Origin of the sequence: Shewanella sp. FDAARGOS_354 (genome assembly GCF_002209245.2) — a bacterium.
GTDB lineage: Bacteria > Pseudomonadota > Gammaproteobacteria > Enterobacterales > Shewanellaceae > Shewanella > Shewanella xiamenensis.
The window spans coordinates 4,872,914-4,930,584 of record NZ_CP022089.2 but is presented as its reverse complement, the minus strand read 5'-3'; the positions used below and the strand labels follow the sequence as shown (position 1 = coordinate 4,930,584).

Here is a 57,671-nt window from a genome sequence, read left to right as displayed (position 1 = left end):
AAATAACTTAGCGGATTAAGACTTTGCCTGCGTGATAGACATAGTCTCTTATGGAATACTTGCCTTAGAATGGATGATAAATTGTGATTGAAGGAAGCAAATAGGTGCAAGGAAATCGATTAACCAAAGCAGAAACGATGCTAATTGGTGCGGGTAGCCTCACTTGGGCACTTGTCGCTTGGCTGGGATTTAATCAAGATATTCAAGCCAAGCTACCCACGCTCAACAAAAGTTGCCATATAGCACTTTATGCATTGTTTATATTATTGTTTTTATTGCTGACAATCTTCGAACATCCTCGTAAAAGTCTCAAGATAAATAGGCTTTTAACCATAGTACTTGTTTGCTGTACCCTCAGCTTAATGCTGTTAAGTGAGCATTCTTTGTTACCCATCTTGCTCGTAATATGGGCGTCACTGTTACCCGAGTTCTTTAGCCGCAATGCCGCGATAGGACAAATCCTGTTAGCCAATCTTAGCTATTACTTCATTCTGCACTTACACACCTCAAACAGTATTATTTTTAATGTCCTTATTTATATGGGATTCCAGCTATTTGCATACAGCAGTAGTCAAGCGAGATTGTCCGAGCGCGAGTCTCGCCGGATACAGGAACATCTTAATCAACAACTTATCGCTACGAGAGCCTTGCTGAGTCAAACCAGCGAGCAGCAAGAAAGGTTGAGGATCTCACGGGATTTGCACGATATTCTCGGCCACCAACTCACTGCGTTATCATTGCAACTTGAGCTATTAAGTCATCAAGCACCTACGGAGCTCAAATCCACAGTCAATCAGAGTAAATCACTTGCCAAGGAATTATTAGAGAGTATCCGCGCCGTGGTTCGTGCGCAGCGGGTTAATATTGGCCTCGACTTAAAGCCTCCGCTTGATGCAATAGCAAGCCGTTTACCTAATGTTAGCTTGCGGTATAAATCATTAGTGCCGCTACAGTCGACTGAACTGGCTCAAGCCTTATTACTGGTATTGCAGGAAGGGATCAGTAATGGGGTGCGCCATGGCAAGGCCAATCAGTTCACGCTGTCGATGCAACTGCAACAAACCGAACTTATCATTCAACTTAACGATAATGGTCAAGGTATCAACCAAACCGCTTCAACAGGTATCGGGCTCAATAGCATGCAGGAAAGGTTATCAGCCTTTAATGGTAAGGTGTGTTTGCAGCCCAATGAAGATGCTAAAGGTTGTAGCCTTATTATCCGGCTGCCACAAAATACAACAATGTAAAAGACATCCCAACAAAACGGGTTACAAGGAATAAGTCGCTACTTATGGAAAAATTTCAATCGGCAATCACAACTGATAACACATCCGCACCTCATACTATCAAGGTGGGATTAGTGGAAGACCAACAGTTAGTTCGTCAGGGGATCGCGAGCCTAATTGCCATTTCTCAGCATATCAAGGTGACTTGGCAGGCTGAGAATGGTCAAGAAGCACTTAGGCTGCTGGAAACTGAAGCCGTAGATTTGCTATTAAGTGATATTCGCATGCCAGTGCTCGATGGTATTAGTTTGCTAAAACAGCTTCGCGCCGTACAAAATCCCTTACCAGTAATAATGTTAACCACCTTTGATGACAGCGAATTGTTTTTAAATAGCTTACATGCCGGCGCAAATGGCTTCTTATTGAAGGATGTGTCTCTGGATAAGTTACTGCATGCCATTGAAACGGTTGCCAAAGGTGAGTATCTGATAGAACCTTCAGTACTTGAACAGATGCAGCACCTATCTCCTACATCTCTATCTCCTGCGCCTCTCAACATTGCAGATCAAACGTTGTTATCAGCTCGCGAGCAAGAGATTTTACGCTATATGGCGGGAGGGTTTTCCAATAAAGAAATCGCCGATGCAGTATTTTTGGCCGAAGGAACCGTGAAAAACCACGTTTCAACCATTTTGGCTAAGCTCAATTGCCGAGACCGTACTCAAGCAGTACTAAGAGGCTTACAAATCGGCTTAATTTAGGACGGATCACACCAACGAAAAAGGGCCTTAAAGGCCCTTTTCAATGTAATTACTGCCGCAAAAAAACTAGCGTAAATCCATCTCTTGGATAATTTCATGGGCAATAGGTGGCGTTGTGCAGGTCGGCTTTTCATGTAAATCGGCCTTTAACTGACCTTTACGGTGTTTTAGTGCAGCATCCAATTTTTTAGCTGCTGCAGCAATCGCGGGGTACATGATTTCATCCGTACCAGAGGCGGAGATGCGACTGCCTTCGTAATTAGTTCGAATTTCAACCTGAAACTCGCCATGCTCCTTAGCAATAATGATATCAAGCCCAATGAGAGTGGGGAAATGAGTGGCGATTTTCGAAAACTTTTCGTTAACCCGACTTTCCGCACCTGATTTAGGAATAAATTTGCCGATACCGTTCGCCTAACACGTCGAGAATGATCTGCTGGTCCACTGTGAGTCCTGTGACTTGAGGTGGCGCCTCTCCCAACTGGTACTCGTGCACCCCGCCAAAGCGTAAAAAAATCCACCGCGCAGTCGGTTTTTGCGTGGGTTTCTTTTTCATGTCCGCCACACTCCGGTTCTGCTCTACTAAGCCCTGCCGGATCCGGTGCTCCAGCGCCGCATAAATCATCAGGCTACAGGTCATCACCATCAGCAACGCTTCGATACGTTCCGGTTTTTTAAGATATAACGAGGAGGTTAAAAATTCGGGACTTTTCAGAAACCTAAAACCACGCTCGACATTCTGCTGGGCTTTATAGGTAGCCAACAGCTCAGCCATGGTGAGCGTTTCACTGTGATCATTGGTCGCGAGGATGAACACCCCTGTCTGGTTGCGCGCCTCAGCCACCCGCGCCAAGCTACTTGCGGCTAACCCCTTGATGTGAAATTGGTAGCTCACCGGCATTTCACCCTTTTGCGGCCTTCCGCGCCCTGCATAGATAGGTTCACTCACGACTTCTGCTTCTAGTTGCAGCAGATTTAAGCTGACAGCAAAACGGGCTAATTCAGCCTGCGCATCGGTCTCGCAGGCAAAACGCTGGGCACATAATTTGTTGAAGGCTTTCAGTTCACGCGTGCTGTCTTTCAGTAGGTTTTTGGCTAATGTTTGCTGCTCACGGTGGCTGGCCTGTTCGCTGCGCACCAGCAACCAACGCTGCGCGACGTCGGCATAATTGGCGCTTTGCCAACAGCCATGATAGCCATTGCCCAGCGCAACCAGCGACTGGGTGCCAATGGTTGCCACGGCTCGCTTGGCTTCATTGAGGGTGACAGGCACACGAGTCACGAACAACTGTTGCTGTTGTGCCAGTAGTTGCAAGGTGTCGGCGCAATACAGCGCCGCATCGCCGACCAGATAACGACTCTCCTGCGCGGCCTTGAGACTGCTCAAGTGGCGCCGTACCGTCTGGGCAAAGGCCTTGGTATCATTACTATTACCACTCAAGGCTTGCATGTAGATGGGCAGGCCGGCCTGATTTTCACAGATAAGCTCCAGGATAACCTGGTTTAGCTCTGGCCGATGGTCGCGGCTATAGCCCCGTACCAATTGCAACTTACCGAGCTGCTCGCCATCGGCTTGGTCATAGGCGCCATCGACGTGGAAGCTGGTGATATCGAGGTGTACTGCAGTACTTTTGAGCCCCAATCGTTCGACGACCTGCTCCGCCATCACCTGATAAAGCGTGCTGACATCGGCCTCAAAGAGGGCATCAAGGCAGCGGCCGAGCACATCATCATTGAGGTCATCGGCACAGATCCCCGGGCCAATCAGGCGTTCTACAGGCTTGTTGGCAAAGAATTGCGGGAACATGTGCAAGGTCGAACTATGAAAGCCAAGACCGTTCAGTATCATCGCCACCAACGCTTCACCATGTGAGACTTTGTAGGGCGGCGTTTTGGGTAGCACCGCATCAATCATGCGAGCAATGCCGAGTTCTTGGCAAAGTGCAGCGACCAAACCAAGGTGGTCGAGGTTACGGATAGAGATAGCGGGAGCGGCCATGATGAATTACCTGCAAAAGAGAGTAATAGATCAGAATGACCGATCGCCGTCAAGTTTTTTAAATCGAAAATTAGGTGCGGAATGACGGGTTAACGTGTTCTTTGACAGAATCAGTAACATCGACATGGTGACCAGAAAGATTAATTTTCATAGGTTGTCCCTTTTAGTGTCTTTACTTTTTTTTCGCTTCACTATTAGAGCTTGGGGCATGGCAAATAAAACACAAGCCCCCTAGACAAATATTTCGAATGAAACAGGTATTAGCAGCAGCTAAATGTGAGACTCATCAAAGAAATGGCACAATACGGGAACGTTAAAATAAATTAACTGGTTGATTTATAACCGACAAAAAATAAACCAACCAGTTGAATGCCAAGTGCTAATACTTACGCTGCACGCTTTGTTGCCAGAATTGCTGCGATAGGTGATGAGTTTTTGTCGATAAGCGCGAAACCTGCTCGCCCCTTGCCGCCGCATCTTGAGTCTGCTCTAAACTCTGCTGTGCCAAATCGCTGATCACATGGATAGCACGACTAATTTCCGCCGCTACAGATGTCTGTTGAGTCATTGCTGCGGCATTGTCATCACTTAAAGAGTTGATCCGAGCGATAGAGGATAACAACTCACCAAAAGCCACACTGGCATCCTGTGCTAAAGAGACTGAGCGCTTAACCTGCTCCTGTCCGGCCGTCATCGTCGATGTCGCTTTTTGCGTGCTGTCTTTAAAGCGACTCACAATTTGCTCAATTTGTGAAGTTGACTGACTGGTTCGGCTAGACAATTGCCGCACCTCATCGGCAACGACAGCAAATCCCCGGCCAGTCTCCCCAGCCCGTGCCGCTTCAATTGCCGCATTAAGCGCCAGTAGATTAGTTTGGTCGGCAATAGAGCGAATAACTTCTAACACTTGATAAATCGCTTGGCTATCCTGCTCTATGGTTTGGACGACATCTGAAAAATGGCTCACCTGTACACTCAGTTGATGGATAGCTTCGATAACAGTTTCAAGCCGTGAATGGCCGCGCTGTGCAGCCTCATGGCTGGAGACCATTTCAGATGCAGTGCGATGGATATTATCTGTTACCTCAGCAAAACTGGCACTCATTTGTTCCATAGCCGTTGCCGCCTGAGTGGTTTGCACGCTCTGACTATCGGCATGCTCCCAGGTATTAGTGATGGTTTGTTTGAGATTGACGCTCTGCTCTTGTATTTCACTTGCAGAATCCGCCATCCGGCCAACAACCCCACCGATTTCAGTAATTAAAAACCGCAGAGCCAGATCAATTTTCCCGATTTCATCCTGTCTACCGGTATAAATCCCCATCGCGACGGGATCATCAATAATATGAGTAGCAACGCTAACTAATGCTTGTAATGGTTGCATAAGCTTGTACCACAATACCCAAGCAACTAAAGCCCCCACAAGTGCGGCTAATAAAGGGGAGTAACATGCCAAAAACGCCGTCGCCGCAATAGCTAAAAACATGGAGGATAGAATTTTCCCCCGAAATCCTAATCTATCTTTTTTTAATGCTTTAGGTTGTTTACCTTGATTAATGCCTTGATAAACATCTTCAGCTGCTCTGATTTGCTCAGGTGTCGCCTGGCGACGTACTGATTGATATTCATGAATTTTGCCATCTTCATATACAGGTGCAACATAGGCATTGACCCAATAGTAACCGCCAGTTTTGGTCTTGTTTTTGACTATGCCCATCCAAGGTTTGCCGCTTTTAATTCTATCCCAAAGCATTTTAAACGCAGCGGCAGGCATATCCTCGTGACGAACGATATTGTGAGGACTCCCTTGCAACTCAGTAACGCTATATTCACTTATCTGCGAAAAGGTTTGATTAACGTACTTAATATTTCCTTTCAAATCGGCCGTAGAGAGTAGGATTGCGTTTTCAGATAGGTGTTTTTCACCTTTTTTTGAATGTGTTTGCATAGGGATATCAAAATGACTCCAAGTGAAAGTTGCAGGGGATTTTGCCAAAATGACAGAACACCTACTTTGATTAAGTTCACACTGAAAGCAGAAAATTTAACCAAATGCTAAACAAGTAAGATCAATCTCATCAATAAAACCAAACATTTGTGACATATTGCACAGGGTTACGCATAACGCGAGCTAGCACTCAAAATGCGTTAAGGATATTTTGTGCACCGCCCCAATAAATACAAATGATATTGTTTATCATTTAAATCAACTGCGTTATAATCATCAAAACAATAGCCTGATAGCTCATTAGAATGCCCGCTGTATTCAGCTATGGCTGAATTGGCATTTGGATTAACCGTTTAATATTGACTGAAATAAGTAGCACTTATGTCACATATCCCAACATCAAATTCCCCCCTCTCAGCGATAGCTGTACGTCCTGTATCGGGTTATTTTCAAGCCGCCATTCGGTGGCTAAAACAAGAGCAAACTCAATTTGGTTTGCAGGTATTTGTTCGCGCGAGTGCTGCGTTATTGGCTGGCTATATTGCAGCGGCAACGCTGGCCTGTTTACTGACTCAAATACTGCCAATGTCTCGATTTGAGAGCACATTAACGGCCAATATGCTGGCATTCTTGTTTTATGCCATCGCCATTATTTATGCCTTTTGCGTGCGTAAAACCTGGCATGCGTGGCGGGATCTGATGTTATTTAGCCTCCTATGTTTTACTCTGCTTAAGGTGTGTGGACAGTAAGATGAAAGAAACCTTTTTTAGAACCTTATCTTGGCTACACACTTGGGCGGGTTTACTCGTTTGCTGGGTATTATTGCTGATCTTTTTTGCAGGCAGCCTGAGTTATTTTCGCCATGAAATCAGCCTATGGGCTGAGCCAGAACTTCACCGCGGTACATTTCAAGACTATCAAGCAAATCAATTGATAAGCCAGCTTGATAAGGGCCAACACTATATCGAGAGTCATTCGCCAGCGGAAACACAACGCTGGTTAATAAACTTTCCGACCCAGCGCAGTCCTATGCTTAGCTTTGCTTGGCAACTGCCGCCTGAAAAAGGGCAACGTCGTGGCAAAATCGAGCAACATACGGCACTTGCTGATGGGAGTGGCGTCATCACTGACGTCCGCGATAGTCGTGGGGGTGACTTCTTCTATCGTTTACATTTCGACCTGCACTATATGCCCGCCATTACAGCGCGCTACATTGTGGGCGTCTGCACTATGTTTATGCTGATTGCCCTTATCAGCGGTATCGTTATCCATAAGCGTATCTTTAAGGATTTATTTAGTTTTCGTCAAAACAAGGGCGCACGCTCTTGGCTCGATGCCCATAATGTCAGTTCTGTTATTGCGCTGCCTTATCATCTGATGATCACCTATACCGGCCTTATTACCTTGATGCTGATCTATATCCCATGGACGGTAAGCACAGCTTATCCTGAGGATAATCAAGCCTTTTTAAAAGAACTCAATCCGGCAAGACAAACGGAGAAGGCCTCAGGCATTTATGCCGAGCAAGTACGTTTAAGCCAACTGTTACCCCAAGTTCAGGCTGAATGGGGCAATGCGCCAATCAAGCAGGTGATTGTTTCCTATCCTCAAGATAAAAATAGCCAAGTGACCTTCTATCAAAATACTGGCAAAGATGTCACCGATGAATCAACACTCCTCGTGTTTAACGGCGTGACAGGTGAACTCAAATACGCCAGTCCACACGAAGTGTCAGGAACGGTGGCTACCTACGACACTATGATGTCACTGCACACCGCGCGTTTTGCTGCGCCGTTGCTGCGTATTTTGTTCTTCTTCTGCGGCTTACTCGGCTGCGCCATGGTAGCGACTGGCACCTTAATGTGGGCAATTCGTTTGCGCCAGAAACAGCAAAAGGCAATCGATAAAGGCGAGAAACCGAGCAGTGGCCTGCGCTTAGTTGAGGGATTAAACTTCATGTTTATCTTAGGCTTGCCCTTGGGTGCGGCTGCATTTTTCTATGCCAATCGCATATTACCCGCCGATTTTGCAACGCGTTCTGCTTGGGAAGTACATAGCTTCTTTATTGCTTTAGGTGCTATGGGCGTGTGGGCATTTTTCGGGCGCAGCAGACGCGATTGGCAAATAGCTCTGGTGCTGATTGGCACACTCTATTGTGCGCTGCCCATACTCAATGCACTCACATCGCCAAGCCACTTTATTGATAATATCCAGTCTCAACAGTGGGCTTTGGTTGGTTTTGATGTGTTAGCGGTTTTAATCGGTGTAGTAATGCTATTTGCCAGCACCAAGCTCTCTGTGGTGGCAAAAACACTGCAAAAAACGAATCGAAAAAATACTATTTCAGATAAAAAACCTATGCGAAAACCCGTTGAGACCACTTACGCAACCGAACTTACCTCATCGCCCTTGGAGGAAGCAAAGTCATGATGCCAGAATTTATCCCTATGCTCGGCATTCTCGGGCTTAGTTATCTCTCCCTTGCGCTGTTTGCGTTAGCTAAGTTTGGCCACTTTAAAGATGTGTTTAAACGCCCACCGTCACAATGGCAGAGCCGCCTGTTAACCCTGTTTGCTTGGCTGTTATTAATCATTAGCTTAAGCACCTGCGCCCACGGGCAAGGCTGGGCCTATGGCAGTATTCTGTTTATGGGGATCATCTCACTAGCCGCCATGTTAGTGATTTTGACCCTAAGCTACAGCCCACGCCACCTTCCCATAGGGATAGTCACTGGCAGTGTATTGACTGGCAGCTTACTGTTAAGTGGTGGGATCTAAACCGTTTCACAGATGGCGCACTAAACTGTGCGCCCCATGCTGGAGAAGTATTTTTAGCTAAGCTATAGTGCCCTGATGTCCTGCAATAAGGAGAAAAACATGGGCTTTAACTTAACAGTGAATTGGCAAACCTCGCCAGCAGAAGAAGGCGAATTTTGCCGTGATCACAGTATTACCTTTGGCAGCGGTCAAACGATTCAGGCATCCTCAGCCCCTGAATACAAGGGCAATGCACATTTTGTCAATCCAGAGGAAAGCCTACTCGCGGCGCTGTCTTCCTGCCATATGCTGACCTTCCTCGCTATTGCGCACCTCAAACGCCTCCCCGTCGTGTCCTATGTCGATGAAGCATCTGCGGAACTAGGGAAAAATGAAGCTGGTAAACTTGCCGTCACTAAAATGATCTTAAATCCTAAGGTCGTTTTTGCTGAAGGTGTGGAAGTCACTCAGGAAACACTTGAGAAAATTCACGAAAAAGCCCATGCAAACTGCTTTATCGCTAATAGCTTAGCAACGGATATTCAAATAAAGTTTTGATGGTTATAGGCAAGTTCATGCAGATAGACTTGCCATAGACCAATTACCTTGCCGCAAAAATAACGATGAACCGTTAACCAGCACCAAATCTATAGGCAAAAAAATGGGCGTGGTCTTGGGAACTACAAGACCACGCCCTAACATTGAACAGACTCAGCTTAGCTGAATTAGCTTAAATTTCGGTTAAAAATTTACGTTAAGCCAACTACTTAGCCTTTATATCTTCCGCCATACCTTTCGCTGGCATAGGTTGCGCCTTCAATGCTGGAATAGGCTGCTTAATCAATTCATCCTTAAGATAGCTAATGGCGGTTTCGAGCTGTGCATCGTGGCCGTTAAAGGTCGCAAAGGGTAAGTTATCCACCTCGATATCCGGTGTTACACCATGACCTTCGAGTACCCAGCGACCATCCATCGCATACTGCGGATATTCGGCGACCCGCGCCATCCCTTTATCTGTGAGTGAGTTACGACCCGATAACCACACGCCAGCGCCTGCGGTTTGTTTACCTATCAGCGGAGCAATTCCCAGCGTCTTGATCCCCGCCGAGAAGGTTTCACCATCTGAGTAAGTCAGCTCGTCGGTTAACACCACTAAATGCCCACGGAAAGTTTGCTGCATATTGGTATTAGGCGTGCCATGGGTTGGCTGCCAAAATGCCCAAGCGCGGCGTAACAGTTTTTCGATAATCCAACTATCAATATTGCCACCACGGTTACGGCGAACGTCGATAATCAGACCGTCTTTATCATAATTGGTGTAAAACTCACGGGCGAAGCTCTCAATATCGCCGCCGCCCATGGCATATAAGTGCAGATAACCCATCTTGCCCTGGCTCGCCTTGGTCACGACCTCCGCATTATGGTTGACCCAATCTAAATAACGTAATTGGCCATCGATCAGAGTGCTCACAGGCATAACTACGGTTTTATGGCTTTGGCTACCACGTTTAAGCTCCAGTAACACTTGCTTATCCTGTTGATTACGCAATAAGCGGGTCACATCAGCCACATTCCCCACCGGCGTGCCATTGATGGCGAGTAGCACATCGCCTTCTTTCGCATCGACTTCGATACGGCTCAAAGGTGATGCTTGGCTCGGCAGTTCGGGATCATTTCGATAAATGTGGGCAATTTTCACCCCGTCGCTAGTTTGCTGTAATCGAGCGCCTAAACTCGCGCCCTTCGCCGCGTCAGGGTCCTTCGGCAAATCACCACCACGCACCTGCGAGTGCAACGAATCTAACTCGCCCATCATCTGCATAAAGATATCGTTTAGCTCATTACGATCCGTTAAACGTGCGAGTAATGGTTGGTACTTAGCCTTGGTTGCCTGCCAATCGAGACCGCGCATTTTTTTATCGAAGAAGGAATCTCTATGCATTAACCACGCATCTTCAAACATTTGTTGCCATTCTAAGCTTGGCGAAATCGCTAATTGCCATTGGTCAGTCTGTACCTTGGCATTGTCGGTATCGCCGAGTTTATCGCCCACATCAACAATCATCAGCGACTTTTCATCACTTTGTTTACGCAGCAACAACTTTTGACCATCAGCAGAGACACTGTAGTTAGCCACATCTTCAGCAAACACTTCGACTTTAGGGCGCTGCTCAGTGAACTTAACTGTCATGAGGTTAGGTTGGCTTTCGTCACCAATCGCTTGGTCGAGTACATACAAACGACCATCAATGGCGGATAGCTGGCTGTAATTACCCGAATCAACAGGTACTTGCCATAAACGCTCGCTAATTCCCGCCCAATCAATTTTTACAGGCGTCGGTTTATCTTTTGAGTCAGCTTTTTCTGCCGCCTTTGCCACTAATTCCGTTGGTTTACTGAAGGGGAACTTGGCATTCTTCACTAAGGCAATCGCAAAAATCTGGCTGCGTTTATCAAACACTGGCCCCATATTGCGGTCGCCCCAAGGTGAACTTGGTGTTGAGGTAAACTGGCGATTGGAGAGGAAATATAACCACTGGCCATCACTACTAAAAGTCGGTGAATAGGACTCATACTTGTCACTGGTGAGTGCTTGGGCCTTATTCTCATCCACCGAATAGAGTACGATTTGTGGTCTTTGCTTGCCGATTTCAGCTTTGGTTAGCGCAATAAAACGACTATCAGCCGACCAGCGAATATCAGCGTATGGACCGAGTCCCTCACCGTTGCTGATGATTTTTTGGTTTGTATTTTTCTTTAAATCCAATAGCCACACATTACCGTCGTTATCGTCATGGGCAAGATAACGACCATCGCTTGACTGACTCAGCGACATTCTAAAAGTATGACCATCTTTAGTAAGCGGTTTAGCACCACTGCTGCCGTCGGCAGGAAATTGCCAAATTTCCTGTTGGCCGTTCATATCGCTGATGGCGTAAACCGACTTGCCGTCCTGACTCAGAATGGCATTGCGTACACGATAAGTGCCAGGAAGCGCGACTTGCACTAACCGCGAGCCATCAGTCCCAGCAATCGCCACATGACTGCGGGCGGTAATCACCACTTTATCGCCAGCAAGGGCAAGATTAGCGGAGGTAGCATAATCCATAGGATCTTTTACCCAATGTTCGCGACGTTGGGCAAAATCGGAGGTTAATTCAATATCTAATAATGAGTCTTTAGCGGAGGCGATATCAAAAACATGAATATCTGCGCCCTGCTGGAACACCACTTTGCCTTGATCCATGCGGGCAGCGCGCATTTGCCAATCTTTATACTGAGTCAACTGTTTAGCATCACTGCCATCAAGCGCCATTGACCAGAGATTGTCGTTACCATCGCTATCGCTAATAAAATAGAGTCTGTCTTGCCATAGCATAGGTTGGCGGACCGAGCCTTGGTGCTGCTTGCTAAGTAATTGTGCCTCGTCTTTACCACCCAGTTTAAAGCGCCATAATTCGCCCTTAGCGCCGCCGCGATATACCTTTGCATTATCGCCCGTCACCTGCAGGCCGAAACGGGTAAAATAGACATACTGATTATTGGCATCGATCACCCCTTCCACCGCATCGGCTAAGGGCAGATCGGTTGTGGTTAAGCTCTCGGGATTGACAAGACGCAGCATCCAATTATTCGCGGGGCCAAAGCCAGTGTCGGTGGAATAAAGCACCTCTCCTTTACTGGTCCACCCTTGCACGCGCACTCGGCTGTTTTCGAAACTCACGCGTTTGGCCACACCACCAGCCACTGGTATCACATAAACCTCACTCGCGCCCTCATAATTGGCCACATAAGCCACCCATTTACCATCGGCAGAGATGGCTGCGCCGAGCTCTTCAGCAGGCAAGGTAGTTAAGCGCGTCGCCGCCTTTTGGCCTAGGGTTTGCGTCCACAGGTCCCCTTCAGCGGTAAACACTAAGGTCTGGTCATGCAACGCTGGCGCGCGGTAATAACCTTGATTGCTAGTCGATTGTGCTGCAAATACCTGCGCTGCAGACAAAGTGCCAAGGGCGAGCATGCAGCAGGCAACGGAGTGACGAAGTTTCATGTGTAATCTCTATCCTATTGTTATTGTTAGCAATGGACTTTCTAGTGGGCAAAATTCACCAATAATGACCCAAAGTCTAACCCAGTAACCCAACAAGCTAGCAGAAATTGATAGAGAGAGCAGTAACTTAAAATAAGAGATGTTTTAGCAAATGTGTCATAGACTTATCATTTTGCATACTCATTAGAATAGCGCTTATCTTGCTATATCAAACGTTAATAACCCAGCATACAAGCGATAAAATAGGCCATATTGATTGCTGATTTTCGATTGCTGTGCCAGCGAAATTTGCTGCCATTTATAGACAATTCGCGCAATTTCACCATTGATTGTTAACGCCTTAATTGCACGATTAAATTGCGCTAACAGTAGGGGAGACATACTCTGCTTACTTAGCATTAAGTGTATTGGATTATGGTCCAATATCGGTTTAAGTGCTGATAACCTGACCCCTTGGTGTTGACTTGCAATATAGGGCATCGCTATAGCATCCCCAATCATCAGATCCGCTCTGTCATAAGTGAGCATTTGCACTGATTTGTCGACATCAGGACTCAGTATCAATAAGTTTTCCAGTGCTAAACGTTCTCGTGTGTTCTCATAATCCGCACCATACCAACCACTGATTGGCACTAAGAGCCGCAACTTTTGAGTAAAAATATCCTGCCATTGTTCTAACTTAACATTGTCTTTGTTTTCATCTAATACGAATAAGCGCACTTCTTCATCACGGTAGGGATCTGAAAAAAATGAATATTCTTCACGCTCGACGGTTTTTGTAGCACCCATCATTATATCTAGTGAGCCACTTTTCAGCATTTGATGTGAACGCTTCGCAGGGACATTGATAAAGTTAATCTCACATCCCAAAAACTCAGCAAACGCACGCAGTAATTCAACATCCAGTCCTTGAGCCTCCCCCTGCATATCTTGCCAGGCATAGGGAGGCCAATCGTTATAACCGACTTTAATGGGATTCGAACAAGCAGGAGAATTCGCCTCGGATGGAACACTCCAAGCGGGGAAAATAAAAATACATAACAGCAAGATATGGCTAAACTGAAAAATGCACTTTGGCATTATCGTTGCCTCGTCGCGAGTTATTCTTCGATGATTTTACGGCTTAATACTCAGTTTTTACGGCTTAATGCTCTGTAAGTTACTACGGCTTATTTATGATTCGATCTAAGCTTAGTCGGCATCCCAACTTGATGCCATCAAGTTGCTCTGTACAGTCCATTGGTCGAACTAGCGTGAACAATAATAAAAACATCTATACAAAAGGAGCCAAACGACTCCCTTTGTATTTCATCAAGTTACTGTTTATCGTCGTTTACAAGATTAGGGCGTGTTGACGTTTCAGGGTTATTTTTGCAGCAATTTGGCTAATGTTTATGCAAGGCAAAGTCCGTGCTGTGTAGCATTCTACATAAACGGACGATAACGCAGCAGAAACTTCAGCCAAGTGCTGCCCAAAGGGTTCGTCTGGCAAGCACTTGCTCTTTGTCACTTGTCACTTGTCATTTGTCATTTGAGTAGAATAACTACACTTCATTCCTCGCTTCGCGAGCATGAGCATGAGCTTGAGCTTGAGCTTGAGCTTGAGCTTGAGCTTGAGCTTGAGCTTGAGCTTGAGCTTGAGCTTGAGCTTGAGCTTGAGCTTGAGCTTGCCAGAACGAACAAAATTTAATCTCGAAACGTCAACACGCCCTAGTTTAATACCGCAAATAAATGGTTTTTTAGCTGGGCAAAATCAGCTGGTAATTCAGCCGATAATATTGTTTTGTGCTCTACCACTTTTAATTCAGGCGGAAGGGGTAAGTTAAGGGCAAGCTCCCTGTCGACCACATCCTTAAACTTAGCGGGATGAGCCGTACCTAAAAATATCCCCACTTCATTAGGCACTAAGTTAAGGGTTAACGCTTTAGCCGCAATCGCTGCATGTGGCTCAGATACATAACCTTTAGCATAAAGATCTGCCAACGCCTCCGAGGTTTGCACCTCTGACAGGCGAATCCCCACTAAGTCCGCCAACGGCCAACCGAGTTTCTCGCAAATAGCTTCAACGCGCGGCCAGTTGCTTGGCTCACTCACATCCATCGCATTGGACATAGTGGCTTGAGTAGGATTAGGCTGCCAATCGCCACTCTCTAAATAGCGTGGCACAGTGTCATTCGCATTAGTGGCGGCAATAAAACGTTTAACGGGTAACCCCATGGCTTTAGCAAACAAACCCGCGGTGAGATTACCAAAATTACCACTGGGCACGGCAATCACAGGATCGGCCTTATGACGCTGTTTTGACTGAGCAACCGCTTCGAAGTAATAACAAATCTGTGCCAGTAAGCGACTGATGTTGATAGAGTTAGCCGAGTTTAAATGCAAACCATCTCGCACATCGCTATCTTCAAATGCCTGTTTGACTAAGTGCTGGCAAGCATCGAAATCTGACTCAACCGCGACTGTGTGGATATTCTTGCCTAAAGTAGTGAACATTTTTTCCTGTAGCTCACTGATTTTGCCCTTAGGATAAAGCACCACAACATTGACTTTATCTAGACCGTAAAAGGCATCGGCCACTGCCGCCCCTGTATCCCCTGATGTCGCCGTTAAAATGGTTAAGCGCGAGTCTTGAGCAAAAACATTGATGCATTGCGCCATAAAGCGCGCCCCAAAATCCTTAAATGCTAAGGTCGGCCCATGGAAAAGCTCGAGGCACGAGCGCTGCTCATCAACCGCCACCAAGGGTAAATCAAAGTTAAAGGCACGCTCAACCAGTTGATCTACCATCTCTTGACCCAGTTCAGAGGCGAGCCAAGCACCGAGTACTTTTTTACTGCGCTCGACAAAAGGCATCGCTAAAAGCGCCTCTATATTGTGCAACACCGGGATTTGAGTTGGGAAAAACAACCCTCTGTCTTTACCAAGTCCTAATTGCACCGCTTCCTTAAAGCTCACTGTCTGCGAAGGGTGTTTTAAATTATATAGTTTCATGCTCACTCGACCTTATCTGCCAAACCTTTAAGGCTTGGGCTTAATGCTTTTAAAAGTAAGAAAAATTAATCGACTCGGCGCGTGCCTTGCTCATCGAGGCGGCACACATGGGCAAAGCCCCCCGCTTCGGTCAGATAATGAGCCTCTAACCACGCCTTAGCGGCGTTAGCGATCGCGAGATCGTCAGTCACAGAAAACAGGGTTGGCCCACTGCCCGAGATGCCAGTAGTTAACATGCCTAATTCGGCGAGCGCTGCTCTGGCATTGTCATAACCCGGAATCGCCGCCGCGCGGTAAGGTTCAGCCAATACATCCTTTAATACTTGAATCGCAAGCTTGGCGTTTTGCTGATAAGAGGCGTGCACAAAAGCACTCAAATAACGCCCAAAATCGATGGCCACAGACTTATCGTATTGTTCTGGCATGAGTTTACGCATCATGGCCGTTGAGAGTGACATCCCTGGATACGCCACCACCCAATACCATTGTTTAAAACTGGGGATAGCCTCGCAGATAGCGCCGGGCACATTGAGCATCAGCTGCATGCCGCCCAAATAACAGGGCGCGACGTTGTCGTAATGGACGCTTCCGCTGATCTTGCCCTCAAACTCGCCCATGAGTTCGAGTAGCGCTTGTTTATCGTAGGGGCGCTCAAAATGCTCGTTCAGCGCATAAAGCGCTGCAACCACAGAACTGGCGCTCGAGCCTAAGCCACTGCCGACGGGCAAGTTTTTTTCTAGGGTTAATGCCACGCCTTGGTTTTCTTTCCCAAGAGCTTTTAAGAAAAACACCGCGCATTGATGGACGATATTCTCCTCGGGATTGCTGGGTAACTTATGCGCCCAAGCTCCCACTTGAGTAAGGCTCACCCCCGCATCTGCCGCAGCAATTGTGACTCTATCGCCGAGTAAACTGCCATCGATGGGGGCAAGTGCCGCGCCCAATAAATCAAAGCCCACACCCACATTACCCATAGAGGCGGGAGCGTAAACGGTCAAACTCATACACTCACCTCACGAGTCCAATTTAAGGTTCTTAATACATCGGCAAAGGCACCTGCCGCAGTCACTTCTGTGCCCGCACCATAACCACGTAGCACAAAGGGAATCGGCTGATAATAACGGCTGTAGAATGCCAAGGCATTTTCACCGCCTTTTACGCTATAAAGTGGATCGGTAGCATCGACTTCGGTGATACGCACATAGCACGCGCCTTCTTCAATCTGCCCCACATAACGCAGCACTTTACCCTGCGCTTTCGCCTCAGCCACTCGCGCCGCAATCGCCGCATCAGCCTCGGGTAAACGCGCCATAAAACTTTCCACATCGCCTGAATCATCAAAACCTACGGGTAAGACTGAGTCGACAACAATATCATTTAGTTCAAGTTTCAAACCCACTTCACGGGCCAAAATCAGTACCTTACGCGCCACATCCATGCCACTTAAATCATCGCGAGGATCAGGTTCAGTAAAGCATTTTTCCCGCGCCAGTTTAGTCGCCTCAGAAAGTGACATCCCCTCATCAAGTTTACCGAAGATAAAGGATAAGGAGCCTGACAAAATGCCATTAAACTTGTGCAATTTATCACCGGCGAATAACAGTTTTTTCAAGTTATCGATAACGGGTAATCCTGCGCCCACGTTGGTCTCATACAGAAACTGCCGACGTTGCTTTAATGCTGTTTGACGCAAAGCTTGGTAATAGGCGTAATCGCGAGTGTTAGCCTTTTTATTCGGCGTCACCACGTGCATGCCCGCGTTCATCACCTCTAAATACTGGTTCGATACTTGATCGCTTGAAGTACAATCCACCAGCACAGGGTTTAATAACTGTTGCTCTTTCACCCACGCCAATAGCGCAGGTATATCGCTTGGCTGCTGGCTATCGGCAAGCAGGTTTTGCCAATTGTTTAAATCAATACCCGCACTATCGAGTAACATTTTGCTTGAATTGACAATACCGCAGACACGGATGCTAATGTGCTGCTCTTTTAGCACGCTCGCCTGATGTTTGATTTGCTCCAGTAAGCCTGCGCCAACGTTACCACACCCCACTAAAAACACATCTAAATACTGCTGCACATCGAAAAAGCCCTGATGACAGGCGGCAACCGCATGTTTGGTCTTTCGCTGTTCGATCACTGTTGAAATAGAACGTTCAGAAGAGCCTTGGGCAATCGCGATAATATTCACACTCGCCTGGGCTAACGCTTGGAAGAACCGCGCCGCCACACCTTTATGGGTACGCATTCCATCACCGATCAAGGAGACGATTGCCAAGTCATGGCGCATTTCGATTGGCTCGAGTAAGTCACTTTTGATTTCTAACTCAAACTCTTGCTCAAGCGCCGATTTCACCTTGGCGGACTCGCTGGTCGCCACACAAAAACTGATGCTGTATTCGCAAGAGCTCTGGGTGATGAGTGACACAGAAACACCGCTACGGGAAATCGCTGCCAGTGTGCGGCTCGCCATGCCGACCATGCCTTTCATGCCAGGGCCTGATACATCAAACATGGTTTGATTATCCAGATTAGAAATGGCTTTAACCTGCAAGCCGCTCTGATCGGCCTGATTCGATACCAGAGTGCCGGGCGCATCGGGATTAAAGCTGTTTTTGATATAACAGGGGATGTGGAACTGGGCGATAGGCGCAATAGTTTTAGGATGCAGCACCTTAGCCCCAAAGTAAGACAGCTCCATCGCCTCCTGATAACTTAACTGCGATAGCAACTTAGCATCGACGACCACCCGAGGATCGGTATTATATACGCCGTCAACGTCGGTCCAAATCTCGCAGCTTGAAGCATCTAAACAAGCGGCCAGCACGGCAGCAGAGTAATCAGAACCGTTACGGCCTAAGGTCACAACCTTGCCGTCTTCATCGGCGGCGGTAAAGCCGGGCATCACCCAAACCCGCTTCTCATCGAGGGCAAGATTTTTAAATCGCGGTTTGCTGACGGCAATATCGACCACGGATTCTAGCGGACGACCACGGCCTAAAAATAGTTCACGTGGGTCTAGCTGCGCCGAAGTAATGCCTTTTGCCAGCATGACTTGCTCCATCAACGCAGCAGACAAACGCTCACCCGCAACCACGATCTCGGCGCGCACCCCGTCAGGGCATTCCTGCAACAGCGTAATACCGCGTAATCTGTCCTGCCAACGTGCTAGCTGCGCGCTTAGTCCGGCGAACAGCACTTCGCTCTGGCTACTAGAGAGTCCAGAACTAACCGCATCCTGATAGAGCGAGGTAAACACCCGCTCAACGTGTTGAATGACTGGTGAATAATCTTCCCCTTTCACCGCCACATCGACCATTTCTAGCAGAGCGTTTGTCACTGTTGCAGGCGCAGAGAGCACTGTCGCGACCGGCTCAGCTTTCGCTGCCTTGGCAACAATATCCGCCGCCATTGAAAATCGCTGCCAATTTGCAAGCGAGGTACCACCAAATTTCATCACTTTCATCTTGATCTCCTGTACCGCGCCCGACTAAGAAACATAAGCTAAAAACAAAAAAGCCCGCTTCTTTGTGGGAAGCGGGCTCGTCGTTAAAATTCTTTAGGGTGTATCAGCCCGCCCCCACTCTGGTTGTAGTGGTGGTTGTAATAATGGTAATTACTACGAAACCAAGGCTATGCATACGTTTAGACTTATCTATGTCAATGTGATGTTAAACAGAATTGCCTTTTTCACCTAACCTTGTCAACCCCCAAACTGGATTATTTATGCACAAATCTTTCACTTGAGTAAATTAGTGATTCAAGATTAATAAATATCAAGTTTTCATAGGCTAAAAATACGTTTTCATCAATACAAAACTGTTTACGTAAACGTAATGCCAGACAATTACACTCAATTTAACCTATTAAAAAATAAATAATTTATAATGATATTTTTTCATCATTCGAAAATTAAAGCATTTCAGTCTGTTTCCACACATAACAAAGGGCAACTCATAAAAAACCACAATTCATCTTTTGTATCGTCCTTAATCTCAGTAAATCGAACTCACAAAAAGCTGTGCGATATCTAACATAAGCAACTTCAAATTATCGCCAGCACCCTAAAAGCGCGTTATTATGCGCGCACATTCCGAACCGGAGGCGATATGAAGATCACCCAACACAGCGCGGTAACCATTCATTACCGTTTATCAGATCAAGAAGGCAGACTTTTAGAAGACTCTTTTGATGCCGAACCAATGTTGTATCTGCATGGTACAGAAAACCTAATCCCAGGATTAGAAGCCGCATTAGAAGGTAAAATTAAGGGCGAAAAACTGGACGTGACAATCAGTGCCGAAGAGGCCTATGGTCCGTACCATGATGGCCTTCGCCAGGCAGTACCATTAGAAGCATTCGGTGATATCGAAGACATCGTGCCAGGTATGCGCTTTATTGCAGAAACCGAAATGGGCCAGCGTCCAGTTCAAGTCATCGAAGTTAAAGATGATGTTGTGATTGTTGATGGCAACCATCCATTAGCAGGCCAAGCACTCAGCTTTAGCATTGAAGTCATCGATGTACGTGAAGCGACAGCTGAAGAAATTGCCCATGGACATATTCATGCACACGGCGGATGTGGCAGTCATGGACACAGCCATGAACATGACCATGGCGGCGGATGCTGTGGTGGCTCAGGTCATGATGTTGGTGGCTGCTGCGGGGGTTCTGATGACCATGGGCATCACCACCATGACCATGATCACGAAGCTTGTGACACACCTAAAGCGGGATGTGATGGCAACGGTGGCTGCGGCTGCCGCGGCTAATGTAGGTTCACAAGCCTAATAGCCCTCCCAGAGGAGCTGATAAAAAAGCACTTCCTTAAATAAGGAGGTGCTTTTTTTATCGCCAAATGATTATAATCAGCAGGTAAATAGGGAAGTTTAAAATCAAACAGCATTTTCAGCTAAAAAAACAATATTTTCAAATCGATATAAACATCACGCAACGGAGTGCATATGTTAGCAAAACCAGTATATGAAGTTTTACCCTTTGGCTATATGGTACTAGGCTGTTTAAGCTTTATGCTGCTAGAACCTGATTATGCGCTGATTGCAGCTCTTGTTGTGTTTGTTTTGGGCGCCAGAATTTACAATTTACGTTCTCAAAATCGCCGAACCGATCCTGTAAAACGTCGAAAATCTGGATATCTACCTAAGACAATTTACGATTTATTGCCTTTTATTTATCTCTTTTCTGCCTTAGCTATTTTTAAATTTTTCCCTAAAAATCTTTATCCTTTGCTGGCCATTATGTTAGTCAGTTATAGTTTTTATATTCTCGTTAGACGCTCCATCCACCGCCGACATAAAATACCGACAACTCCCCAGTTTTAATCAAATATCTAGTCCAATGGAGCCCAAATAATTAACTGATAAGCTGTTGGATTTTATCCCTATGGCTGGGTTCCATATTCTTTAAATAGTTTGAACAACGGGTAATAGTCGCAATACTCACCTGATACTCGGCAGCAATTTGTCTCTGGCTCATTTCTCCATTTAGCAATAGCTGGAAGACTTTTAGCCGACCGGCAATAGCGCTGCGCTCTTCCTCGGTCAGCAATAAATGAAACAATACCGACAGCTCTTCATAATTCCCATGGCTCAAAATTTTTTCTAATACTAAGTCCCAATTGGCTCGCATAATCGCCCCATAAGTATTGTTTAAGCATTACAACGGCAGTTTAGCAGATTTACTCTACCGGCAAATAACTTGTTACGTTTATCCCTCTTATCTAGACAAAAACTGACAAATTTGCTTCTAGTACATTGAGTTAATTTGTGTACAATAGCAGAGCAATGTCACACTTCGACGCTAATTTGTGAGAATACGATGAAAAAATTACTCCTAACTCTCGTTGCCGGTACCTTATTGGCTTCAACTGCTCAAGCACACAATTTTGAAGATGCAAAAGATGCGATTCAATATCGCCAATCTGGATTCAGCTTAATTGCTTATAACTTTGGTGATATGGGCGCCATGATGAAAGGTAAAAAGCCTTTCGATGCTGAAACCTTTGCGATGCGCGCAAAAAATGTCGCTGCGCTTTCACACATCCCTTTCGAAGGTTTTATTGAAGGTTCAGATAAAGGCGATACCGAAGCCCTAGCCAAAGTATGGCAAGACAAGGCTGACTTTGACACTAAGATGAAAACCTTCCAAGAAAATGCTGCAATTTTAGCGACTGTTGCTCAAAAAGGTGACCAAGCTGAAATCAAGCAAGCCTTTATGGATACTGGCAAGAGCTGTAAAGGCTGCCATGACGTTTACAAAAAAGATTAATGTTCTCGTAATCTCTTGTAAAAAGCCAGCATTTAGCCTGTCTCTTGATCACAAGTCTTCGTGATTGAGAGACATGGCCAATTCGTAACCCTCAAGGATGGTTTGTAACCTAAACCATCCTTCCCACAATACCTCTACACAAGCTCGACCTGTCCGCTTGGTATCTTTCCAACCCCCTAATCTGGCCAGACGCTCGTACGCCCACTGCATATCGGGTGCCTGTTGAGGTAACGGACGTCCCTCCATTTTCAGCCAAAGTAATTTCCACGCTTTCTGACCCAATAGCGTTTCACAACATTGTGCTGCCACTTCCGCTTTGGATACCTTCATAAAGCGAAGCTGGAGTAAGCGTGTGGCGATAAAAGCCAGTATCACACTCATACGCTCCAGATTCTCACGGCACTGCATTCTCAGCTCTTCCACCGCGGTGCCACTGCTTTTCCATACCTTGTGGTAATCTTCAATCAACCAACGGCGCTCGTAATAGCCGACAACCTCCAGTGCCTCCTTCGAGCATGTGATAGGTTCTGAGGTGAGTAAGTGCCATGCCAGTTTTTCTTCACGATGACTTTGCTCTACGACACTGACGTAATACAGAGGGATGTCTGCCTGAGTGCGTTTGTTGGCTGGAGCTTTGAGGGTCACTCGGGCATATCTCATTTCCAGCGTCACCGCCCGGGCTTTCCTTCCGCCTTTCTGAGGAATGAGGAGAGATTTCGTCGCTGCAAGCGGTAATGTGTTCGAGTAGTCATAGAGTTTGTGTGCATGCTCTTGAATGCATCGACTCTGCATCGAGCGGACGACAAAGCGCTGTTGGTGCTGGGTTTTATAGGTCAGATATTCAAACAAATCAGCCTCACGGTCACAGACGGAAATCACCTTGTTGATATGCTCGCCTAAACGGGCAGACATATTGGCGGAGGCTTGTTCCCATTTGTAGCTCTCTTTTTCCTCGTAAGGGCGAGTAGCATGTTGGCGGCGTTGCCCGCGCTTAGTGATATCCCGCGTCCAACGCTGTTGCTCAATCAGCCCAACGACTTGCTGGCTTTGCGGTGAAAACAGCAAGATAGAATGCGCCAGAATGGCACGGTTTTTATCCCCTTGATTGGTATGACCTAACTCCTCCCTGACACTGTCATGCTTGTAAGTCAGCGAGGTGGTATCCTCTAGTGCTAACAAGATGTCATGCTCTCGAGCTTGCTGCGCGGTGGCTTGAAAACCCGCTTCAGCAATATCACTGGCTTGAATATTCTCATTGCGGATAAATCGGTAGGCCCCTTCCATCTCAGCGGGGGATAAGGGAAGTTTGGACACGGCAACTCCGGGTTGTTGGGTAATTGAGGTAGCCAGTGAAACAAGTCTTTGTGTACGTCTTGGGTCGTTGAGGTTTGCGTGCCCAAATTGACATTGCGCCCACTGCTCTGGATCCATCATCTTCATCATAATCGCCTCGAATATTTAGCCCTAGACGATCTGATCACAATGCGGGGAATGAGTTCAAAAAAAATCCCTGAGCATTGTTCAGGGATTTGTGTATGAGAGACAGGCAATATGCAGGCTTTTTACTCCTGAGCATCCGCTAAAGCACTTGCACTACAGGCCACATCAAATAAGTAAATACAACCCCTGCGATGATTAACAGCAGGATTAATGCCAGCCACAGTGATTTAAAAATCAACTGAGACTCTAACTTTGCGTATTCAAGCTTAGATACACGCTTGTAACCGCTAACCATCGCACCTACTAACTTGTCACCTTTAAGCGCGTGCACAATAACTGCCAACACATGCACGGCAGTTAAGGCTAAGATCAGGTTAAAATTCATCTTATGTAACCAAGTGAGAAACGAACCCGTATCAGCACTCACATAGCTGTATAGCGGACCTTCGGTAAACACATCATCCGTAGCAAACAGTCCAGTAATTAGCTGTAAGCTAATAATGGCAATCAACACAATTACCATATAACCGCCCATCGGATTATGTCCTAATACCACAGACACGCCCTTTGATCGAACTTCGTTTAAATACTCAAACACAACCCTAGGGTGGTGCACGAAGTGGCTAAATCTGGCTGTATCACTGCCAATTAAGCCCCACAAAAGACGAAAGCCAATCAAAATCAACAGACTATAAGCAAAGATCTGGTGCCATTGCATTTCGCCCACTTCGGCGCTCCACCACAATAAGGCCATTAGGGCCACCATGCCCCAGTGAAAAAAGCGTATGGGTAAATCCCAGACCTTAACTTTGATATGTTCGGTTTCCATAATACCAGCCACTCGACGAAACAATGAAATAAGTGAAGGTATTTTATCGGGATCTAATGAAAAACTTAAAGTAAAGATAGGTAAATGATAGGAAAGACTGCGGAGTTATCCCATCAAATATGGCCTGTTCTGATAGCCAATACAAGCCTTTTCGGCTAAGAATCACCGAGATTTGTCTAAGCGATCAAATATCCAACGAACAGTATCTAACTGGACAAAAAATGTGATTTAGATCTCGTTTTTAAAGATGTAGATTGGTAATCTGAAACTGAAGAAAATAAATAGAAGGTTCGACATATGCTAAAGATTACGAGCAAGCAATTAGAAGTAACTGCCCCAATCCGTGAACGCATTGAAAGCCGTTTGGAGAAACTTTCTAGACATGATGTGCAGTTGATTAATCCCCATGTCATTATTACCGAGGAGAAACCTGGTTTCAAAATTGAAGCGTCGGTTGGCATCCCAAATGGAGAACTTTTTGCTCAAGCTAAACACGATAATCTTTATGCAGCTATCACTGCTATGGGTCAAAAATTAGAGAAGCAACTCAATCGATTAACCCACAAACCTGAAGCACAACGTTTTACATCCATTGCTCATCCCGAAGAGGCTATTAATGTCGAGGATGATTACGAGGAGGAAGATGCAGCTTAAGTTACTCAATGTAGTGCGAGACCACATCACTTCGAGAGCATAAAAGTAGATAAGGTTTAATAGGTCACATTTTTTAGCAAAAGTTTGATAGGCCATCCTAATGGCCAGTAAAAAGAGTGTGAACCTTTAAATAACTACTACACTTTACTAAGTGACAGCAAAATCGAAGTGATGTGAATTTCAGCTTAATAGCATTTAATACCACCACAAGAAGGAGTACGCCGCCATACAAAACTCACACTCAAAAACAGTGACACAGGTAGTCACATAAAGCATTAAAGCAGCCACATAAATTCGGTAACGCCAAGCTGTAATGTTTATGCGTTTCCCATCTGATTATCAAATGAGATGCGAGGTTACTAAAAGTACAAACCGATGACCAACAACTAACGACAAACGTACTAATGGGTGTTAACTCACGAGTCGATCATTAAGGAGTAACCTACTACATCATATTGCCAGTTTAAGTCTTACACACTCTTCAAGCCCAAATGTAACAACCAAGAGGAGGACGTTAGCAATAGAGCCACATAGGTACCATGAAAGGCCACTTTAGGTGAATTAGCTTCTTAACAGTCAAACAATATGAGGAGGTTAATAGCGTTATCGGTAATATGAGCAAGTGGGCATATTACAAATAGTGAGTAAAAAGAATTTAGATAACACGGAACAAGGCGAGCTGCTTAACAGCAAAATACCCAGTACCTTTTTAAGTACTAATATCGGCCAGATTTCTTTATCTATGTTCTAAAGTGTAATCGTAAGTGAAAATGTAAGCTAAAGTTGTAAGTTGAAAAGTGAGTTAACATGCTGAATAAACAAATCTAATGCAATATCTGTTTGTTTATTCACAAAGCGTCAATGAGTCCTTTAATAACAATGCTCAATAACCTAGGAGGAATAGTTTGTTTGACCAGTCTTTCAACCAGCGCACCTTCGGGTGCGCTTTGCTTTTATACTCCATAGTCGTTCAACCATTTACTTAAGCACTTAGTATCAAGCTTGTTCTTAAGCTAATGCACATTTCGCACAGTAACTGTTTAAGTGAAACACCAGTCCCCCGTAGCTTAATCTACCGCTAAAAACCCCAGAGCTAAGCGTTAACCCAGCTCGAGTTTTAGTGTAGACTTACCCGTTCGTCCATAACTCAAAGCAAGGCATTGAAATCATGACTCAAGCGCTGTTTTATCTACTGCCGCCGATGGGCGTGAACACGGCCTTTAGTGACATGTATCAATTGGCTTGCCGCTTGGCCCAACAGGGATTTATAAACCAGCAGCAGGTCTATATTCACTGTCAGGACAAGAACATCGCCTTCGAAATCGACGAGTTACTATGGCAGTTTGAACCCAGTGCATTTGTCCCCCATAACCTCAAAGGTGAAGGCCCAACCACGGGTTCCCCCGTTGAAATCGGTTTTGATCGACTTGGACCTAACAAAAGTCGTCAACTTCTGATTAATCTTGCAGACCAAGTACCGCCATTTGCGGTAAACTTTGGTCAAATCTTCGATTTTGTAGCTAATGACGACCAACATAAGGCGATAGCACGTGAACGCTACCGCCAATATCGTGGCTTAGGGATTGAATTAACAACCCAAAATTTAGCAACACATCCACTTAATTTAGCTTGAGACAGATACGTTCCCATGGAAAAAACATACGATCCTCAGTCCATTGAGCAGACTCTTTACCAAAACTGGGAAGAGCAAGGTTACTTTAAGCCCCACGGCGATGCCTCACAGGGCAACTATTGCATCATGATCCCACCGCCCAATGTGACGGGCAGTCTGCACATGGGTCACGCTTTCCAAGATACCATCATGGATACCCTGATCCGCTACCAACGTATGAAGGGTAAAAACACCCTGTGGCAAGTCGGTACTGACCATGCGGGTATTGCGACTCAAATGCTGGTTGAGCGTAAGCTTGAAGCCGAAGAAGGCAAGAGCCGCCATGATCTTGGCCGCGATGCTTTTATGGAAAAAGTCTGGGAATGGAAAGCGCAATCGGGCGGCACCATCACTAAGCAGCTACGTCGTATGGGCGCCTCTGTGGATTGGGACCGTGAGCGTTTTACCATGGACGAAGGCTTGTCTAAAGCCGTTCAAGAAGTGTTTGTCCGTCTCTATGAAGATGATTTGATTTACCGTGGTAAACGCTTAGTAAACTGGGATCCCAAGCTGCATACCGCGATTTCTGATCTCGAAGTGGAAAACAAAGAAAAGCAAGGCCACATGTGGCATCTGCGTTATCCATTAGCCGATGGCGAACTGACTGCTGACGGTAAAGATTACCTCGAAGTCGCCACCACGCGTCCAGAAACTATGTTAGGCGATAGCGCGGTTGCAGTTCATCCAGACGATGAGCGTTATCAAGCACTGATCGGCAAATTTATTCTGCTGCCTATCGTTAATCGTCGCATCCCAATCGTTGCCGATGACTATGTGGACATGGCTTTTGGTACAGGTTGCGTGAAAATCACCCCTGCCCACGACTTTAATGACTATGAAGTTGGTAAGCGCCATAAGCTGCCCATGTTCAACGTGTTGACCTTAGATGCGGCCATTCGCGCATCAGCCGAAGTCGTCAATACCGATGGCACCATCAACACCACCTTAGATGGCAGCCTACCTGAGCGTTTCGCAGGTTTAGATCGTTTCAAAGCCCGTGATGCAATCGTGGCAGAGTTTGAAACCTTAGGTCTGCTCGAAAAAATCGCGCCACACGGCCTAAAAGTGCCCTACGGTGACCGCTCAGGCGTAGTTATTGAGCCGATGCTGACCGACCAATGGTACGTTGCCGTTGCGCCTATGGCGAAAACTGCTATCGAAGCCGTTGAAAATGGCGACATTAAGTTTGTGCCGCAGCAGTACGAAAACATGTACTTCTCCTGGATGCGCGACATTCAAGATTGGTGTATCTCTCGCCAATTATGGTGGGGTCACCGCATCCCCGCTTGGTACGATGCGAACGGTAAGGTTTATGTGGGCCGCACCGAAGCTGAAGTGCGTGCTAAGCACAATATCGATGATGCTATCGCCCTGCGCCAAGATGAAGACGTATTGGATACCTGGTTCAGCTCAGCCCTGTGGACATTCTCAACCTTAGGCTGGCCTGACAATGTTGAAGATTTAAAAACCTTCCACCCGACCGATGTGCTGGTAACGGGTTTTGACATCATCTTCTTCTGGGTTGCCCGTATGATTATGATGACCATGCACTTCATCAAAGATGAAGACGGTAAGCCACAGGTACCCTTTAAAACCGTTTATGTGACTGGCCTTATCCGCGATGAAGCGGGTAACAAGATGTCAAAATCTAAGGGCAACGTACTTGACCCATTGGATATGATTGACGGTATCGATCTAGAAGCCCTCGTTGAAAAACGCACCGGCAACATGATGCAACCTCAACTAGCCGCCAAGATCGAAAAGAGCACCCGCAAAGAATTCGAAAATGGTATCGAAGCCCACGGTACTGATGCCCTGCGCTTTACCCTAGCGGCAATGGCCTCAACTGGCCGTGATATCAACTGGGATATGAAGCGTTTAGACGGTTACCGCAGTTTCTGTAACAAGCTTTGGAACGCGTCACGTTACGTATTGATGAATACCGAAGGCCAAGATTGCGGCCCGAACTCTCCGGATTACCAAGGCGGTGAGATGGAACTGTCACTGGCAGATCGCTGGATCATCGGTTTATTCAACCAAACCGTAAAAACCTACGACGACCACATGGCAAACTACCGCTTCGACCTTGCGGCTAACACGCTGTATGAGTTCACTTGGAACCAGTTCTGCGATTGGTACTTAGAGTTAACTAAGCCAGTGCTGCAAAACGGCAATGAAGCGCAAATGCGTGGCACCCGCCATACACTGGTCAATGTATTAGAAGCGATGCAACGTCTGATGCACCCAATGATGCCATACATCACTGAAACCATCTGGCAACGCGTTAAACCACTGACAGGCGCCCAAGGCGACACCATCATGCTGGCACCATTCCCAAGCTATGATGCTGCCAAAGTAGATGCGACCGCGATGGCCGATCTCGAATGGGTTAAGCAAGTCATTGTTGCGGTTCGTAATATCCGTGCAGAGCTCAATATAGCGCCTTCTAAGCCATTAAATGCCCTACTGCGTGGCGTGAGTGCCCAAGACAAAGCCCGTGTTGAAGCTAACCAAGCCTTCTTCACAACGCTTGCGCGCTTAGAAAGTATGACGATTCTTGGCGAAGGTGAAACGGCGCCTATGTCGACCACAGGTCTGATTGGCGAAATGGAATTATTAATTCCGATGGCAGGTCTGGTGGATGTAGCGGCCGAAATGGCTCGTATCGACAAGCGGCTTGAAAAGCTGACTCAAGAGATTGCCCGTATCGAAGGTAAATTATCCAATGAAGGCTTCGTGGCAAAAGCACCGCCAGCCGTAATTGATAAAGAGCGCGCTAAGATGGCCGATCTCAGCCGTGATATGGACAAACTAAAAGAGCAAAAAGCCGAGTTTGCTAAGCTAGAAGCCTAATCACGACATCTACGCTAAAAAGGGCTGTATTTTACATAATGCCACTCGCTTAAGAGCGAGTGGCATTTTTACTTGGATATTTCACCGTTTTCTTTAGCACCACACGCGGGTAGCTGGGCCGCTTCCTCTTCGGGGGTAAAATCAACCTTTTGCCATTTTCCCTCAGTCGTTTTAAGTGCTGTGGGATCGCTCCAGGACTCCCTCTGTCGCTCCAACCAAACTCATCCTGGATTAAAAACAGGGCATTAATGAAACTTATTCTCTGTGGCTCAACTTGATGCTGCACTGCCATGGCAGCCATCTCTAGCCGCACAATATTGTAGGTCGTCAAGATCCCCCATAATTCTTGATACACCCCATCCTTCTTCTTACTGCGCAGGACGGGTTTGTTTTCCAATTGATATTGCTTCAGCTCACCATAACCCCTCTCTATCTCCCATCGCTGCCAATACACCTTGAGCAAATCGTTCACTGGATAAGTGTCGGGACATAGGCAGGACGTGATAAACCCTTTGATATCACCTTTGGGTGATGGAATAAGGATAAGGCGGGCTTGCCAGCTCTCCCCCAGATAAGGCGCTTGTTGTTTAGCTTGGGGTGATATCGGCATCTCAACCAGATGGTCATACTCTGAGAATGACTCGATAATTCTATAGCGGGTCTTAGACTTTATCGGGGTTAACCAATAGGTGTTAGTCCCGCTTCCTTGCCAGCTGATGAGCAATTCGGCAGACATAAACCCACGGTCAAACAACGTGAGCGAATGCTCGGGAGCTGAGCCAACCAATTGCTGTGCGTAGTGAATTTCACTGTGGGTAACAGGCCCGAAAGCCGCATCAGAAAGTAAGTGGCTACGAGTAGACATTAAGGTGACAGCCAGCACAGAGGGAAAAGAAGCCGTGCTTTGTGCAAAGCCAAAGTGATGGTTTTCTTCAGTGTTATGCGTCTTAAAATACGTCCCATCAACACTGAGCAATTTCAATCCCGCTATCTCATCAAATTCACACTGTGTTTCCCACTGTGCAGCGGTTGTTTTGAACAGATAACGCATGGGCTCTGAACCCAACTTTTCTTTGGCTTTGATGATGCTACTAGTCGCCAGTGGCGGGAGCTCCCCCTTGGCGTCGGGAAACGCCAGTGAGAGCGTATCACAGACTTGCTGAATCGAGCGGTTACGCATCAAACCAATGCCTAGAACCAACCAAACAGCTTGCTCTGCAGGGAAACGACGGGGTCGAAGTGATGCCCTGCCAGTTTGTTGCACAGCCTCAGCCACCCAATCCATGGGAACATGTTTGGCGAATACATCAATATCCTGCGATTGGCAAAATTCAGCAGTAACAAGTAGCTCTTTAGAAAATTCAGAATAAAAAAATCAGCCGCAACTTAAGTTGCGGCTGATTATGAAGCCCTTGAAAGATCATTCAACTACTTAAAACGATCGGCATTATGTATTTTACAGCCCTTTTTATTTCCCCTGTTCCATCCTAAATCGCGTTAACACTCTTCAAACCTCTCTCAGAACTCGCCCCCCTAAGACCCAAAGAGGCTCATCGATCCCTTGTTCCATGCTTATCTCCCCTTCTCTCTTTTACGGCAGATCTTGCTAGCCCATTGCTATCTCTTTATCACACGTAAAATAGCAAGCCAGAGCGATAAACATCATCGCTTAAGGCGTTGGCATTTCAACAAGCATAACGTGGCGTAAAAGACGGGCTATCAATGCGTAAAGCTCAACAAGAGATAAGGATTGAAGCAATATAATCCAGAAAAATCCCATTAAAAAAGCCCTGCAATTACTTGCAGGGCTCATCTAATCTAACTAAGTAGATGGTGCGCGTGGAAGGATTCGAACCTCCGACCGCCTGGTTCGTAGCCAGGTACTCTATCCAGCTGAGCTACACGCGCTTAAATACTGGGTAAGTTGCTACCTTACCGACAGACTTGAGTCTAGAAGAAGCACTTAAGTCTCGCAAATTAAATCTATTCACTAGGAATAGAATGGCGGAGAAGGAGGGATTCGAACCCTCGATGGGAGATAAAGCCCATACTCCCTTAGCAGGGGAGCGCCTTCGGCCACTCGGCCACCTCTCCGCAAAATCTGCATTTGTAAGCTATTGCTTACTAAAATGGTGCGCGTGGAAGGATTCGAACCTCCGACCGCCTGGTTCGTAGCCAGGTACTCTATCCAGCTGAGCTACACGCGCATTTTTGCGTTTTGCTAACAAAGCAATTGCTCTGTCAGCTAATTGGTGCGCATGGAAGGAGTCGAACCTCCGACCGCCTGGTTCGTAGCCAGGTACTCTATCCAGCTGAGCTACATGCGCAGTTTTAACAGTTATCTCAACACATTCGCATTAAGATTGAATATGGTGCGCGTGGAAGGATTCGAACCTCCGACCGCCTGGTTCGTAGCCAGGTACTCTATCCAGCTGAGCTACACGCGCTTAAAACACTTACTTGAAGCACTAATTACAAAATTTCTTCTGAAATTCAAACCTGATGAGTTAAACATAACTGATGCAGAAATGGTGCGCATGGAAGGAGTCGAACCTCCGACCGCCTGGTTCGTAGCCAGGTACTCTATCCAGCTGAGCTACATGCGCGACTTGTATCTATCTTGCTTCAATAAAAAATGGTGCGCGTGGAAGGATTCGAACCTCCGACCGCCTGGTTCGTAGCCAGGTACTCTATCCAGCTGAGCTACACGCGCAGTTTTTTATTTGTAAGAAATGGCGGAGAAGGAGGGATTCGAACCCTCGATGGGAGATAAAGCCCATACTCCCTTAGCAGGGGAGCGCCTTCGGCCACTCGGCCACCTCTCCGTTTTCTTGGCGCACATATTACTGTTTGACGAAAATAAGTCAAACCCTTTTTCTGAAACCGATTCCATTTGAACTGTTTTTAATCACATTGCGGTTATATCAAGCCAATGTGTTGATTTACGCCAATCTTTCGGTTTCAAAAATAAAAAAGTCAGTTTAAAAACTGACTTTTTTATCTGACTAATACTCGCATAAGCTTCGTATTAAAAGTTACCGCCTTCTGAAGGCGTACCTGATTTTTCAGATTGAATGCGTTGATAGATTTCTTCACGGTGAACAGAAACCTCTTTCGGTGCATTCACACCGATACGCACTTGATTGCCTTTTACCCCTAGCACTGTAACTGTGACTTCATCACCAATCATCAGTGTTTCGCCAACACGACGAGTCAAAATCAGCATTCGATAGCTCCTTTATGTCTTAATTCAGCTTACACACGGCACTCATCCGGTAGATGGGCTTATTATAGGGTCAGCTGAGTACAAATTAATAGTATTCAATACTCAAACAGTTATTTAATTACACCTTATTTAGCTCGAATGCGTGATGCAACGCTCGAACCGCCTTGTGTAAGTCCCTTTCATCGATCACAGTTGACAATTTACTCTCCGATGTCGAAAGTAACTTAGCATGGATTGTTTCGTTACCCAATACATCTAACATCTTAGTCAATAATCCAACTTTTGCCTGTAAACCTTTGCCAACTAAGGACACTTTTGCACGTTGACGCTCAACATTCAATTGGCCTAGATCAAGACTTTCACTTAAAACTTCAAGCTCATGCAATAAAACATCCACTTTCGTCTCGGCCAACATAAAGCTGACAGACTCCGCTGGTGACGTTTCATTCAATTTCAAAGGAGTAATAAACTCAACGTCTATCTCAAGTCGAGCCAAACAGGCTAATAAGGCTTGATAACGCTCACTGCTGGTAAATAACCCTTCAATGGTCAAGGTTGCTAAGGCCTTATTGATCGCAATTCCTTGTACGGATGCGGGCATCGCAAGCTCAGACTCATCACCAAATTGAATTAATGTGCCCTGACCAGCTTCAAAACTCGACAACACCCGCAGCGGTACTTTAAACCGTTGTGCATATTCGACCGAGTCAGGATGAAGCACCTTAGCACCGAGCTTAGCCATTTCGAGCATGACATCAAAACCAATCACATCGAGACGTCTAGCACTGCTGTCGATATTAGGGTCTGTCGTAAAAACGCCTGGTACATCGGTAAATATTTGACACTCATCGGCTCTTAGCGCCGCCGCTAGCGCCACAGCCGTCGTATCCGAGCCACCACGACCTAAAGTGGTGACATCGCCATTAGGATCGATCCCTTGAAATCCAGCCACAATAGGCACGATGCCTTGTTCCAGCAAGGAGGTTAAGTACTCCGTATCAACACTTTCAATACTCGCCCGACCAAATTGGCTATTTGTATGGATTTGCACTTGATCGCCAGTCAGGGATCTTGCCTTGATACCGCGGCGTTGCAACGCCATCGCCATTAACGCAATACTGATTTGCTCACCCGTAGAGACAAGCATATCGAGTTCCCGCGCACTTGCGCGGGGATCGATTTGCGCCGCAAGCGCAAATAGCCTATTTGTCTCACCTGCCATAGCAGAAAGGACCAATACTTGCAGCTCACCACTGTGAGCGGACTTTGCAATCTGCTCAGCAACTACTTCGATGCGTTCAATCGAACCCACCGAAGTGCCGCCAAACTTCTTCACAAAAAGCTTGCTACCACTAAGCTTTCGTTTTTCGAGCACAGCAACCTCTTAAGCTAAACGCTCAGTAATCCAAGGTAATACTTGAGATAGCGCCGCATCCAGATTTTCTGGTTGGCTACCACCCGCTTGAGCCATATCTGGGCGACCACCACCTTTACCGCCCACTTGTGCAGCAACCATAGCAACCAGTTCACCAGCTTTGACTTTACTAACTAAGTCATTGCTCACACCCGCGATAAGGTTTACTTTGCCTTCCTGAGCAACACCGAGCAGGATAACGGCAGATTTCAGCTTTTGCTTTAACTCATCTTGCAGGCCACGCAGTGCACCTGCTTCAACGCCTTCTAGCTTTTTAATCAGCACATTGACGCCATTAACCACAACTGCATCACCGGCTAAATCCGCACTCGCTGCCGCAGCTAACTTATCTTTCAGTTGCTGCATGTCTTTTTCAAGCTGCTTCATTTTATCCAGCTGGGCTTTAAGCTTGGTCACAACGGATTGAGTATCGCCTTTAAGTAGTGCTGCCGCTTCTTCAAGTTGTGCCTGTTGCTGTGCCACATAGGCCATCGCTGCTGCACCAGTTACCGCTTCGATACGGCGAACGCCCGCAGCAATACCGCCTTCAGAGGTAATTTTGAACAGACCAATGTCACCGGTACGGCCAACATGGGTGCCGCCACACAATTCGATAGAGAAATCGCCCATGGTGACAACACGCACCTGAGCATCGTACTTCTCACCGAAGAGTGCCATAGCGCCTTTTTCTTTGGCTTCATCAATCGCCATTTCAGCAACTTTCAGCTCATGGTTGCGGCGAATTTGGGTGTTAACTAACTCTTCAACCTGTTTCAGCTCAGCAGGTTTGACTGCTTCGAAATGAGAGAAGTCGAAACGTAAACGCTCAGGGTCAACCAACGAACCTTTTTGAGTAACGTGAGTGCCTAACACTTGACGCAGCGCAGCATGTAATAAGTGAGTTACAGAGTGGTTTAACTGAGTACGGTGACGTAGCTTTTTATCCACTTTCGCTTCAAGTACTTGGCCAACGCTTAAGCTACCAGCCGTTAAGGTCCCTTTGTGGCCTGAAGCTTGACCAAATTTTTGCGTATCGCTAACAGCAAACTCAATACCTTGAGCCACTAATACGCCCTTGTCACCGACTTGGCCGCCCGATTCAGCATAAAAAGGCGTTACATCGAGCACCACTACGGCATCATCACCCGCATTGATCGCTGAAACAGACTCGCCGTTCAGGTAAAGCGCGGTGACTTTAGCATTGCCAGTAAGTTCTGAGTAACCACAGAATGCGGTTTCAGCATCGATCTTAAGTGCTGCGTTGTAATCGGCGCCGAAGTTACCCGCGGCTTGAGCACGGCTACGTTGTTCAGCCATAGCCGCTTCAAAGCCCGCTTCGTCGACGATAATGTTGCGCTCACGGCATACGTCAGCGGTTAAATCCACTGGGAAGCCATAGGTATCGTACAGTTTGAAGACTGTTTCACCGTCTAAGGTGTCGCCCTGCAATTCGTTTAACGCGCTATCCAGAATGCCTAAACCACGCTCAAGCGTACGGGCAAACTGTTCTTCTTCAGCTTTAAGGGCTTTTTCAACAATCACTTGAGTATCGGCTAAACCTTTAGCGGCATCGCCCATCACTTCGATTAGCGTCGGAACTAACTTGTAGAAGAAAGCTTCAGTTGCCCCTAACTTGTTACCATGACGCACTGCACGGCGAATAATACGGCGCAGCACATAACCACGACCTTCGTTCGATGGCATCACACCATCTGCAACTAAGAAGGCGCATGAACGAATATGGTCGGCAATAACACGCAGCGACTTGTTAGATAAGTCAGTCACGCCGATGATTTCGGCTGCTTTAGCAATCAAGGCGCGGAAAATATCGATTTCGTAGTTTGAATGAACCCCCTGCATAATCGCAGCGATACGCTCAATCCCCATACCAGTATCGACTGAAGGTTTTGGCAGCGGCAACATCTCACCAGAGGCTTGGCGATTGTATTGCATGAATACGATGTTCCAAATTTCGATGAAACGGTCGCCATCTTCTTCTGGGCTACCAGGACGTCCACCCCAAATGTGGTCGCCGTGATCATAGAAAATTTCGGTACAAGGGCCACAAGGACCAGTATCGCCCATTTGCCAGAAGTTATCTGAAGCGTATGGCGCGCCCTTGTTATCGCCGATGCGAATGATGTTTTCAGCAGCAACACCAATCTTTTTATTCCAAATTTCAAAGGCTTCATCATCTGTTTGATAAACAGTTACACACAGACGCTCCTTTGGTAGCTTCAATACTTCAGTCAGGAAGGTCCAACCAAAACGAATTGCATCTTCTTTGAAGTAATCACCAAAGCTGAAGTTACCCAGCATTTCGAAGAAAGTATGGTGACGCGCGGTGTAACCAACGTTATCTAAATCGTTGTGTTTACCGCCCGCACGGACGCAGCGTTGGGCAGTGGTCGCACGTGTATAGCTACGTTTGTCCATGCCAAGAAACACGTCCTTGAACTGGTTCATACCGGCGTTGGTGAATAAAAGCGTGGGATCATTGCCTGGTACAAGAGAACTACTGTCCACAACTTGGTGACCATTGCTGCGGAAAAATTCGAGGAAAGCACTTCTAAGCGCTGCTGTCGTTTGATACATGAAATCGTCCTGAATTGGGTAAGCATGACCAGCTACACCATAAGGTAGCCGTATTTCTATTTGCCCAGCATTATAAGCAGACTGAAGAAAGACGACCAGCCTTGAATAGCGATATCGCGCTTCGGAGTCTAATATTTTCGATGAGTTTTCATCTAATACAGGGCTTATCACAACAACCCAAGGTGAAAGTGGTGAAAAAGGACTAATTCTGCGAGGGAGATGAACTGAGTTAAGAATGATAAGCACAAACTGACCAGGGCAAGTTTATATGATTACATTAGGGCGTGTTGACGTTTCGAGATTAAATTTTGTTAGTTCTGGCAAGTTCGTGCTCACGAAACGAGGAATGATGTGTAGTTATTCTACTCAAATGACTAGTGACAAAGAGCAAAGGCTTGCCAGACGAACACTTCAGGCAGCATTTGGCTGGCTTTTATGCAAGGCAAAGTCAGTGCAGTGTAGTTATTCTACATAAACGGACGATAACGCGGCAGAAAAGCCAGCCAAACTGCTGCAAAAACAACCCTGACACGTCAACACGCCCTAGTCATCATTATCTTCCAAAGGATCATAATCTAAGGCATAGGTGACTTGTTCGTAATTAAAGCCTTGGCTCAGTAAAAACCGTACTCGTTTGGCTTTTTCTTTTGCAATTTGCTCGCGGGATAGTGAGCCTTTTACTTCAAGCACTTTAGGGACCGTATACTTTTTGATGGCTTTCGCTTTTGCCAACTCAAACCAATCATGCTCATTTGCAGATAAGGCAGCTTCGATACAATCTTTAGTCAGCCCCTTTTGAGCAATAGCTTGACGAATGCGTATTGGTCCATGACCACGGGCAATGTGGCTTCGAACGAGAAGCTCGGCATAGCGCTTATCATTGATAAATCCTGACGCTTCACAATCATCAAGCACAGGATCGATATCAGCGACCTCAAAGCCTTTTTCGAGCAGTTTTGTGCGGATTTCTTGGCGGGAATAATCGCGGCGCGCTAACAGCGCGACCGCAATTTGACGGGCAGACTGGCTCAGAATACTTCGCCTGTTTCTAAATCAATATTCCCCTCGATATTATCATCATCGGATGCTGATGATGCCAGTGCACTTGGGTTACTCAATAATAACTCACGCAATGTCTTATCGATTTCAGCGGCAATGGCTGGGTTTTCAGTCAAATATTTACCCGCATTGGCACGGCCTTGACCAATTTTATCGCCCTTGTAGCTATACCAAGCACCAGCTTTCTCAATCAGTTTATGGGCTACCCCTAAATCGACTAACTCGCCAGTACGGTTGATACCTTGACCGTAAAGGATTTGAAACTCAGCTTGCTTAAATGGTGCAGCCACTTTGTTTTTAACCACTTTGACACGAGTCTCGTTACCAACCACTTCATCGCCTTCTTTGATAGCACCAGTACGGCGAATATCTAAACGAACAGAAGCATAGAATTTCAGAGCATTACCACCCGTTGTGGTTTCTGGGTTACCAAACATCACACCAATCTTCATACGAATTTGGTTGATGAAGATTAACAGTGTATTCGATTGCTTGAGGTTACCCGCTAACTTACGCATCGCTTGGCTCATCATACGCGCCGCTAAGCCCATATGTGAGTCACCGATTTCGCCCTCAATTTCTGCCTTGGGTGTTAATGCCGCGACCGAGTCAACGATGATCACATCTACCGCGCCAGAACGGGTTAACGCATCACAGATCTCAAGAGCTTGTTCACCGGTATCGGGTTGTGAACACAATAAGTTATCAATATCTACGCCTAACTTTTTCGCGTAGATAGGATCGAGAGCGTGCTCAGCATCGATAAAGGCACAGGTTTTACCTTCGCGCTGAGCAGCTGCAATCACTTCTAATGTCAGAGTTGTCTTACCTGATGATTCAGGGCCATAAATCTCAACAATACGGCCCATTGGTAGGCCGCCCGCACCGAGGGCAACGTCAAGGGAAAGAGAACCAGTAGAAATGGTCTCAACATCCATAGAGCGGTCTTCGCCCAGCTTCATGATGGAGCCTTTACCAAATTGCTTCTCAATTTGGCTCAATACCGCAGCAAGTGCTTTCTCTTTGTTTGGATCGACCTTCATTCCTGTTCCCTCATCTAGACAGCATCAGTACTGTCAAAAGTGATATTCAATTTAATAAAGCGGGTGATCAAAAAGCGAGGCTCTTTGTCGTAATCTGCTGACTAGTATACTGTACAATCATACAGTATCAATACCTGTGAATGAATTATTTTTATACCTGAAAATTTTCCCGTTTAGACAAGCTTTTACCCACCCATACTGCAGATTTATCAAGATATCAGTGAATATCCACGCTTTGAGGATCAATTTTCTGTAAATTGTTGCTAAGATTGGCGCCAATTGATTTTAGACAGTAATAGTGTAAATCAACTGATTTTATCTCCCATTACTGTATGACTTTATTCCCTATTTCAGGGCCGGCATAGCGGACGATAACGATTTAATGAATCCTATAGATACCGATGATTTAGAAAAACATACCCCGATGATGCGTCAATATTTGACCATGAAAGCAGAGCATCACGACATGCTGCTGTTTTATCGTATGGGTGACTTCTATGAACTCTTCTATGATGACGCCAAACGAGCCTCTGAATTATTGGGCATTTCCCTTACGGCCCGAGGCAAAAGTGGTGGCGACCCGATCCCGATGGCGGGTATCCCTTACCATGCAGTTGAAGGCTATCTCGCAAAATTGGTTCAAATTGGCCAATCGGTTGCGATTTGTGAACAAATTGGCGATCCTGCCACCTCAAAAGGTCCGGTTGAGCGTAAAGTCGTACGCATTGTCACCCCAGGAACCTTAACCGATGAAGCGCTATTGCAGGAGCGGCAAGACAATCTGTTGGCCGCGGTTTATCAAGGCAAAGTGGGCTTTGGCTATGCGACTCTTGATGTGTCTTCTGGCCGTTTCGTGATTGCCGAATTAGAAACGAAGGAGTCCCTCGAAGCCGAGTTGCAACGTACGAATCCGGTCGAAATTCTTTATAGCGAAGATTTTGGTGCACTGGAGTTATTGCATCATTTTAAAGGCAAACGTCGCCGCCCTGAGTGGGAATTTGATTACGATACCAGTATCAAACTGCTGTTGGCCCAGTTTGGCACTAAGGATTTACACGGTTTCGGCATAACCGATGCTCGCCTATCGCTGCAAGCGGCAGGCTGCTTGATGCAGTACGTAAAAGACACCCAGCGCACCGCCCTGCCCCATATCAATGCTATTACCCGTTTTAATCAAACCGATACGATTGTCTTGGATGCGGCAACGCGCCGCAACCTCGAGCTGACACAAAATTTGAGTGGTGGTCGGGATAACACCCTAGCAGCTGTGCTCGACAATACTGCAACAGCGATGGGCAGCCGAATGCTGCAACGCTGGATCCATCAGCCGCTGAGGGACCATGCCCAGATTTTTGCTCGCCAAACGGCCGTGAATGAATTACTCAAGACTACGGCCCATGAGTCATTGCATGAGCAGCTTAAAGCCCTAGGCGATATCGAACGTATCATGGCAAGGCTGGCACTGCGTACCGCTCGTCCAAGGGATTTTGCTCGCCTACGCCAAGCATTAAATCTATTGCCACAGTTGCAGCAGTCACTCACGCAGCTAAGTGCCCCCCATACAGTGAAACTAGGCCAACTCTTAGGCGAGTTTCCCGAAGAGCAACAACTGCTTGAGCGCGCCATTGTCGATAACCCGCCCATGCTTATCCGTGATGGCGGCGTAATCCGTGAAGGCTACAATGCCGAATTAGACGAATGGCGTGGCTTAAGTGAAGGTGCCAGCGATTATCTAGTACAACTCGAAGCGCGGGAAAAAGAACGCACTGGCATTGCTACGCTGAAGGTAGGCTACAACCGAGTCCATGGTTACTACATTGAAGTCAGCCGTCTGCAATCACAGCAAGTGCCATTAAATTACCAACGCCGTCAAACCCTTAAGAATATGGAGCGTTATATCACGCCCGAGCTTAAGGAATATGAAGAAAAAGTGCTGTCGAGCCAAGGTAAGGCGCTCGCTCTTGAAAAACAACTGTGGGACGAATTGTTTGATTTAATCCTCCCCAAATTGCATGAGCTACAAGCCTTTGCCAGAGCAGCAGCCGAACTCGATGTGCTCAGTAACTTTGCCGAACGTGCCGAAACCTTAGGCTATACCTGCCCAGAACTGAGCAGCGAAATCGGGGTAAAAATTGAAGCGGGTCGTCACCCTGTGGTTGAGCGTGTGAGTCAAACGCCTTTTATCGCCAACCCTGTCACTCTGCACAATCAACGCCGGATGTTGATTGTTACAGGTCCAAACATGGGCGGTAAATCGACCTATATGCGTCAAGTTGCACTGATCACCCTAATGGCACACATTGGCAGCTTTGTACCCGCAGATCGTGCCATTATTGGCCCTATCGATCGGATTTTTACCCGTATTGGTGCCTCAGACGATCTCGCTTCAGGCCGTTCAACCTTTATGGTGGAAATGACTGAAACGGCCAATATTCTCCATAATGCCACTGCGCAGAGTTTAGTCTTGATGGATGAAATTGGTCGCGGCACATCAACCTACGATGGCCTGTCATTAGCCTGGTCTGCGGCTGAGTATTTAGCACAGCAAGTCGGCGCAATGACGCTATTTGCGACCCATTATTTCGAGCTAACACAATTACCGGAACTCATGGCTGGCGTCTATAACGTGCACCTCGATGCGATTGAGCACGAAGACACCATCGCCTTTATGCACGCGGTGCAAGAAGGTGCGGCCAGTAAGAGTTACGGTTTACAAGTTGCGGCCCTTGCAGGGGTACCAGCTCGGGTGATTAAGGCGGCAAAACATAAACTACATCAGCTTGAGAGTCGCGACCATCAAGTAGAAGGTGCTAATGTTAACGGCACTAGGGCACCGATTCAAACCCTGCTCGCTCTGCCTGAGCCGGTGGAGAATCCCGCTGTCAGCAAATTAAAAGCCATCAATCCCGATAACCTGACCCCAAAACAGGCGCTGGATTTACTCTACGAGCTAAAACGCTTGAGTTAACACATAGAGTGAAACTCGCGATAACATAAACGTGAAAGCATAAAAAAACGCCCTGAATATTGGGCGTTTTTTATGACTTGATGAACGGGTTTAAGGCTAAATAGCTAAACATTAGTTTCTAAATAGAGCCTCTACAGAGAGACCTTGAGCACCCAGCAGATCACGTAGGCGTTTAAGGGCTTCTACTTGTATTTGGCGAACACGTTCACGGGTGAGGCCAATTTCTGCGCCGACGTCTTCAAGGGTTGAGGGTTCATAACCCAATAAGCCAAAGCGGCGCGCTAACACTTCTCTTTGCTTGGTATTGAGTTCGTTAAGCCATTTCACCACTGAGTTTGAAATGTCTTCATCTTGTACTTTGTAGTCAGGGCCTACGTTGTCGTCATCGGCAAGCACATCGAGTAACGCCTTGTCGTTATCACCACCTAAGGGGATATCGACAGAAGTGATCTTCTCGTTAAGCTTCAGCATACGGCTGACGTCAACACTGGATACTTGTAGTTTCTCGGCAATTTCTTCTGCCGTAGGTTCATGGTCAAGTTTTTGCGCTAATTCCCGAGCTGTACGTAAATATACGTTAAGCTCTTTTACTACATGGATAGGCAAGCGAATTGTGCGAGTTTGGTTCATGATTGCACGTTCAATCGTTTGTCTGATCCACCAAGTCGCATAGGTTGAGAAACGGAAACCTCTTTCTGGGTCGAATTTCTCGACAGCACGTATCAAACCAAGATTACCCTCTTCGATTAAATCCAGCAGCGCAAGACCACGATTATTGTAACGACGGGCAATTTTAACCACGAGTCGCAGGTTGCTTTCGATCATGCGGTTACGGGATTTTTCGCAGCCTTTTAAGGCTTTACGGGAAAAATAAACTTCTTCTTCTGCACTAAGCAGTGGGGAAAACCCTATTTCACCTAAATAGAGTTGTGTGGCATCAAGATTTTTTTTGCAGGTCATCTTGAACCTGTTGTTCGAGTCCTAGTTCTTGAACTAAATCAGCGGCGATATCCTCTTTCTCGAGATCAAACTCTGCGGCATCAACGGAAAAATCTACTAGTTCTTCTACGGCAGTGCTATTTATGCGGCTCATGATCGAATCTCCCAAACCTAATTTAACTGCTTGTATTACTGCAATTTATTATCCTCCATGCCAAAACAAGGCCCTAAACAATCATTGCTTAGGTAAGTAGTTGAGTGGGTTAACAGACTGACCATGGTAACGAATTTCAAAACGTAACATTACTTGATTAGTACCTGTACTACCCATTTTAGCAATCGTCTGCCCAGCGAGGACATGTTGCTTTTCGTCGACTAAGATCTGATCCGCATGAGCATAAGCACTAAGGTAATCGTCACTATGCTTAATAATGACTAAATTACCATAACCCCTAAGCGCACTACCTGCGTATACCACCCGCCCATCTGCTGCAGCTTTGATGATATCTCCACGTTTTCCTGCGATCTTAATACCTTTATTTCCCTGCTCATTGGCAGAGTATGTTCCTATCAATTTACCTCTTACAGGCCATTGCCACTGGCTTACACTATCGGGTAGTGTCGATGTCGGAGCAATAATTGAAGGGTTAATATTTTGTTGGGAACTTGTTGCAGAATACGCAGGCTTTGCTTTCTGATCAAGTGTTTTTTTCTGTGTTTCACTAGATACAGAATTCTGAGAAAAATCATCATTAACTGATTGTTTTTTATTTTGATTATGCTGATAACCACCTTTACTTACCGAATTAATTCCACCTAAAGTCGTAGAAGGTTTACTATTTTGATTATGGTCATATGTTAAATACAAAACCTGACCAGGATAGATGGTATACGATTTATCTAATTGATTAATTTTAGCAATTTCGGCGTAATCTTTGCCTGCAGCCCAAGAAATAGAGTAAAGAGTGTCGCCTTTCTTAACTTTATATGAATTAGATTTAATATTGCCTTTGTTGTGCTTTGAATAATTGTGGGAAAGACTTTCGACAGGTGCGGGGCGACTCGCCTGAAAGCTACAGCCCGCAAGCAACAACAGTAAACTGAGGTTTAAAAGTAAACCCGCATTCAACAATAAAAACTCCTTTTTGGGGCTATCTTACTGTTTTAGTAATTTATAAATCGATAAACGCGCTATGCAAGCTCACCATTTACTAAAGGAACAAATTTGACTGTCTCTATCACTTCAGAACTAAAACTATCCAAGTGACGCGTAATCCGCATCAATTGCTGCGTTTCTTCACCCACGGGGATAATTAATACACCGCCTTCGGCTAACTGGGATAATAACGCTTCAGGAACCTTTGCGGCAGCTGCGGTGACCATAATGCCATTATAGGGACTACGATTCTGCCAGCCCTGCCAACCATCGCCATACTTAAAGGAAACATTATGCAGATCGAGCCGCTTTAATCTTTGCCTTGCTTGGATTTGTAACGTCTTTATACGTTCCACAGTGCAAAGCTCTGGTACTAATTGGGCGAGAATCGCCGCTTGATAACCTGAGCCCGTTCCCACCTCAAGCACCTTATGGGGTTTATGTTGAAGCAGTAACTCAGTCATTCGCGCCACGATATAAGGCTGAGAAATGGTTTGCCCTTGGCCAATAGGTAAGGCTGTATTCTCATAGGCTTTATGGGCTAACGCATTATCAAGAAACAATTCGCGTGGGGTATAGGATATTGCCTTAAGCACGGCTGGATTACGGATCCCCGCATCCTGAAGCTTTTTCGCTAAATTCACCGCCGATGTTAAGGCAACTCGAGTCATATTTTATCTACCCAATTTTGCAATATCGATAATTGTTTATACGCGGTCAAGTCTACGGTTAACGGAGTGATCGACACATAACCATGAGCAATAGCATGGAAATCGGTACCTTCACTCGCATCTTGTTCAACACCCGGTGGGCCGAGCCAAAAAATTTCTCGTCCTGCGGGATCTTGCGTACGCACAATGCCTTCAGCTTTATGCCGCGCTCCAAGGCGCGTCACTCTTATGCCTTTAATCTCATCCAACGGTAAATCCGGCACATTGATATTGAGGATCTGATCACTGGCAATCGGGTGCACTAATAGCCCCTGCACGATTCGCCGCGCGTAAACGGCGGCAGTGTGATAATGCTTAAAGGCTTTGCCATTAAGCGAAATCGCTACTGCGGGGAAGCCTAAAAAACGCCCTTCCATTGCCGCCGCGACCGTGCCCGAATATAAAGTATCATCCCCCATATTCGCGCCAGCATTGATGCCCGATACCACCATATCCGGCTCACCATCACAGAGCTCCCGTATGGCTAAGTGGACGCAATCTGTTGGTGTACCGTACACAGAAACATAACCATTATCTAACCTATTAATTCTTAATGGATTAGTCAAGGTTAAAGAGTTACTTGCACCGGAACAATTACGATCAGGTGCGACCGTCATCACAGTGGCGATTTCGGCGAGCGCCTCGGTTAAGGCTCTGATCCCCGGCGCATTCACACCATCATCATTACTGACTAAGATGCGGATCATGAAGCGGACTCATCAGACTCTGGCGCACTGGTTTCTGGTGTATCAAGCTCTGCCGTCTGACTCTCTGTTGCAGTATTCGCCTCAGGCGAGACCGTCGCTTGCCATTGCAGCTCTTTCACATCTTGATAATCAACTAGCTCTCTTAACAGCGATGTCGCAAAGCTGCCCGCAGGTAAGATAAATTCGAGCACTAATCCATCCGTAGTTTGCTCGTATTTAAGACCTTGAGGTTCGAGCAGCAATGGACGACGCTCCTGCTCAAGCCCCGCGTGCTCAAGGCCGTAGCAATCTTCGCTCAGCTCTGCCATTGCAAGGGTTTCAACCTCGGCGGCTTCGCCCTGCGGCAGCATTTTTCCGCGTCCCCAAAGTGGGGCAGAAAGCTGAATATCTTTCTCAATCAAGCGTTTTAATACAACTAAGTCCCATTCTGGCGTAACGAAAAAGCTCTTACTGCCCGCCAGCATCACGCAATCCCCCGCTAAGGGTTTAGTACCATGATTCGCTAAACGATAGGAGACGACGGTATTGAACAGATTGGAGCGCACCGCAGACAGATACATGCTGCGCTTATTACGGTCTTTCACCTTTTTGCCCGCCAGCATTTGCCGTCCCATCACTAGGTTTTTACCATCGTGACCGAAACGCTGCTCACCAAAATAATTAGGCACACCAATCTGGCTGACTTTTTCGATGCGGCTGATAATGTCTTCCACGTTTGTGACATTGCGCAGGGTAAGAATAAAACGGTTGCCCAAGAGCGCGCCAATACGTAGTTTTTTGCTGTGACGACTGCTGGATAAAACAGTTAAGCGCTCGCTGTTTAGCTCGCTCCACGCTGGTGTTTCTTTACCTGGGATACGAATACCAAACCACTGCTCTGTGATGGCATTTTTATCTTTTTGTCCGGCATAGGTCACTTCTTTGGGATGAACCTTAGCGAACTTCGCCAGCATTTCAGCCACTTGCACCGTATTCAGCCCATCCTTACGAATGTGGACTAAATGATGCTCGCCCTCGCCCGACGGGCTAAAAGGCAAAATCTCTTTCACGATAAAGTCGCTGTTAACAGTTCTTAAATCTGCGGTGCCCGTCGGTTTGCCGTACAGGTAATGTAGTTCGCTCATGGGTCTTTCTTATCTCTTAAAGTTGCAGGCTATTGGCGACTGAGTAATACGACGGCTTCGACCGCAATGCCTTCTTTACGGCCGGTAAATCCGAGTTTTTCGGTAGTGGTCGCCTTAACGTTGATATCGGCAATGTCAGCATTAAGATCGGCTGCCAACACGTGGCGCATATCCTCGATATGCGGCGCCATCTTAGGCGCTTGGGCAATGATAGTGACATCCAGATTACCCAGCTCAAATCCCTTCGCCCGCGCTAACGCATAGCAATGGCGCAGCAAGACGCGACTATCGGCGCCCTTATAGGCGGCATCGGTATCGGGGAAATGTTTACCAATATCCCCCAAGGCCATCGCCCCTAAAATGGCATCGGAGATGGCATGCAGCACCACATCGCCATCGGAATGAGCCACCAGCCCGGTTTCGTAGGGGACTTCGACCCCACATAAAATTAACGGGCGTGGTTCACCAAATTTATGGACATCAAAACCATGGCCGATTCGGATTTTCATTACTTAATTCCTAACGTATTTAATAAATTGCGCAATTCACTCAGCTTGCATTCAAGCATTCGCGCGCAGTAAAAAGAGCTCTGCCAACTCCAAATCATCGGGATGGGTGACTTTAATGTTATCCGCCCGCCCAGCGACCAAACCAGGGGAAATACCCGCCCACTCCATCGCCGAAGCCTCATCGGTCACGACAGCCCCCGCGGCAAGCGCGGCTTTTAAATGTAATCGCAACAAGGAGGTTGGAAATAACTGCGGCGTCAACGCATGCCAGAGATTATCGCGGCAAACGGTCGAGCTAATTTCACCTAAGCTATTGGCGCGCTTCATGGTATCCCGCACAGGCATGGCCAAAATCGCCCCCTGGGGAAAGTGCACCCGCGATGCCAGCAATTTATCTATGTCCCCCGCCATCAGGCAGGGTCTGGCCGCATCGTGTACTAAAGCCCAACCATTATCAGGCGCCTTATCGAGTGCCGCCAATACCGAGTCGGCGCGCTCAGAGCCGCCAATGACAGTCACCAGCTTGGGATGCTTAGCCTGCGGTAACACAGCAAACTCGGTATCCTCAGGATGCAGTGCCACAATCACTTGGTTAATTTGCGGATGGGACAATAACTTGTCTAAGGTATGGGCCAGAATGCTTTGCCCCAGCAAGGTTAAATATTGCTTGGGTTTGCCCGCGCCCATGCGACTGCCAATCCCCGCGGCGGGCACAATCGCGACCACATGGTGCGAGAAAGGATCAATTTGAACTGCAACTTGGGTTTCGACCTGCGGCGCGGCTTCTAATACGGTATCCATAGGCGCTCCGTTACTGCGAGGGACTCGATACTGAACGGTCACCGCCCACCACGCGATAGAAGGTTTCACCTTCTTTCACCATGCCTAGCTCGTTACGCGCCCGCTCTTCAATCGCTTCGGTACCACTCTTAAGGTCGATAATTTCCTCTTTAAGCACCTGATTACGCTCATTGAGTTTTGCATTACCTTCTTGCTGAGCCGCGATCTGTTTTTGCAGAACAAAGTATTCGGGCAGGCTGTTATCGCCCGACCACAGCCGATATTGCAGCAAACCGAGAAGCACTATGAGTGCAATGACAAAGAATTTCATGGAGGAATTAGCGTCAGTATCTTGAATTAAAAAAATATACTGCAGATAGTACAACAAAAAAGGCCACCAAGTGGTGGCCTTTTTACATCAGACGACTAAATTACGCCTGACCTTTGATTTCTTTCAAACCGCGATATGGCGCTTTTTCACCTAATTGCTCTTCGATACGCAGCAATTGGTTGTATTTAGCAACACGGTCAGAACGGCACAGTGAACCCGTCTTGATTTGGCCAGCCGCAGTACCTACCGTTAAATCAGCGATAGTAGCGTCTTCAGTTTCACCGCTACGGTGTGAAATCACCGCAGTGTAACCCGCTGCTTTTGCCATACGGATAGCCGCTAAGGTTTCAGTTAATGAACCGATTTGGTTGAACTTGATCAGGATTGAGTTAGCGATGCCGTTCTCGATACCACGGGTTAAGATCTTAGTGTTAGTTACGAATAAATCGTCGCCCACTAATTGGATCTTGTCGCCCATGATCTTAGTTTGGTATGCCCAACCATCCCAATCTGACTCGTCCAAACCGTCTTCAATAGAGACGATTGGATATTGTTCAGTCAGTGACTTCAGGAAGTCAGAGAAACCGTTTGAATCGAATACTTTGCCTTCGCCAGACAGATCATATTTACCGTCTTTGTAGAACTCAGAAGCCGCGCAGTCTAATGCCAGAGTCACGTCAGTACCCAGCTTGTAACCTGCTAATTCAACAGCTTCTTTGATTACCGCTAATGCATCAGCGTTAGAAGACAGGTTAGGTGCGAAACCACCTTCGTCACCCACAGAAGTGCTTAAACCTTTACCGTGCAGTACTTTTTTCAGGGTGTGGAAAATCTCAGCGCCCATACGTAAAGCTTCGCGGAAGTTTTTCGCGCCAACAGGTTGAACCATGAATTCTTGGATATCAACGTTGTTATCCGCGTGCTCGCCACCGTTAAGGATGTTCATCATAGGCACTGGCATAGCGTATTGGCCAGGTGTGCCGTTTAATTCAGCGATGTGAGCGTATAGAGGCATGCCTTTGAATGCAGCAGCCGCTTTAGCCGCCGCTAAAGACACAGCTAGAATCGCGTTAGCGCCTAACTTGTCTTTGTTTTCAGTGCCGTCTAAGTCGATCATGATTTGATCGAGTTCTGCTTGTGCTGTTGCATCTTTACCGATTAATGCTGCACGGATAGGGCCGTTTACGTTAGCCACAGCAGTTAATACACCTTTACCTAAGTAACGGCTCTTGTCGCCATCACGCAGTTCCAGCGCTTCGCGGCTACCGGTAGAAGCACCAGATGGCGCAGCCGCCATACCGATAAAACCACCTTCTAAATGCACTTCGGCTTCAACTGTTGGGTTACCACGAGAATCCATGATCTCGCGACCAATCACGTTAATAATCTTAGCCATATTACCCTCGATTTAAGTTTAAAAGAGAAAAGAAAAAACCAATACCAATGGGAATTAACAGATGTAGAGTACGACCAAAATCTTTAAATTCCGTTTACTATTTCCGTCTATACGCATGTCGTTTATACACATGGGTATGAGTTTTGACTCATGATTACGCGGCCTGAGTGTAACAAAAGGCCGGGCCCACTGTCGCGGGTCCGGCCTTAAAATTTATTTCTTCAGATCACGTTTTTGATGTGCACTTGCGGCAGCAACGAAACCTTCGAACAATGGATGACCATCGCGAGGGGTCGAAGTGAATTCTGGGTGGAATTGACCCGCAACAAACCAAGGATGATCTTTCAGCTCAATCATCTCAACCAGTTTACGGTCAGAAGATAAACCACTAAATACCAGACCCGCTTGCTCTAAACGTTCTCTGTACTTGTTGTTCACTTCGTAACGGTGACGGTGACGCTCAACACAAGTGTTACCTTTGTACGCTTGCGCCGCTTTTGAACCTTCAAGCAGGTGACATAACTGCGCACCTAAACGCATAGTGCCACCTAAATCAGAGGCCTCATGGCGTTGTTCAACGTTACCTTCTTCATCAACCCATTCAGTGATTAAACCAACCACTGGGAATGGCGTTGCTTTATTGAATTCGGTTGAGTGTGCATCGGCCATGCCAGCAACGTTACGGGCAAATTCAATCAGCGCCACTTGCATACCTAAACAGATACCAAAGTACGGCAGCTCGTTTTCACGGGCATATTTAGCCGCCTGAATCTTACCTTCCACACCGCGCTCACCGAAGCCCCCTGGGACTAAGATACCGTCTAAACCTTGTAAGACTTCATCGCCTTTGGCTTCAACGGTTTGTGAGTCGATATACTTGATAGTCACAGATACGCGGTTTTTCAGGCCTGCGTGTTTTAACGCTTCGTTGACTGATTTATAGGCGTCTGGCAGTTCGATGTATTTACCCACCATACCAATCACGACTTCGCCGTTTGGATTGGCTTCTTGGTAAATGACGTTTTCCCACTCAGACAAGTCAGCTTCGCGGCATTCTAAACCAAAACGCTTAACCACTAAGTCATCTAAACCCTGCGAGCGCAGCAGCGCAGGGATCTTGTAGATGCTGTCGACGTCTTTTAATGAAATAACTGCACGTTCTTCAACGTTACAGAATAACGAAATCTTCGCACGCTCGTTGGCAGGAATCGCACGGTCGCCACGGCAGATCAATACGTCTGGTGCAATACCGATAGAACGCAACTCTTTTACAGAGTGTTGAGTCGGTTTCGTTTTCACTTCGCCCGCAGCGCCTAAGAATGGCACTAAGGTTAAATGCATAAACAGGGTACGATCGCGGCCCAGTTCAACGCCTAATTGGCGAATAGACTCAAGGAATGGCAGTGATTCGATATCACCCACAGTACCGCCGATTTCAACGATTGCCACATCGTGACCTTCGCCACCAGCTAATACTTTTTCTTTGATCGCGTTAGTGATGTGCGGGATCACCTGAATTGTCGCACCTAAATAGTCACCGCGACGTTCTTTACGTAATACTTCTTCGTAAATACGGCCAGTGGTGAAGTTGTTACGACGGTTCATCTTAGTGCGGATGAAACGCTCATAGTGGCCAAGGTCAAGGTCTGTTTCTGCGCCGTCCTCAGTCACAAACACTTCACCATGTTGCGTTGGGCTCATGGTACCTGGATCAACGTTAATGTATGGGTCCAGTTTCATGATGGTTACATTGAGACCACGGGCCTCTAAAATTGCGGCTAATGAAGCGGCTGCAATGCCTTTACCTAGTGATGAAACCACACCACCAGTAACGAAGATATACCTTGTAGTCATGCTGAACCTGAGAAAATGAGTTTGAAAATACGTGCTTGTAAGAAAGCACTAGGACGGGGCAGTAGTATACCAAAGGTGTTGCCATTCGACAAACACCAATCCGGATAATTTGCCCTTTATCTTGGCTCGCCCTGTTTAACCTTATCCCAGTAGGCATCTAACTCTTCTAAGCTATGTTCTTCTAATGCTTTATTATTTTGCCTTGCAAATGCCTCAACACCTTTAAAACGGCGTTCAAATTTAACATTGGCTTGTCGCAGCGCTTGTTCTGGGTCCACCTTTAAATGACGCGCCAAATTCACCACTGCAAATAATAAGTCGCCCATTTCGGCCTGCACTTTGGCTTGGTCGAGCGTTGGCTGATTCACTTCCGCCAGCACTTCATCAATTTCTTCATGGATTTTTGCGACAACGGGCTCAAGCTCAGGCCAATCGAACCCGACACGAGCGACCCGCTGCTGAATTTTGATAGAACGGGATAACGCCGGCTGCGCACGCGGAATATCATCAAGCACAGAAACTTCGCTTGGTGAAGTCACCCCAGCCGCCAATGCCTTTTGTTCACGCTCGCTGGCTTTGATCGCTTCCCAATTGGCTTTCATTTGCTGACTACTGGCATCGGCCTCAAACACTTCATTACCAAACACATGGGGATGACGGCGGGTCAGTTTGTCGGTGATTTTATTAACGACGGTGCTGAAATCAAACCTGCCCTGCTCTTTACCAAGCTGGCAATAAAACACTACTTGGAATAATAAATCCCCCAGCTCATCGGGCAATTCGTCTAGGGCTAAACGTTCAATCGTGTCAGCCACCTCATAGGCCTCTTCGAGGGTAAAAGGCACTATGGTTTGAAAAGTCTGCGCCTTATCCCAAGGACAACCCGTTTGCGGATCGCGCAGCTTCTCCATAATCTTCAGTAGCGGCGCAACATCGGTTGCAGAAAATGCTGTTGCTGAAAGCTCAGAAATAGAAGGCGTGGTATGGGAGGTCATGCTGATATCCTTTCAAGAGAGTCGACACAGGTGCAGGATGCGTAAACAGGAATACACTCAAGCTAAGTCGCAACGAAGGCTGTAATAAGGGCAATAAGGCGCTAATGATAAAGTAGCCAAGCTCAAAGTGCTATTTTGAGTCTGGTATTAGGTTTTAACGAAGAGGATATGCCCCATTGTGCGTTGGCAAATTGGCATCTAGCTAACTCCAACAGAAGAACATTGACCCAATTTAAGTAATGCTACAGAGTTTTAGCCTGATCCTTTATCACCTCCTAACCAATGAAAAAATATGGTACGAGTGTTATTCTAAATGCAGTGATTTAAAGTCAATAATTAATCAATCGTTAGCATAACACAATAAGAAAGCTAAAATGATATCAAGTAATTACCCATCAAACCGTATAAAAAACTTCTATCGCAAAAAAGCAAATCCCTATAGCATCATTTGTACCAATTGACATGGATGTGGCAGCGGCCAAGTCCAGCAAGCGATTTATGTGCAGCAAACAGCACAGCGTATAAATACTAAGACGTGATGCATCGGAGGCATCTGCATGAGAACAAAGCCAAATGGTCATATATGGATGGCAGCTGAACAATTTTTTAATGCTGCAGAGCACATTTGGAATGATGACACCGCTGAACTTGAACGTTACGTGTACCCGCTGATAGTAAATTACGCCTTCAGTTGTGAGCTAAGCCTAAAAGCATCAGAGGGCTTAGTTAAATTTTCAGAAGTCACGCCCGACGGACTCCTGAAGGCTGTAAATACTGAGTCAGCCGTTCGAGGTCACGACTTGTACGCAATCTTTACGCAGTTAAAGCCAGAAACCCAGAGCGCGGTTGAGACGAATTTTCTCACATCAACAGGAACTCCACTTATCCCATTACTAAAGAAATACTCGAAGTACTTTTCTCATGGTCGCTATTCATTCGAGCAATTTGGTGGCTCATATTATCTATCTGGGGAACAAAACATGGACACCCAACCTTAATAGCGAGGTAGCTAACCTCCGACTATGCTTTGGTTAAGCATTGAACAAGGAGGTTTATATGCCGCGCCCTCGCAGAACTCAGATAAGTCTTGAAGACACGCCCTATTACCATTGCTGTAGCCGCGTGGTGCGGCGGGCATTTTTATGTGGTGATGACAGTTACTCGGGTAAAAATTATGACCATCGTCGAGGTTGGGTAGAATCGCTAATGTTTGAACTTGAAGCTGTTTTTGCTATTGATATCGCAGCCTTTGCCGTGATGTCTAATCATCTGCATCTGGTGTTGCGAGTCGATATCGAGACGGCAAATCGTTGGACTGACCGCGAAGTGCTTGAGCAGTGGCATAAGTTGTTTAAAGGCGATGAGTTAACGCAAAAATTCGCTAAAGGTGAGTTAGTCGAAGCCCATCAGGTCAACCGATTAAAGCACTCAATCGCCCTTTATCGTAGTCGTTTGTGTGATATCTCATGGTTTATGCGCTGCCTTAACGAACCAATAGCAAGGCAAGCAAATCAAGAGGATAACTGTACAGGTCGTTTCTGGGAGGGGCGATTTAAATCGCAAGCCCTACTCGATGAAGCTGCGGTATTAGCCTGTATGACCTATGTTGATTTGAATCCGATTCGAGCGCAACTTGCTGATACACTAGAACAATCCGACCATACCAGTATCCAACTACGTATTCGGGCCGCATTAAAAGGTGAGCAGCCGAGTAATCTATTACCGTTTATTGGTAACGAGTGTGACAACCAACCCAATGGCATTGCGTTTTCCTTAACCGATTACCTTCAATTGGTGGAAGATACAGGCCGAATCATTCGCAATGATAAACGTGGAAGCATTAGTGAAAATAGTGGTAAGTTACTGACCAGATTAAATATCCCCCATGACAATTGGCTCAAATTGACTACCGAGTTTGGTAAGCTATTTCATGGTCCAGTAGGCACATTACAAGAACTGACTCATTACTGCGAACACTTAGAAAAGCGACGACGGCACTTTGTCGCAAGCTGCCAGCACTTTTACAGTGACTGACAACTGCTTATATCCCTTCGACAACAATCATTGCCTAAAACTTCCCAAGCACTATGGGATGACTTACCTCGTCTGAAATACACTATTTTTGAAGGAATTAGCTCAATTTATTACCTCAGATGCTATCCCTGTGACTTTTGATGGTTCTTTTTTGAACAATATTAACTTTTACAAGTTGTAGGTAAACGGAAAGTGCATTATGTTGTTGATTCAAAATGGGTGGCTCGATCTATTTATTTAATCGGAAGCTGATAAGTTCATTACAATACAGATAGTTAACTGTGTTGGTCCAACAACGTTAACCATTATCGCGCATGCGCACAGATAAAATGTTAGAAGAAAAATGAATATTAGAACATTCCTACTAGGTTTGATAATTGCCAATTCATATGCATATGGGGCAGATATGAGAGATATCCCTGGGAAAAAAATAACACTTGATTCCTTAAACGAAATGTTCCAGAACATAAAAAATGAAACATCATGGAATATATCTGGCCCCATGCTCTGGGGGTATTTCTTTACACATCACGAGCCACAGAAATTAGAGCAAGCAGCCGAAGAATTAATAAAACAAGGATATAAATACGTAGATATATACTTGTCTGATAAAGATGATCCTAATGAGCCAGATATCTATTGGTTACATGTAGAAAAGGTTGAAATTCATTCACCTAAGACACTAGATAAAAGAAACGATGAACTATACATCTTTGCAAATAAGTATGCTTTGGATAGCTACGATGGAATGGATGTTGGACCTATGAAGCAATAGTGCATCTAATATAAGTTGCCCAACCGTCTGCTATAGCTCACTTGGCCTCGTTGCGGCTCTTACTATTTTGCAAAAGATAAATCCATAGATATTTTAATCCGAATTTAACGAGTTAGAGTTATTGAGATAACTCATTTATATCCCAAAGTGAGCTCATGAATCACTCTACACCAGACTGATTCACGCGAGCCGCTAAAATCCCTACCATGCCCCTATTATCCGTATTTAGACTGGAGATATTGAGTGTTGGTTGGTTTGTTGCCAAACGAAGCATTGCTATTAGAAGAGCTAATCCAAATCAGGCTAAGAAGGGGGAATAATCTAGCAAGCTTTTGTCCCAAAACGAGACAAGTACCTTCTTTCAAACCGACAGATTACGCCAATACTAAAAAGGTGAGCCATGGAGATTAGCGAGACGACCGTCCGCCCCATGGACGGGGCGGTCGAGCATCCAAGGACGGACTTGCTGCGCGTCGGGGAGCAAGTGCCATGGCTCATCCATCAATCTTCCGCAGCTTTCAATTGACCAAATAAGTGATTTAGCCGTATAGGTATTAGCACTCCTATTTTAACGCTTTTCCCTACAAACTCCCAAATACAAAAAAGCGGTAGCGCTTTATGCCCTACCGCCTTTTACAACCGATAACCAATGGAGTCGAGAATTACAATCTGCGCGCTTCTATCACGCTATCGACTTGTGAGAGCTTAGATAACACCCGCGATAAGCCATCGAGGTTGTATAGCTCTAATTCCAGCTCGATGGCTGCCGTCTGATTCTTAATATCCGATGAGGAGCTCATGGCGAGCACATTGGATTTTTCGGCGGCAAGTACCGAGGTGAGATCCCGCAATAAGCCACTGCGGTCATGGGCTAAGACGCGCAAGCGCATACGATAACCACCAGAGTAATTTTCGCCCCAAACCACATCGACGCCACGCTCTGGGTGAACGCGCATCAACTCTTTCACCTGCTCACAGTCGGAGCGATGCACCGAAATACCACGCCCTTTGGTGATAAAACCTAAAATTTCATCCCCAGGCACGGGCTGGCAGCAACGGGCGATATGGCTGAGTAAGTTACCCACGCCATTCACTTCCACCTGCCCACGGCTGTTGGTACCAGATTTGGGTTGGCTCTTCTTAACTAATTCTTCAACCGCATCTTCTTCGCTCGCCTCATCGAGGCGCAACTTACTTTGAATATGGTTAACGACCTGATGTAAACGCACATCCCCGCCGCCGATTGCCGCAAGCAAGTCGTCCATACTTGCCATATTAAAACGTTCAACGGCGATGGCAGCATCTTTGATTTTAAGGCTCAGTCGCGCCAGCTCGGCTTCGAGCATTTCTTTACCGGCGATAATGTTTTTATCGCGGTCTTGCTGCTTAAACCAATGCTGAATTTTCGAGCGCGCACGCGATGTGCGGATATAACCTAAGTTGGGATTGAGCCAATCACGCTTAGGATTGGGGTGCTTCGAGGTGATGATCTCGATACGCTCACCCGTTTCAACCTGATAAGTAAACGGCACGATGCGGCCATCGACCTTAGCACCGATACACTTATGGCCGACCTGCGAGTGAATATAATAGGCAAAGTCGAGCACGGTTGAGCCAAGTGGCAAGTCGACCACTTCACCGCTTGGGGTAAACACATAGACTCTATCTTCAAACACTTGGCTGCGGACTTCTTCGACCAAGTTGCCGCTTTCGACCACGTCCTCCTGCCATTGCAGAATTTTTCGCAGCCAATTGATTTTTTCTTCGTAACCGCTTTGCTTACCGGAGTGATTACCCTCTTTGTATTTCCAGTGCGCGGCAACCCCCAGCTCTGCATCTTCATGCATATCTTGGGTACGAATTTGAATTTCAACGGTTTTCCCCTCAGGCCCCACCACAACCGTATGGATGGATTGATAACCGTTAGGTTTAGGGTTGGCCACGTAATCGTCGAACTCGCGCGGGATATGGTGCCAAAGTGTATGCACCACCCCTAAGGCGCCGTAGCAGTCCTGCAAACGTTCGGTGACAATCCGCACGGCGCGCACGTCAAACAACTCATCAAACTTGAGGTGTTTGCCCTTCATCTTGCGCCAGATGCTGTAGATATGTTTTGGACGACCATACACCTTAGCGCGGATATGATCCTCATCGAGGCGTTGTTGCAACTGTTCAACAAATTTTTCGATATAGACTTCGCGGTCTAACCGCTTACCATCAAGCTGTTTGGCAATGTCCTTGTAGGTATCTGGATGCAGATAACGGAAGGAAATATCTTCTAATTCCCACTTTAACTGACCAATCCCCAAACGGTTAGCGAGCGGCGCATAGATATCGGCAATTTCACGGGCCAGCAAGACGCGGGTTTCTTCGTCGGCATTTTTCACGGCGCGCAGCAAACAAACACGCTCGGCCAGTTTTATCACCACGGCGCGCACGTCTTCGACCATCGCCAGCAACATGCGGCGGATATTGTCGATTTGCGGCTCGGTTGAGCGGCTATTGGGATTGATTTTTAACGCGCCAATGGCATCCATGGTCACCACGCTGGCGACTAACCGCGCCAGCGGCTCACCAAACTTTT

At 46.5% G+C, this 57,671-nt stretch carries 45 protein-coding genes, 8 tRNA genes and 2 pseudogenes (1 of these 55 cut by a window edge); 17 read left to right on the top strand and 38 right to left on the bottom strand.

The window, feature by feature from the left end:
- The first annotated feature begins 104 nt into the window (after positions 1-104).
- Together CEQ32_RS22145 and CEQ32_RS22140 are read left to right on the top strand one after the other, a co-directional pair.
- On the top strand, positions 105-1,247 hold the full coding sequence (locus CEQ32_RS22145) for a sensor histidine kinase (protein WP_088586889.1): 1,143 nt from the start codon (positions 105-107) through the stop codon (positions 1,245-1,247).
- A gap of 44 nt (positions 1,248-1,291) precedes the next feature.
- Entirely contained in the window at positions 1,292-1,987 is a 696-nt protein-coding gene (locus CEQ32_RS22140; protein WP_088586888.1) for a response regulator transcription factor, read from the top strand.
- A gap of 66 nt (positions 1,988-2,053) precedes the next feature.
- Here CEQ32_RS22140 and CEQ32_RS22135 read toward each other — a convergent pair whose 3' ends face one another.
- The 4 genes and pseudogenes from CEQ32_RS22135 to CEQ32_RS22120 form a co-directional block, all read right to left on the bottom strand.
- Positions 2,054-2,392 (bottom strand): HPF/RaiA family ribosome-associated protein, encoded by a 339-nt coding sequence (locus CEQ32_RS22135; RefSeq protein WP_088586887.1) that lies wholly within the window; start codon positions 2,390-2,392, stop codon positions 2,054-2,056.
- The gene (locus tag CEQ32_RS22130; RefSeq protein WP_088586043.1) at positions 2,373-3,986 is read right to left on the bottom strand and encodes an IS1634-like element ISShes12 family transposase; all 1,614 of its coding nucleotides are present in this window, start codon (positions 3,984-3,986) and stop codon (positions 2,373-2,375) included. The genes CEQ32_RS22135 and CEQ32_RS22130 overlap by 20 nt, the downstream gene beginning before the upstream one ends.
- 79 nt (positions 3,987-4,065) lie before the next feature.
- A pseudogene (locus CEQ32_RS22125) lies at positions 4,066-4,137 on the bottom strand (ribosomal subunit interface protein); the annotation flags it as partial.
- A gap of 228 nt (positions 4,138-4,365) precedes the next feature.
- Positions 4,366-5,934 carry a methyl-accepting chemotaxis protein gene (locus CEQ32_RS22120; RefSeq protein ID WP_088586886.1) on the bottom strand — a complete coding sequence of 523 codons (1,569 nt, stop codon included), beginning with the start codon at positions 5,932-5,934 and terminating at the stop codon, positions 4,366-4,368.
- Positions 5,935-6,315: 381 nt separating this feature from the next.
- On the opposite strand from CEQ32_RS22120, the gene CEQ32_RS22115 reads away from it, so the two are divergent.
- The 4 genes from CEQ32_RS22115 to CEQ32_RS22100 all read left to right on the top strand — a co-directional run bounded on the left by CEQ32_RS22115 (position 6,316) and on the right by CEQ32_RS22100 (position 9,249).
- Positions 6,316-6,684: a DUF3649 domain-containing protein gene (locus CEQ32_RS22115; RefSeq protein ID WP_037420902.1), complete on the top strand. Its 369-nt coding sequence runs from the start codon at positions 6,316-6,318 to the stop codon at positions 6,682-6,684.
- Position 6,685: 1 nt separating this feature from the next.
- Positions 6,686-8,365, top strand: coding sequence for a PepSY-associated TM helix domain-containing protein (locus tag CEQ32_RS22110; RefSeq protein WP_088586885.1), 1,680 nt, complete (start codon positions 6,686-6,688; stop codon positions 8,363-8,365).
- Entirely contained in the window at positions 8,362-8,712 is a 351-nt protein-coding gene (locus CEQ32_RS22105; RefSeq protein ID WP_023266561.1) for a DUF3325 domain-containing protein, read from the top strand. Before CEQ32_RS22110 ends, CEQ32_RS22105 begins: the two co-directional genes overlap by 4 nt.
- A gap of 99 nt (positions 8,713-8,811) precedes the next feature.
- Positions 8,812-9,249, top strand: coding sequence for an OsmC family protein (locus CEQ32_RS22100; protein ID WP_055647797.1), 438 nt, complete (start codon positions 8,812-8,814; stop codon positions 9,247-9,249).
- A 205-nt stretch (positions 9,250-9,454) separates the two neighbouring features.
- Here CEQ32_RS22100 and CEQ32_RS22095 read toward each other — a convergent pair whose 3' ends face one another.
- Positions 9,455-12,739, bottom strand: a complete 3,285-nt coding sequence (locus CEQ32_RS22095; protein ID WP_088586884.1) for a S41 family peptidase — start codon at positions 12,737-12,739, stop codon at positions 9,455-9,457.
- A 195-nt stretch (positions 12,740-12,934) separates the two neighbouring features.
- A complete protein-coding gene (locus CEQ32_RS22090; RefSeq protein ID WP_088586883.1) occupies positions 12,935-13,819 on the bottom strand; it encodes a substrate-binding periplasmic protein in 885 nt (294 codons plus the stop codon).
- A 451-nt stretch (positions 13,820-14,270) separates the two neighbouring features.
- On the opposite strand from CEQ32_RS22090, the gene CEQ32_RS23000 reads away from it, so the two are divergent.
- Positions 14,271-14,429: a hypothetical protein gene (locus CEQ32_RS23000; protein WP_192959137.1), complete on the top strand. Its 159-nt coding sequence runs from the start codon at positions 14,271-14,273 to the stop codon at positions 14,427-14,429.
- Between the two features lie 20 nt (positions 14,430-14,449).
- Here the strand turns inward: CEQ32_RS23000 and thrC are convergent, their stop codons facing one another.
- The 3 genes from thrC to thrA all read right to left on the bottom strand — a co-directional run bounded on the left by thrC (position 14,450) and on the right by thrA (position 19,202).
- Positions 14,450-15,733: a threonine synthase gene (gene thrC / locus CEQ32_RS22085; protein WP_069453313.1), complete on the bottom strand. Its 1,284-nt coding sequence runs from the start codon at positions 15,731-15,733 to the stop codon at positions 14,450-14,452.
- A 65-nt stretch (positions 15,734-15,798) separates the two neighbouring features.
- Positions 15,799-16,737, bottom strand: a complete 939-nt coding sequence (gene thrB, locus CEQ32_RS22080; protein ID WP_069453314.1) for a homoserine kinase — start codon at positions 16,735-16,737, stop codon at positions 15,799-15,801.
- Complete coding sequence (thrA, locus tag CEQ32_RS22075; protein ID WP_069453315.1) at positions 16,734-19,202, bottom strand: bifunctional aspartate kinase/homoserine dehydrogenase I; 2,469 nt, start codon at positions 19,200-19,202, stop codon at positions 16,734-16,736. The genes thrB and thrA overlap by 4 nt, the downstream gene beginning before the upstream one ends.
- 643 nt (positions 19,203-19,845) lie before the next feature.
- Between thrA and slyD the strand changes: the two genes are divergently transcribed.
- Together slyD and CEQ32_RS22060 are read left to right on the top strand one after the other, a co-directional pair.
- Positions 19,846-20,508 (top strand): peptidylprolyl isomerase, encoded by a 663-nt coding sequence (slyD, locus tag CEQ32_RS22065; protein WP_037420923.1) that lies wholly within the window; start codon positions 19,846-19,848, stop codon positions 20,506-20,508.
- 192 nt (positions 20,509-20,700) lie between these two features.
- The gene (locus CEQ32_RS22060) at positions 20,701-21,078 is read left to right on the top strand and encodes a hypothetical protein (protein WP_088586882.1); all 378 of its coding nucleotides are present in this window, start codon (positions 20,701-20,703) and stop codon (positions 21,076-21,078) included.
- A 31-nt stretch (positions 21,079-21,109) separates the two neighbouring features.
- On the opposite strand, the gene trpR is transcribed toward CEQ32_RS22060, so the two are convergent.
- A complete protein-coding gene (trpR, locus tag CEQ32_RS22055) occupies positions 21,110-21,385 on the bottom strand; it encodes a trp operon repressor (RefSeq protein WP_055647790.1) in 276 nt (91 codons plus the stop codon).
- Positions 21,386-21,574: 189 nt separating this feature from the next.
- On the opposite strand from trpR, the gene CEQ32_RS22050 reads away from it, so the two are divergent.
- Positions 21,575-22,024 (top strand): c-type cytochrome, encoded by a 450-nt coding sequence (locus CEQ32_RS22050; RefSeq protein WP_088586881.1) that lies wholly within the window; start codon positions 21,575-21,577, stop codon positions 22,022-22,024.
- A 48-nt stretch (positions 22,025-22,072) separates the two neighbouring features.
- Here CEQ32_RS22050 and CEQ32_RS22045 read toward each other — a convergent pair whose 3' ends face one another.
- On the bottom strand, positions 22,073-23,455 hold the full coding sequence (locus tag CEQ32_RS22045; RefSeq protein ID WP_076612412.1) for an IS4-like element ISUnCu8 family transposase: 1,383 nt from the start codon (positions 23,453-23,455) through the stop codon (positions 22,073-22,075).
- 148 nt (positions 23,456-23,603) lie between these two features.
- A complete protein-coding gene (locus CEQ32_RS22040) occupies positions 23,604-24,293 on the bottom strand; it encodes a cytochrome b/b6 domain-containing protein (RefSeq protein ID WP_088586880.1) in 690 nt (229 codons plus the stop codon).
- Positions 24,294-24,590: 297 nt separating this feature from the next.
- Between CEQ32_RS22040 and hpf the strand changes: the two genes are divergently transcribed.
- From hpf to CEQ32_RS22025, 3 genes are all read left to right on the top strand, one after another.
- Positions 24,591-24,947 carry a ribosome hibernation-promoting factor, HPF/YfiA family gene (gene hpf, locus CEQ32_RS22035; RefSeq protein ID WP_037420938.1) on the top strand — a complete coding sequence of 119 codons (357 nt, stop codon included), beginning with the start codon at positions 24,591-24,593 and terminating at the stop codon, positions 24,945-24,947.
- A gap of 1,168 nt (positions 24,948-26,115) precedes the next feature.
- Positions 26,116-26,580, top strand: a complete 465-nt coding sequence (locus CEQ32_RS22030; RefSeq protein ID WP_037420941.1) for a DNA polymerase III subunit chi — start codon at positions 26,116-26,118, stop codon at positions 26,578-26,580.
- 15 nt (positions 26,581-26,595) lie between these two features.
- Positions 26,596-29,472 (top strand): valine--tRNA ligase, encoded by a 2,877-nt coding sequence (locus CEQ32_RS22025; RefSeq protein WP_088586879.1) that lies wholly within the window; start codon positions 26,596-26,598, stop codon positions 29,470-29,472.
- Between the two features lie 49 nt (positions 29,473-29,521).
- On the opposite strand, the gene CEQ32_RS22020 is transcribed toward CEQ32_RS22025, so the two are convergent.
- The 14 genes from CEQ32_RS22020 to recA form a co-directional block, all read right to left on the bottom strand.
- Positions 29,522-30,757, bottom strand: coding sequence for an IS4 family transposase (locus CEQ32_RS22020; protein WP_088586878.1), 1,236 nt, complete (start codon positions 30,755-30,757; stop codon positions 29,522-29,524).
- 546 nt (positions 30,758-31,303) lie between these two features.
- Positions 31,304-31,380, bottom strand: a tRNA-Arg gene (locus CEQ32_RS22015).
- 94 nt (positions 31,381-31,474) lie between these two features.
- Positions 31,475-31,566, bottom strand: a tRNA-Ser gene (locus CEQ32_RS22010).
- Positions 31,567-31,602: 36 nt separating this feature from the next.
- Positions 31,603-31,679, bottom strand: a tRNA-Arg gene (locus tag CEQ32_RS22005).
- A gap of 43 nt (positions 31,680-31,722) precedes the next feature.
- Positions 31,723-31,799, bottom strand: a tRNA-Arg gene (locus CEQ32_RS22000).
- Positions 31,800-31,842: 43 nt separating this feature from the next.
- A tRNA-Arg gene (locus CEQ32_RS21995) sits at positions 31,843-31,919 on the bottom strand.
- Positions 31,920-32,001: 82 nt separating this feature from the next.
- Positions 32,002-32,078, bottom strand: a tRNA-Arg gene (locus CEQ32_RS21990).
- 30 nt (positions 32,079-32,108) lie between these two features.
- A tRNA-Arg gene (locus CEQ32_RS21985) sits at positions 32,109-32,185 on the bottom strand.
- 20 nt (positions 32,186-32,205) lie between these two features.
- Positions 32,206-32,297, bottom strand: a tRNA-Ser gene (locus tag CEQ32_RS21980).
- Positions 32,298-32,500: 203 nt separating this feature from the next.
- The gene (gene csrA / locus CEQ32_RS21975; protein WP_006082602.1) at positions 32,501-32,698 is read right to left on the bottom strand and encodes a carbon storage regulator CsrA; all 198 of its coding nucleotides are present in this window, start codon (positions 32,696-32,698) and stop codon (positions 32,501-32,503) included.
- 118 nt (positions 32,699-32,816) lie between these two features.
- Positions 32,817-34,073, bottom strand: a complete 1,257-nt coding sequence (locus CEQ32_RS21970) for an aspartate kinase (protein ID WP_037420970.1) — start codon at positions 34,071-34,073, stop codon at positions 32,817-32,819.
- 9 nt (positions 34,074-34,082) lie between these two features.
- The gene (alaS, locus tag CEQ32_RS21965) at positions 34,083-36,707 is read right to left on the bottom strand and encodes an alanine--tRNA ligase (RefSeq protein ID WP_088586877.1); all 2,625 of its coding nucleotides are present in this window, start codon (positions 36,705-36,707) and stop codon (positions 34,083-34,085) included.
- Between the two features lie 543 nt (positions 36,708-37,250).
- The gene (locus tag CEQ32_RS21960; RefSeq protein WP_413740653.1) at positions 37,251-37,673 is read right to left on the bottom strand and encodes a regulatory protein RecX; all 423 of its coding nucleotides are present in this window, start codon (positions 37,671-37,673) and stop codon (positions 37,251-37,253) included.
- 62 nt (positions 37,674-37,735) lie between these two features.
- Complete coding sequence (gene recA, locus CEQ32_RS21955; RefSeq protein ID WP_037420979.1) at positions 37,736-38,809, bottom strand: recombinase RecA; 1,074 nt, start codon at positions 38,807-38,809, stop codon at positions 37,736-37,738.
- A gap of 382 nt (positions 38,810-39,191) precedes the next feature.
- Here recA and mutS point away from each other — a divergent pair, with 382 nt between their 5' ends.
- Complete coding sequence (gene mutS, locus CEQ32_RS21950; RefSeq protein ID WP_088586876.1) at positions 39,192-41,777, top strand: DNA mismatch repair protein MutS; 2,586 nt, start codon at positions 39,192-39,194, stop codon at positions 41,775-41,777.
- Positions 41,778-41,888: 111 nt separating this feature from the next.
- Here the strand turns inward: mutS and rpoS are convergent.
- The 11 genes and pseudogenes from rpoS to mazG form a co-directional block, all read right to left on the bottom strand.
- A pseudogene (rpoS, locus tag CEQ32_RS21945) lies at positions 41,889-42,870 on the bottom strand (RNA polymerase sigma factor RpoS).
- Positions 42,871-42,951: 81 nt separating this feature from the next.
- Positions 42,952-43,848 carry a peptidoglycan DD-metalloendopeptidase family protein gene (locus tag CEQ32_RS21940; protein ID WP_088586875.1) on the bottom strand — a complete coding sequence of 299 codons (897 nt, stop codon included), beginning with the start codon at positions 43,846-43,848 and terminating at the stop codon, positions 42,952-42,954.
- 59 nt (positions 43,849-43,907) lie between these two features.
- Positions 43,908-44,543 carry a protein-L-isoaspartate(D-aspartate) O-methyltransferase gene (locus CEQ32_RS21935; RefSeq protein ID WP_055648575.1) on the bottom strand — a complete coding sequence of 212 codons (636 nt, stop codon included), beginning with the start codon at positions 44,541-44,543 and terminating at the stop codon, positions 43,908-43,910.
- Positions 44,540-45,289: a 5'/3'-nucleotidase SurE gene (surE, locus tag CEQ32_RS21930; RefSeq protein ID WP_088586874.1), complete on the bottom strand. Its 750-nt coding sequence runs from the start codon at positions 45,287-45,289 to the stop codon at positions 44,540-44,542. The genes CEQ32_RS21935 and surE overlap by 4 nt, the downstream gene beginning before the upstream one ends.
- Positions 45,286-46,413 carry a tRNA pseudouridine(13) synthase TruD gene (gene truD / locus CEQ32_RS21925; protein WP_088586873.1) on the bottom strand — a complete coding sequence of 376 codons (1,128 nt, stop codon included), beginning with the start codon at positions 46,411-46,413 and terminating at the stop codon, positions 45,286-45,288. Before truD ends, surE begins: the two co-directional genes overlap by 4 nt.
- Before the next feature lie 29 nt (positions 46,414-46,442).
- The gene (gene ispF / locus CEQ32_RS21920) at positions 46,443-46,922 is read right to left on the bottom strand and encodes a 2-C-methyl-D-erythritol 2,4-cyclodiphosphate synthase (RefSeq protein ID WP_037421163.1); all 480 of its coding nucleotides are present in this window, start codon (positions 46,920-46,922) and stop codon (positions 46,443-46,445) included.
- A gap of 51 nt (positions 46,923-46,973) precedes the next feature.
- Positions 46,974-47,723 (bottom strand): 2-C-methyl-D-erythritol 4-phosphate cytidylyltransferase, encoded by a 750-nt coding sequence (gene ispD / locus CEQ32_RS21915; protein ID WP_088586872.1) that lies wholly within the window; start codon positions 47,721-47,723, stop codon positions 46,974-46,976.
- A 10-nt stretch (positions 47,724-47,733) separates the two neighbouring features.
- Positions 47,734-48,033: a cell division protein FtsB gene (gene ftsB, locus CEQ32_RS21910; RefSeq protein ID WP_011625569.1), complete on the bottom strand. Its 300-nt coding sequence runs from the start codon at positions 48,031-48,033 to the stop codon at positions 47,734-47,736.
- A gap of 100 nt (positions 48,034-48,133) precedes the next feature.
- Complete coding sequence (eno, locus tag CEQ32_RS21905) at positions 48,134-49,429, bottom strand: phosphopyruvate hydratase (protein WP_088586871.1); 1,296 nt, start codon at positions 49,427-49,429, stop codon at positions 48,134-48,136.
- 213 nt (positions 49,430-49,642) lie between these two features.
- Positions 49,643-51,283, bottom strand: a complete 1,641-nt coding sequence (locus CEQ32_RS21900) for a CTP synthase (protein ID WP_088586870.1) — start codon at positions 51,281-51,283, stop codon at positions 49,643-49,645.
- A gap of 116 nt (positions 51,284-51,399) precedes the next feature.
- Complete coding sequence (gene mazG / locus CEQ32_RS21895; protein ID WP_088586869.1) at positions 51,400-52,278, bottom strand: nucleoside triphosphate pyrophosphohydrolase; 879 nt, start codon at positions 52,276-52,278, stop codon at positions 51,400-51,402.
- Between the two features lie 557 nt (positions 52,279-52,835).
- Between mazG and CEQ32_RS21890 the strand changes: the two genes are divergently transcribed.
- From CEQ32_RS21890 to CEQ32_RS21880, 3 genes are all read left to right on the top strand, one after another.
- Positions 52,836-53,276 (top strand): hypothetical protein, encoded by a 441-nt coding sequence (locus CEQ32_RS21890; RefSeq protein ID WP_088586868.1) that lies wholly within the window; start codon positions 52,836-52,838, stop codon positions 53,274-53,276.
- Positions 53,277-53,334: 58 nt separating this feature from the next.
- A complete protein-coding gene (locus tag CEQ32_RS21885) occupies positions 53,335-54,312 on the top strand; it encodes a transposase (protein ID WP_088586145.1) in 978 nt (325 codons plus the stop codon).
- 406 nt (positions 54,313-54,718) lie between these two features.
- Complete coding sequence (locus CEQ32_RS21880; protein WP_037421185.1) at positions 54,719-55,087, top strand: ribonuclease E inhibitor RraB; 369 nt, start codon at positions 54,719-54,721, stop codon at positions 55,085-55,087.
- A gap of 662 nt (positions 55,088-55,749) precedes the next feature.
- On the opposite strand, the gene relA is transcribed toward CEQ32_RS21880, so the two are convergent.
- On the bottom strand, positions 55,750-57,671 hold the 3' portion of the coding sequence (gene relA / locus CEQ32_RS21875) for a GTP diphosphokinase (RefSeq protein WP_088586867.1). 286 nt of this gene lie beyond the right edge of the window; only the last 1,922 of its 2,208 coding nucleotides appear in the window; the start codon falls outside the window, past its right edge; it ends in the stop codon at positions 55,750-55,752.

Coding starts and splice junctions, on each gene's coding strand:
- CEQ32_RS22130 (WP_088586043.1), bottom strand. CDS start 3,986: ATGGCCGCTCCCGCTATCTCTATCCGTAACCTCGACCACCTTGGTTTG.
- CEQ32_RS22100 (WP_055647797.1), top strand. CDS start 8,812: ATGGGCTTTAACTTAACAGTGAATTGGCAAACCTCGCCAGCAGAAGAA.
- hpf (WP_037420938.1), top strand. CDS start 24,591: ATGCTAAAGATTACGAGCAAGCAATTAGAAGTAACTGCCCCAATCCGT.
- mazG (WP_088586869.1), bottom strand. CDS start 52,278: ATGACCTCCCATACCACGCCTTCTATTTCTGAGCTTTCAGCAACAGCA.
- CEQ32_RS22025 (WP_088586879.1), top strand. CDS start 26,596: ATGGAAAAAACATACGATCCTCAGTCCATTGAGCAGACTCTTTACCAA.
- eno (WP_088586871.1), bottom strand. CDS start 49,429: ATGGCTAAGATTATTAACGTGATTGGTCGCGAGATCATGGATTCTCGT.
- CEQ32_RS22115 (WP_037420902.1), top strand. CDS start 6,316: ATGTCACATATCCCAACATCAAATTCCCCCCTCTCAGCGATAGCTGTA.
- ispF (WP_037421163.1), bottom strand. CDS start 46,922: ATGAAAATCCGAATCGGCCATGGTTTTGATGTCCATAAATTTGGTGAA.
- ispD (WP_088586872.1), bottom strand. CDS start 47,723: ATGGATACCGTATTAGAAGCCGCGCCGCAGGTCGAAACCCAAGTTGCA.
- thrB (WP_069453314.1), bottom strand. CDS start 16,737: ATGAGTTTGACCGTTTACGCTCCCGCCTCTATGGGTAATGTGGGTGTG.
- thrA (WP_069453315.1), bottom strand. CDS start 19,202: ATGAAAGTGATGAAATTTGGTGGTACCTCGCTTGCAAATTGGCAGCGA.
- CEQ32_RS22060 (WP_088586882.1), top strand. CDS start 20,701: ATGTTAGCAAAACCAGTATATGAAGTTTTACCCTTTGGCTATATGGTA.
- mutS (WP_088586876.1), top strand. CDS start 39,192: ATGAATCCTATAGATACCGATGATTTAGAAAAACATACCCCGATGATG.
- CEQ32_RS21885 (WP_088586145.1), top strand. CDS start 53,335: ATGCCGCGCCCTCGCAGAACTCAGATAAGTCTTGAAGACACGCCCTAT.
- CEQ32_RS22020 (WP_088586878.1), bottom strand. CDS start 30,757: ATGGATTGGGTGGCTGAGGCTGTGCAACAAACTGGCAGGGCATCACTT.
- CEQ32_RS22040 (WP_088586880.1), bottom strand. CDS start 24,293: ATGGAAACCGAACATATCAAAGTTAAGGTCTGGGATTTACCCATACGC.
- CEQ32_RS22140 (WP_088586888.1), top strand. CDS start 1,292: ATGGAAAAATTTCAATCGGCAATCACAACTGATAACACATCCGCACCT.
- ftsB (WP_011625569.1), bottom strand. CDS start 48,033: ATGAAATTCTTTGTCATTGCACTCATAGTGCTTCTCGGTTTGCTGCAA.
- CEQ32_RS21900 (WP_088586870.1), bottom strand. CDS start 51,283: ATGACTACAAGGTATATCTTCGTTACTGGTGGTGTGGTTTCATCACTA.
- CEQ32_RS22050 (WP_088586881.1), top strand. CDS start 21,575: ATGAAAAAATTACTCCTAACTCTCGTTGCCGGTACCTTATTGGCTTCA.
- recA (WP_037420979.1), bottom strand. CDS start 38,809: ATGAAGGTCGATCCAAACAAAGAGAAAGCACTTGCTGCGGTATTGAGC.
- thrC (WP_069453313.1), bottom strand. CDS start 15,733: ATGAAACTATATAATTTAAAACACCCTTCGCAGACAGTGAGCTTTAAG.
- csrA (WP_006082602.1), bottom strand. CDS start 32,698: ATGCTGATTTTGACTCGTCGTGTTGGCGAAACACTGATGATTGGTGAT.
- CEQ32_RS22030 (WP_037420941.1), top strand. CDS start 26,116: ATGACTCAAGCGCTGTTTTATCTACTGCCGCCGATGGGCGTGAACACG.
- slyD (WP_037420923.1), top strand. CDS start 19,846: ATGAAGATCACCCAACACAGCGCGGTAACCATTCATTACCGTTTATCA.
- CEQ32_RS22120 (WP_088586886.1), bottom strand. CDS start 5,934: ATGCAAACACATTCAAAAAAAGGTGAAAAACACCTATCTGAAAACGCA.
- CEQ32_RS22095 (WP_088586884.1), bottom strand. CDS start 12,739: ATGAAACTTCGTCACTCCGTTGCCTGCTGCATGCTCGCCCTTGGCACT.
- CEQ32_RS22110 (WP_088586885.1), top strand. CDS start 6,686: ATGAAAGAAACCTTTTTTAGAACCTTATCTTGGCTACACACTTGGGCG.
- alaS (WP_088586877.1), bottom strand. CDS start 36,707: ATGTATCAAACGACAGCAGCGCTTAGAAGTGCTTTCCTCGAATTTTTC.
- surE (WP_088586874.1), bottom strand. CDS start 45,289: ATGATCCGCATCTTAGTCAGTAATGATGATGGTGTGAATGCGCCGGGG.
- CEQ32_RS21935 (WP_055648575.1), bottom strand. CDS start 44,543: ATGACTCGAGTTGCCTTAACATCGGCGGTGAATTTAGCGAAAAAGCTT.
- trpR (WP_055647790.1), bottom strand. CDS start 21,385: ATGCGAGCCAATTGGGACTTAGTATTAGAAAAAATTTTGAGCCATGGG.
- CEQ32_RS22090 (WP_088586883.1), bottom strand. CDS start 13,819: ATGCCAAAGTGCATTTTTCAGTTTAGCCATATCTTGCTGTTATGTATT.
- CEQ32_RS22045 (WP_076612412.1), bottom strand. CDS start 23,455: ATGGATCCAGAGCAGTGGGCGCAATGTCAATTTGGGCACGCAAACCTC.
- truD (WP_088586873.1), bottom strand. CDS start 46,413: ATGAGCGAACTACATTACCTGTACGGCAAACCGACGGGCACCGCAGAT.
- CEQ32_RS21890 (WP_088586868.1), top strand. CDS start 52,836: ATGAGAACAAAGCCAAATGGTCATATATGGATGGCAGCTGAACAATTT.
- CEQ32_RS21880 (WP_037421185.1), top strand. CDS start 54,719: ATGAGAGATATCCCTGGGAAAAAAATAACACTTGATTCCTTAAACGAA.
- CEQ32_RS22105 (WP_023266561.1), top strand. CDS start 8,362: ATGATGCCAGAATTTATCCCTATGCTCGGCATTCTCGGGCTTAGTTAT.